Below are 56,995 nucleotides of genomic sequence, written 5' to 3'. Positions count from 1 at the left end.
GGCGAACGGGATCCCCCGGAACACCGCCACACCGTCCTCGACCAGGCCGCGAACCGCCCCGGCCGCCGTGCGGACCTCAGACATCGTCATGGTCGCTCAGCTTTCCCGCTGAGCGGCGACCAAGCACGCCATTTTCCGGAACAGCCAGTCATTGACTGGCCTCTATCGAGACGCAAAGATTTCCCGACAGTTACTTCAAGTCCTGAAAATACGTCGAGGGGCCCACCGCCGATGTCCTCCCGTACTCGAACCGCGGCCGCGCTGGCCGCCGTCCTCACCACCGCCGGCCTGAGCATCCCCGCCGGCCCGGCCCACGCGGCCGCCGCCACCACCGTTCAGGTCTACCTCAGCTCCGAGTCGCGCACCGCCGGCTACGAACCCAAGAACGGCAACTGGTACACCACCCCGGCCACCGGGCTGGCCGGCACGCCCTACCAGCTCAGCAGGCAGGCCGACCTGGCCACCGCGGCCGCGGCCGGCCCGCCGGCGATCACCGTCGACACGTCCACGCAGTACCAGACGGTGCTCGGCGTCGGCTCCTCGCTCGAGGAGTCCACCATCTACAACCTGTCCCGGATGAGCGCGGCCGGGCGCGACGCCGCACTGCGGGCGCTGGTCGACCCGGTCAACGGCGCCGGCTTCAACGTCGCCCGGATCACCCTGGGCACCAGCGACTTCACATCGCACGACTTCTACACCTACGACGACGGGGCGGCCGATCCGACGCTGTCGCGGTTCAGCATCCAGCGGGACATCGACTATCACATCATCTCGACGTTGCAGCAGGCCCTGGCGATCAACCCGGACCTGAAGATCTTCGCGAGCGCGTGGAGTGCACCGCCGTGGATGAAGAGCAGCAACACCATCATCGGCGGGAGCCTGCTCAGCCAGTACATCCCCACGCTGGCCTCGTATTACGGCAAGGCGGTCCGGGCGTACGCGGCGCAGGGAATTCCGATTTTTGCTCTTACCCTGCAGAACGAGCCGCTGTTCTCGCCGGCCGACTACCCGGGCATGCTGGTCACCGCCGACCAGGAACGTCAGCTGGCCAAGGCGGTGCGAACCGAACTGCCGACCACCAAGATCTGGGCGTACGACCACAACTTCTCCGAAGGCGCGACGTACGCGGCGGGCGTGCTCACCGCCGATGCACGCGCGTCGGTCGACGGCATCGCGTTCCACGATTACGCCGGAGAGCCGTCGGCGATGGCGACGGTGAAGGCGGCGTACCCGGAGAAGGATGTTCTGATGACCGAGCGCTCGGTGTGGGGAACCGCGGGCGCCGACCGGATCGTGCAGTATTTCCGCAACCAGGCCACGCTTTACGAGGGCTGGGTGTCGATGCTGGACCAGAACCGCTCGCCGGAGCGCTGGTCCGGTTCGCCCGACCCGACCATGCTGGTGCAGAGCGCGTCGACCCCCGACACGTTCTGGAAGACGCCCGACTTCAACATGGTGGCCCAGTTCTCGAAGTTCGTGAAGGCCGGCGCCAAGCGGGTGAGCAGCGGTTACGGCACGACCGGCACGGTAACGAACGTGGCCTTCGTCAACCCCGACAACTCGCTGGTCACGATCGCGGTCAACCAGACGTCGGCGAGCCAGACCTTCACCCTGCGCGCCGGCACCCGCCAGTTCACCGCGACCTTGCCGGCGAAAACCACCGGGACCTACGTCTGGGCGGGGGCGGGCGACGCCGGTTCCGGGCCGTCTCGCACCGGCCAGATTCTTGGGTACGGCGGTAAATGCGTCGACGTGGCCGGGGCAAGTTCGGCGAACGGTACGGCCGTCCAGCTCTACACCTGCAACGGCACGGCGGCCCAGTCGTGGACGGTCGGCACCGACGGCACGGTCCGCTCGCTGGGCAAGTGCCTGGACGTGACGTCGGCGAGCTCGGCCAACGGCACGAAGATCCAGCTGTACGACTGCAACGGCACCACCGCCCAGCAGTGGACCGCCAACTCCGACGGCACCCTGCGCTCGCTGGGCAAATGCCTGGACGCCACCGGCCCGAGCTCGGCCGACGGCACCCGCCTACAGATCTGGGACTGCACCGCCGCCGCCAACCAGAAGTGGACCCTGCCCTGACGTCGCGTCGGTCCGGTCGTACGGGTCGGCTCCCGTCTCGGCCTCGATCCAGTCGTAGGTGAGCGTCTCGGCTGCACAACGCCACACCGCCGGGGTGGCGTTGTGCAGCCAGTCGATCGGTTCGACGCCGCCCGGGCGGCCGCCGTCCAGCGCGAGGCGCAGGGCGGCGGACAGGTCGGCGTCGACCGCGTCGGTGCGGGTCGCCGGGTCGACCGATACGAACAGGGCGGTGCCGGAGCGGGCCACCAGGTCGAGGAACTGGCGGTTCCTGGCCCATGCGGTCGCCGGGGTGCTCGCCACGCAGTCGGCGTCCACGGTGAAGAAACGACGGTGCTGGGCGAGGCGGAAGGCGAGCGTGTTCACGCCCATCCGCCTCGTGCGCTCCCAGACCCGGCCCGAGGTGTCGTCGCCGGTTCGCTGGGCCTGGACCAGGCCGGCGGCCAGGTGCCCGACCACGTTGCAGCCGAGCACGATGCCGTCGCCGGCCGCCTCGTGGATCGCCCGGTAGAAGCCGACGAGCACCTCCGCGGTGGTGCGGGCCCGGTCGAAGAACCGGATGTCGCCGGGCACCGGCCGTGGTCCCATCTGGAATCCCCAGCGGCCCATCGCCTCGAAGGTCGAGAAGTCGTGCTTGATGAGGTCGAAACCCCAGGCCCGGATCCGGCGGACGTCGGCGGTGACGGTTTCCAGGGTGGCCGGATGGCTCGGGTCCAGGGCCCAGCCGCCCTCCCACGGCCGCAGCGCACCGGCGGGCGGTTCGCGCCGGGACTGCAACGGCCGGAACCAGAGGCCGGGACGCACGCCCTCGCCGGCGATCCGGGCGGCCACCTCCGCCATGTCGGCGAAGCTGCCCGCGCCCCGGTCCCACGGGCCGCCCGAAGATTGGCGACCGTCGGCGGTGCCGTCGATGCTCCATCCGTCGTCCACCACCTCGAACGGCCGGACCGGGTGGTCACCGACCAGGTCGGCGATCATGCGGGCGTCCCGGACGACCGCGTCGGCGTCGAAGTCCCGCCCGTAGGCGTAGTACCAGTTGTTGGCGCCCACCAGCGGGCCGGTCGGCAGCGGATCGGTGCACAGCGCGCCGGCCAGCGCGCACTGCGCGGCGAACGGGCCGTCGTTCCCGGCGATCCAGCGGACGGTGGCCGCTTCCAGTTCCCGCCCGCCGAGAACCACCGGGTCGGCGCCGGCCCGGACGTCCAGCCAGAGCGAGACCCCCTCGGCGTCGACCGTCCAACCGGCGAACGCGCCCGCCCGGACGTCCACGCCGGCGCCCCAGCTCCCGGCCGGCCCGTGGACGAGGACCATCCACGGGTGCATCTGCTCGGCCCTCGGACTCGACTGCCAGGCCAGCTCGCCGTAGCTGCGCTCCCAGGCGTCCCCGAGCACCAGCGAGCCCGCGGCCAGGGGCCGCCGCCAGCGCAGGTGCGCCCGGGACACCCCGCCGGTGGCGGCGACGCCGACCCGCAGGCCGCTGCCCTCCGGCCGGCAGGTCACCTCGGCGCCGCCGGCGGCCGGGCGCTGCCACGATCCGGTGGGTTCGAGCTGGACGCGGACGAGGTCGGGCTGGGCAAAAGTCGTCATCGACTAGTTTTACGGCATGAGTCTTCTGGATGACGTGGCCGAACGTGATGGCTGGCGATGCTGGGTCTGTGACGAGAAGGTCGACGCCGACATGTCGGTCAACGATCCTCGGGGGCCCAGCGTCGACAGCCGCACCGCGGACAAGAAGGCCAAGGTCGCCGAGCGGCTCGCGCATCGCGCCTGCAACACCCGCAAGGGTGCGGTCAAGGTGGTCATCGCCTGGCCGGACCGCCTGCACGTGATCGAGCCGGCCCCGCTGATCACGGTGGCCGAGCGGCTCGAACGCAAGGGTGGGCGGGAGCTGGTGGGCCGCTGCCCCAACAAGAAGGACGCCCAGGAAGCGGCCGACTGGCTGGTCGACCGGTTCTCCCGGCTGGCGCCCGGGCTGCCGGTCACCGCGACCGTCGAACCCGGCGGTGGGCAGTTCCTCGTCGCACTGGCCACCGGGCGACGCTAAGCGCGGGCCCGGACCAGGGTCAGTTTCATCGTCTGGGTGACGTCGTCCTTCAGGTTGCCCTCGAAGCCCAGGACGATCGAGCCCTCGGCGGTCACCCCGAACGTCATGGTGATCGTGCTGTCGCGCAGCACGAACGGGTCGTCGCCCAGGCCGGCCCGGGCGATCGTGGTGCGGACCTGCTCGACCGCGGCCACCAGGGCCTCGTCGACGTCGCGGTCGCGGATCTCGCCGGGGTCGGTGATCGGCGCGGCCTCCAGCGAGATGACCAGGGTGTGCAGGTCGACCTTGGTCAGTTTGGTGCCGGCCTTGAGCTTCAGGCCGATCACCGGGACCCGCAGCTCCAGGCCACCGCCGGCGGTGCTGGTGGCGACCGTGTCGAGGGTCAGCTCCAGCAGCGCGACGCGCAGGTCGCGGTCGGGGTTGGTGGCCGAGATGTTGGCGGCCACGATCGAGCGCTTCACCGCGTCGATCAGCTCGTCCACGCGTACCGAATCGTCGGTGACCTTCATGTTTTTTCCTCTTCGCTCAGGCCGCGGTCGCGGCGGGATCACCGTAGGCCGAGTAGGCGAGCCAGGTCGGGTCGCCGCCGCGCTCGGTCGCGGCCCGGGCCACCATCGTCGCCGGACCCAGCTGGGCGCCGCCCGCCATCTCCGCGTAGAAAGCCTCGGCGAACTCGGCCGCCCGGTCGCTGTTGACCGGCCACAACGTGCCGATGAAGGCGCCCGCGCCGGCCCGCATGAACTGGTCGGCCCAGCTCATCATCCTCGTGTACTCGGGGGCGGCGCCCGCGCTGCGGCACGCGTTGATGAACACCAACGGGTGATGGTCGTACAACGATCGCCGGGTCACCGCCCGGTTGAGCATCTGCGGGAGGAACGGGCCGCCGTCCATGGTGATCGACGAGCCGCCCTCCGACGAGAACGTGTTGTGGCAGGCGAAGTGCAGCATGCCGGCGTCCGGGCCGCGGTCGAGGACGTCGAGGAGCTCATCGAGGTGGCTGATCACCTCGCCGGGCGGGCCGCCCAGGATCTGCCGCAGCCGGGTTATCTCGGCGTCGGCGTTGGCCGGGGCCCGCGGCGGCACCACGAACCGGGGGGCGCCGAGCGAGATCTTCGGGGCGGAGAGCTGGCCGATCACCCGGCGTACGACCGGGAACTGCTGGGCGAGGAAGCCGTGGTCCTCGGTGCGGGACAGCGGGTAGAGCAGTTCCCACGGGACCCGGTCGTCGGCGCAGGCGATCGTGAACGTGCCGATCTCGTCGCGCAGCTCCCAGAACGCCTCCTTGATCGGGTCCGGCACCAGGTCCTGCCAAAGCCCGACGCCGGTCTCCTCCACCCAGCGGCGGGCGGTCGCCGGACTGTACGGATGGGCCGATCCGTAGCCGCCGCCCGAGGAGGTGGCGAAGCGGCGCAGCATCTCGACGGTGCGGTCGACGGCGGTGCCGGGGGCCTCGGTCAGCGAGCGGGCCACCACCGGTTCGGAGACGAAACGGTGCGAGATGATCTGGAACGAGTAGCGGGCGCCGTCGAAGCCGACCTGCATGGTCAGCTCACCGGCCCGGCCCTTCAGGTCCGCGATCGGTGAGGTGCGGCGCTGGTTGCTCTCGGCGACCGGCCGGTCCTCGGCGGACACTTCGAGCTCGACCTCGGCCAGCGCGGTGCCGCCGTTCCAGGCGGACAGCCGGACCCGCCGCAGCCCTTCCCGGACGGCCCGCAGCGAGAACCGCACGGGCGCGGAGCCACGCTGGTATGGGACGCGAACGGTGGCCTGCAATGTCTCCGTGCCGGCCAGACCCGAGTCGACCTGCACCAGAATGACCACGTCGACGCCGGCCGGTCCGACCGCGAGGGCCGGCATGGCCGCGGACGGCGCGTCCTGGTCGGGGCGGTCCACGACGATCCGCGCGACCAGGCTGAAGTCCTCACCGACGCGGACCCGGGTGGGCATCTCCCCGACCAGGAAGCGACGCAGTTGATCATGGCCGGCGGGATCCGTGGGCACCGCCGGGCCGGCACCCTCCGGAAGTCGACCGATGTCGAGGCCCAACAGGCCGTCCTGGCTGTTCTTCGGCGGCGACTTGACGTCGCCCTGCATGTCCTGCTGGACCCGCTGCAGCACCGCCATGATGTTGATCATCTTGCCGAGATCGAAGTGGGCCGGGTCTCCGTCCCCCAACGGCTGCAACGCCTCTGCCATCGCCAGCAGGTTCTGCGCCATCTTGGTGACTTCGGCACTGATCGTCGGGCCGTCGATCACCTCACGGAATCGCTGGGCCGCCACCCCAGCGGCCTGGCCGGCAGCCCGTAGCGTCTGGCCGGACAATCCTCGCTCCGGCCCGAGCGCTCGGAGGGCCTCGGTGGCCCTGCTCATATGCAGCTGCCCGGCCGAAAGCCGCACCGTTGCCGCCTGTATCGGCGAAACACTCTTCTGGGTGGCAGCCTCGTCGAGCAGGGCGAGACCTGTCTCCCGATCGGCGGGATCGCCGTTGTGCACCAGATATCGGGCCGCAAGGAGCCAGCCGAGCAGGCCGGCCACCTGCCCGCGGATCGAGTCGTCGTGGTCGATCAGCGGGAGTGCCTCGGAGAGAGCGTCGATCGCGGCGGACAGGTCACTCAGCGCTGCGAGCGTGCCCGGGCCGGCACGGAAATACTCATTGCCGTACTCCTGGCCAAGTCGCACGAGCACCGGCGCCCACACCGACTCGTACTCCCGGCGGAAGTCTTCCCACGACTGCGCGGTGATCATCGACACGAGCGGCGTCCTTCTCGGAGGAGAAAGCAACCGTAGCCGGTCAGCTCAGCGTGAACGTCACGTCGTCCACATCGAACGCTGTCGTGCCGTTGCCGGCCTGTTCGCTCGCGTAGAAGCTGACCGTCGCGGTCCGCTCGGTGGTGGCCGTGCCGGCCGCGCTGGTGTGCTGCTGCCACTCCGTCGCGTGGTCGAAGGCCAGCGAGAACAGGGTCTTCGGGGGTGTGCCGGTGATGGACAGTCCGGCGTTGAGGTAGTCGCCGCGGGTGGTCTCGGTGGTGGTCACCCGCGCCCAGAACCCGACCGTCAGGTTGCAGCCGGCCGGCACCGTCACGCTGCCGCGCAGCAGGTCGGTGCGGGTGACGTCGAGGCCGGCGAAGGTCGCGTAGGCAAGGCCGGTGTGCGCGGGCCGCGCCGGGTCGGCGAGGACGACGATGCGCGGGCCGGCGGTCCAGCCGGTGGTACCGCGTTCGAAGCTCGCGTTCGGGTGGAGCTGCCCGGTGCAGGCCGCGGCGGCCTGGTGGGCGTAGGAGGCGCTCCCGGTGGTGAGGAGCAGGACGGCGGCGGCGATGACGGCGGTTTTCATGCCTCGGTGGCCTTTCTGCGGGGCTTACGTTTGGGGGCGGCGGCCTCGACCGGCTGGGGAGCCAGCGGGTCGAAGATCAGCCGCAGGTCGGTGGCCTCGCCGGGCCCGGTGACCCAGGCGAGCGGGGCGTAGGAGACGGCGGGCCCGGCCGGTTCGATCAGCATTGGGCGCTGCTCGGCGTCGCGCGGCCACTCGACGTCGCCGGTCACCGTGCGGGCCGGGATCAGCCAGTAGTCGCCGGTGGCGTAGGTGAAGTCACCGGCCCGGAAGTAGACCTCGACGCCGTCCTCGAGCGGCAGCCACCGGCCCGCCTTGAGGGTGACCGCGCCGCTCTCCCAGCGCCGCAGGTAGGAGTGCGGCCCCGGCTCGGCGGAGAGACGCACTCGGCTCGCATAGAGGTCGACCTCCTCGACCTGGAGCAGGGGCGAGGGCCCGGCGGACGCGGTGTCCACCGCCTCCACCCAGTCCCCCACGCCGAGCTGGAGTTTCTCGTCGGCGCCGAGGGTCGCCAGGTCGACCCAGGTGCCGTCGATCGCGTCCACGCCGAACACCACCGAGCCGTTCTCCCGCGACCACTTCAGCGTCGCCCGGGCGGCCGTGCCGCCGTCGTGGATCTCCACCCGGTAGAGCTGGTTCTCCGGGCCGCGGTAGCGGGCGCCCGGCTCGATCAGGCCGGGCTCGTCGTCGGCACGGTCGGGGCGGCGGGCCCGGGCCGCCATCGACGGCTCGTCGTCGCGGCCGGCCCAGTCGGCGAGGGCGGCCCGGATCGCGGCCGGCTCGCCGGTGCCGGCGAGGCCGAGCTCGGCCTCGGTCAGCGCCCGGACCTGCCAGACCACCCGGACCCGGGCGGCGGTGTCCGGCATCGCCGGGCCGAGCGCCACCTCGCGCAGCGCCGGGTCCTCGGCGGCGGTGACCGAGCGTTCCCACACCTGGAGATACGCGAGGTACGGGAAGGCGCCCGGCAACTCGTCGCGGAACCCGTCGGGCTGGGTGCGGTAGCTCCACGGCTCCGGGTCCTCCGGTTCGGCCGGGTCGCCCTCGTCGGGGACGGCCACGCCGGGAACCGCCCGGGTCGCGTCGATCGGGAAGCCGTCGACGTAGTAGCGGCCCTCCCCGATGGTCAGGTCGGCCGGCGGTCCGGGGACGGGCGTGATCGCGAAGCCGGCGTCGTGGCGCGGGCCGCCGTCCGGTCCGATCAGGTCGCTCACGAGCGTACGCAAACGGTGGTCTTGAATTTGGTTCTGTTCGTTGAGGTCGGCGTCCAGCTGAACCCGGCCCTGCTGGGCGAGGACCCGCGAATAGTGCCGGTCGGGCCGGAAGGTGACGCGGGACAGATCTGCGTGCATGACGGTCCTCAGGAGACGAAGGTGAGTCCGGCGTGGGTGCCGGCGGGCGTGTACTCGGCGAGGCGCGCGCGCAGGCTGTCCTCGCGTTGCGGCTGGTAGAGGTCGTGGAAGACGCCCATCTCGGCGCCGTCCTCGGCACCGCGGACGATCTCGGCGGGGCAGTTCGCGGCGAGCCGGGCGTAGTCGGCGGTGCCGTAGCGGACGCTCGCGAGCGGGGCCGGCGCCTCGGTGCAGCGATAGCGGCGCGGCGTCCGCGAGCCGGCCGGCACCCGGCTGAACCGCACCCCGCCGGCCTGGCGCCGGGCGACCTGGAGGATCCCGCCGAGGATGCTGCCGGAGATGATGCGGACGGCGTGGACGTGCACCTCGCCGAGGACGGTGACCCGGCGGCAGTGCAGCTCGGCGTGGGCGTGGCCGCCGCCGGGCGCGGACAGTGCGGCGAGGTCGTGGCCGGTGGCGTCGAGGATGCTGTCGTGCAGGTGCAGCGGCAGCGGGTCGGTGCCGACCTCGTCGCCGAGCACCTGGATCGAGCCGAGCACGCACCGGTCGATGTGCACCGAGCCGGTGGCGCGCTCCAGCACGAGGCTCGGTTCGGCCGGTGCGGACGGCGCGCACGAAGATGAGAGGGACCAGCCGGGCACCAGGGTGCAGTGCCGCAGGGTGAGCGCGCCGAGCGACGCGCGCGCGTGGATGCCGCGCCCGGTGATCAGCAGCCCGTCGAGGGTCATCGCCGTGCCCTCGCCGGTGGCCCCGATCTCCAGCGCGTCCGGTTGGTTGCTCGACCAGTCGAGCAGCCGCAGCACCGGCCGGACCCCGTCGGCGGCGCGCAGCGTGAGCCGCTGCCCCTCGGCCAGCTCGAAGCCGAGCTCTTCCTGGTAGGCACCGTTGTCGGTGATCTCGATGACGGCCTCGGCGGGCCGCTCGTCGCGCCACCTGCGATAGGCGTCGGTGATCCGCCGGTACTCCTGACCGTCCCCGACCCGGTAGACGACGGTCCGGTCCGGGGTGGGCAGGTCGCGCGGATACTCGCCGCCGCCGAGCTCGTCGCCGAACGCGTGGTGGTAGCTGACCCACACTCCCTCGCCCGGCCCGGACCGCGGGCTGAACGCGATCCGGCCCAGCTCCGGGTCGACGACCACCTGGTCGCGGCGGGGCTGACAGCGCCAGCCGGTGAGGTCGGCGACCACGATCGCGGACATCGGCACGAGCCGGTCCGCCCGCCAGATCGCCACCGACTTGCCCGGCCCGTAGTAGTCGGCGAGCCGGTCGGCGAACAACCGCCGCCGCAGGTAGGCGGGCACGTTGTCGACGGTGGCGAGGTGCGTGGTGGACGGTTCCGGTTCGGGCTTGGTGACCAGGCGGGTGTCGTTGCCGAGCACCGAGAAGGTGAACAGGTTGCGGGCACTGTCCACGCAGTTGGCCGGCGCCCGGGTGACCGGGTGGGCGGCGAGCCGCCAGACGAACAGTTCGACCCCGCCGCTGCGCAGGTCAACGGTCCGGGCGACCGCCGCGAACGGGGTGCCGATCAGGTCCAGGGCCGCGCCGTCGCGCAGGTCGGCGAGCGATCCCCGCGGGACGCGCCCCGGCTGAAACAGCCGGACGGGCTGCGTATGCGCCAGCAGCCGGGAGTTCTCCACCGCGCGAGCCGGCCACGGCGACAGCTCTTCGAGCAGCGACAGCGTGCCCTTGCGGCGCCGATAGCCGGCGGTGGCGGCCACGTCGCGACGCGGGGCGAGTGCCTCGGCCAGCCGGCGCGCCGACTCCGCGGCCGGTCCGCCGTCCCGGAGCCCGGCGCTGAGGACGCGCTGGTAGCCGGCGAGCGGCCGGTAGCCGACCAGCTCGCCGATCAGCGGCAGCGCCCACTCGTCGGCGGTCTCCACGAACCAGTTCGCATAGGTCTGGCCGACCTCGCCGCGGACCCGCTCGATCTGCTCGGCGATCACCGAGAGCAGGGCGCGCAGCGGTTCGCCGCCCGGTTCGTCGGCGATCCGGTGCCACCTCGGCAGCAGGTCGGCGAGTTCGTCGCTGGTCATGCGATCTCCGTGAGGGTCAGGTCGTCGGACGCGAGGACGGCGAACTGGTCCGGCCTCGCGTTGATCACCGGGAGCGGCTCGTCGGGGCCGGTGGCGGTGGCGAAGACGGCCACGTCGGCGTAGTCGGCGCCGGGCGTCCGGTCGGCCACCGCGAGGACGTCGCTGAGGTAGGCGGCCTGCCCCAGCTCCCGGCCGACATAGCCGAGCCGCTGCAGCAGCGCCGCCCGCAGGCGTGGTTCGACCAGCTCCCAGCTGTGCCCGGGCGCCACCTTCACCGCGGCCACCAGGCGCAACGGCACAAGATCGCGGACGGCCACCCGGACCGGCAGGTGGGGGTCCCCGTGCGCGGCGAGTGCCGCGCGGAGCGCGGGCAGAAGATCAGAATCCGGAGCTATCGGTACGTCGTCGACGCCGGCCACGGTGACCTCGACGACCCGGCGGCGGCCGTCGAACACCTCGCGGGCCGCGGCCCGGCCGATGCCGACCCGGGAGCGGGCGAACTCGGCGTAGTCCTGGACCGAGACGAGCCGGTCCAGGGTGGACACGGTCAGCGGGATGCGCCGCCGGGCCAGCCCCGGGCCGTCCGGGTCGGCGCCGCCGGTCGCCGGGATCGGGTTGGTGACCCCGATGACGCCGATCGGCCGGGTGACCGGCTGGGTGATCCGGCCGGCGGGCAGGTTGCCGGCCGCGCCGCCGCCGAAGCGGTAGCGGGCCCGCACGTTCTCCTGCCCGGTCGGCAGCCGGGCACCGTTGCGGCCGTCGCCGAAGGTGACCGTGGTCCGGCCGGCCGGGGTGGCGCCGAGCGCGTAGACCCGCTCGGCCGGGCCGCGCCCGGCCAGGCTGTCGGCCTCCTGCCAGAGCAGCCCGTCGACCCGGATCTCCAGGGCCGGCCGGGCGCCGAGCGGGTTGCCGGCCGGCAGCCAGGTCAGCGGTTCCTGCCAGAGGGTGAAGGTCTGGTTGGCCGCGGTGGCGTCGCCGCTGCCGATCGGCTCGTCGCGGCTCTCGCCGTTGCCGGCCGGCACCACGTTGCCGAGGATCCGGACCGCGTCGCGCGGGTATCGGCCGGTCAGGGCCTCGGTGAGGGTGATGGTGGCGTCCTCGACCGCGGCGATAACCACGATCTCCACCCCGGGCGGGCCGGTGACCGCGAGGAGGCGGCCGGGGCGCAGGCCGCCGTGGCGTCCGGCGAGCTCGATCCGGTTGCCGTGCACGGGCTCGGTGACCGGCTCGCCGGCCGGCACCAGGGCGTCGCCCGCGGCGTACACCGTGGTGTCCCGGATCTGGGCGAGCAGCACGTCGTGCTCGTCCAGCCACGGGTCGGCCAGCACCAGCCGGGTGCCGCGGCCGGTGATGCCGAACGCCGCGTAGGTGGCCGTGCGCGCCTCGACGACCTCGGTGATGATCACCGGGCGGCCCGCGCGCTCGATGACGACCGGGCTGCCGGGGGTGATCGTGGTGTGCACGGCATCCAGGGACAGGACCCTCCGGGTGCTCTCCTCGGGGACGGTGGCGACCGCGATCTCCACCGAGGCGGGCTGGGTGGCGGCGGCGTACCGGACGCTGATCTCTTGATTGCCGGTGGTGAATTTCTCCTCGTCGCCGGGGGCGAGCTCGAACTCGCGGTCGTCGACGGTGACTCGCAGGCGGCGGTCCGCGGCAGGGGTGGCGACGGCCAGCCGGTGGGTCGCCCAGTCGACGTCGACCGCCGCCTCGGTGCCGGTCACCCTGACCTGACCGTCGCCGAGGTTGATCGTCTTCGTCTCGGTCGGCAGGTCCTCGGCGTGCTGCACGGTGCCTTCCGGCCTCGCGAAGATCAGCTCGGCCCGCTGCGCGGTGCGGCCGGCCGTGTCGAAGACGATCCGGGTGGTGGTGAGGGTCGCGCCGGCCAGCGGCCAGTCGGTCAGGTTGATGACCCTTCCTTGATCATCACGGACTGGTTGGAGACGGGCGGTGGCCCCGAATGGCGCGTCGGTCACGCGGAGCGCGAACAGGCTGGTCAAGGCGTCGTCTGCACCGTTGTCATCGGACAAAACCGACAAGCCGACCATCGTCACGTCCCGCTCGCGGTCCACCTGGACACTGGTCACCGTGACCAGGCGCAGGATCTCGGTGCCGAAGACGAACAGCAACCGGTCACCGACGACCAGCAGCGTATTCGTGCCCGCCAGCAGGATCTCGGTGAGCCGGCCCAGGTCGCCGGGGGTCAGGACGCCCGGCCGGTGCAGCAGGACCGGCAGCTCGTTGAAGTCGGCGCGGGCGGTCAGGTCGGCGTCGGTCTCGAAGGCCTGCGGCTGCTCGCCGGACACCGCCGGCACGCTGCGGCTCAGCGAACCGCGCGGGATCAGCACCTCGCCCGGCTGCGACCGCTCGTCCAGCCGGTAGGCCAGATGGGTGTCGGCGGCGAGGCCGGGCCGCGGGCGGTAGTCGACAAGCCTGCCGAGCAGGCCCAGCGATCGCCGGTCGCGGGCCGTGCGCAGGTAGCCCTCGGCGGCGATCCGTCTCGTGTGGAACGCCAGCAGGTCGTCGACCACGGCGGCCGCGTCGAGCAGGGCGATCGACGGGTCGTCGGTGGTGCGTACGGTCAGGCCGCGCAGCGCCGGATCGGCGAGCATGGCTTCCAGGAAGTCGCCGTGGTGCACGTCATTCGCCCCCGTCGGTCAGGTCGATGACCAGGCGGCCGTTCTCCGGCCGGTCCGGGTCGTTGTCGCACCGCGCGACCTCCAGCGGGCCCAGGCGCAGCAGGCCGGCCGCCAGTTCGCCCGCGTCCGGGGCGAACAGCCGGCGCAGCCGGGTCACCCGGGCGCTGCGCACGCCGGGCACCGATGCGGCCAGCGCGGTCAGCCGGCTCACCCGGACCGGATCGCCGAAGGTCAGCGCGTCCGGCCGGAACGCGGCGATCAGCCGGTGGTGCAGCTGCGCGGCGATCCGGCCCTGCTGGTGGCCGGGGGCCGCGTGCACGTCGAGCACGATGTCCAGCGGGATCGGCCGGGCGGGTTCGACGATCAGGTCGTGGCCGATCCGGCGGTACGCCTCAAGGCGGTGCGCCACCTCGGCCAGCAGCTGCGGCGACGGGATGCCGGTGCCGCGGGCGTCGACCGCTACGTGCGCCTCGGCGCCGCTGCCGGTCCAGCGGATCTCGGCGGCCGCGCGCTGCACACCCGGCAGGGCGGACGCCAGCTCGGCGTAGTCGGCGGCGGTTATGGCCCGCGCCTTGCGGCGCTTCAGATCAAGCGGAGCGAGCCGGCGCGCTTGGTCGATCGGCTCCGGGTCGGTGCCACCAACAGCCGGAAGAGGATTGCGTACGCGTACGAGCGTTTGATCTTCGTCGTTCCGCAGCAGGACGCAGATCGCTTCGGCGCCCACGTTGCCGGCCGTGCCACCGCCGGTCCGGTAGCGGATGGCTTTTCGGCCGGGGATCTCCTTGGTGAAACGCAGCGTCAGGCGGCCGTCGTTCGTGAGCTCGCCGACGAAATGGCGGTCGCGGGGGCCGCTGCTGAGCAGGTCACGGTGGGGGACCCAGGTCTGGCCGGCGTGCCGCACCTCCACCGCGGGCAGGGCCTGACGGGGGTCGCCGGCCAGCTTCGCGATCGGGCCGGCCAGGGCCGGGTCGGTGGGGTGCAGGCCGATCGCGTACTCCCGGCCCCAGGTCTGCGCGATCTCCTCGGCGATGTGGTCGCCGAGGACGGTGCCGGCCTGGGCGCGGGCGATCAGCACGTCCAGGCGCCTGGTCAGGTCTTCCCGGTGCGGGAGGGCCGCGAGGTGTGCGGCCTGCGCGGCACAGATCTGCTCCGGCGACGGGTAGGGCGCGGCCTGGGTGACGTCGTGGAGCGGCTCGTCACCGGTCTCCTCCGTCCTGCCATGGTCGACGACGATCGCGTTGCCGCGGGCCACGCCGTTCGCCAGGTCGAGCCGGAAGGTGAGCGCGTCCTCCGCCGCCCAGGTCACCTCCAGCACCGGCTGGTCGGTGAGCCGGTCGACGTCGGGGGTGACCGTGGTCAGGCGCACGGCCTGGCGGTGTTTCGGGTCGTTCTCCTCGAGAACCAGCACGTCGCCGGGGTGCAGGCGCAGGCAGCGGTCGTCGTCGCGGAGGGTCACGCCGGTGGCGCCGGGCGGGCGGGTGCGCTCGTCGCCGGCCCAGGTCCAGAAGCGGATGGCGTTGTGCTCCGGGCGCAGCTTCACCGGGCGCCGGTCGAGCGGCTCGAAGATCTCGTCCTGCGCCGCGAACCGGTACGAGCCCGGCTCCAGGGTGACCGGCTCGGCGACCTCGGCGACCACGATCGCGCGGGCGTTGCCGCCGTCGTGCATCGGGTAGTCGATCAGCTTGACGTGCCGCCGCACCGACACCCGGTGCCGCGCGGTGTCCAGGTAGGCCTCGGTGGCCACCGCGTCCTGCTGGTAGGAGATCTGGTCGGCGGTGTAGGCGAGCAGCTCGACCAGGGTGACGCCGAGGTCGGCCGGGTTGCGTTCGATCCAGCCCGGCACGGTCAGCGCCAGCCGGTCCAGGATGAGCCGCCGGACGGTGTCGTAGTCGCGGGCGGTGTAGTCGATGACCGGCGCGGGTTCCCCGGGCTTTTCCGGCGCGGCCCGGTCGGGGTCGAACGCCGCCGGCCGGTCCGGCCAGAAGCGGAACCCGGTGCGGTAATAACGCTGGTCGAAGCCGTGGTACGGCTCGTGCCCGCCGGATTCCACGATCGACAGGCGGTAGCGGGAGGTGTCGCCGGGCCGGTCGACGGTGACGAGCAGCCGGTCGTCCAGCTCCGGGTCGTCGGCGTGCTCCACCGACACCTCGACGGCGACGATCCCGGTGACTCGGCGGCCTCCGTCGATGCGGACGTTGCCCGGCGTCAGCCCGTCCGGCGCCCGCCCGAGGAACGTGACGGTGAGTTGCCGCCCGTCGTCGCTGACCTCGACCTCGTCGACCCCGTTGTGGCCCGCTTCCCGGATCGCGGCGCGCCTGCTCATGGCCGCCCCTCGAACATGTCGTCGCGCTCGGCGCCGGTGCGCCGGACGGTGTAGCGCAGGCTGACCCGGACCGCCCCGCCGGCCACCGACATGTCCAGCGCGCGCACGTCGATCAGCTCGCCGAGCCAGCGCTGGATGCTCGCCCGCACCGACAACTCCAGCGCGGTGCGAAGCTCCGGCCCGGTCGGCGCGAACACCAGGTCGAGCAGGCCGCAGCCGAAGTCGGGCCGCATCACCCGCTCCCCCGGGCCGGTGAACAGCAGCTGCTCGACGAGGTCACGCACGTGCTCGTCGTAGGTGGCGCCCGCGGTCCGGCCCTGCCTGATGCGATAGGGGAACGCGATATCGGTTCTCATCGGTCAGTTGCTCCTGGGAAAGATCTGGGTGTTGACGGTGACCGCGCCGTTGACGATCGACACCGTCCCGCCGTTGCCGTCGGCGAGATGAACCTCGCCACCACCGATCCGCACGGACGCACCGCCGGCCCGCAGCAGGATCCCGCCGCCGGCGGTGTCGGAAATGACCAGCTTGTTGCCCGCGCGGGTCTGGATGACCACCGGCTCGCCCGCATCCCGGGCGTCCGGTGGCAGCTCCTCCGGGGCGCCGTACCAGGTGCCGGACCAGATCGGGTGGCTCGGATCCCCTTGCTCGAACTCGATCCACACGCCCGCCCCGACGGCCGGCAGGTTGAAGTGCCCGAACCCTTCGCCGGTGAACGGCAGGCACGGCAGCGCCCAGGTCGACCACTCCCGCCCGAGTACATCGGGCACCTCGGCCCGCACTCGCGCGATCCGCCGGGGATCATCGTTGTCGACGACGCGGCCCCGATATTTACCGAGAAAGCGATTGTTGTCGGGCATCAGGGCCGCACCGTCCCGCTGCGAGCGACCATTCCCTCGCGGGAGATGGTGAAGTTCTGCAGGTAGGCCCCCGGCCGCAGCGTGTGCGTGACCGAGGCGACGAAGTAGTCCCCGTCGTACGCGACCCCCGCGCCGCGCACGCCGACCAGCTCCCGGGGCCGCAGCACGTAGCCGTAGCGGGTGACGTCGAGCGAGCCGGACCCGGCGATGGCGTCGGCCGAGGTGGCCGCCCGGGCCAGCAGCTCGGCCTGGGCTTGAGCGGTGGTCAGCTTGGCGGTGTCCCGCAGGCTGGGCCGCTTGAGCGCCTCGGTGGGGTCACGCCCGAGCGGCGGCCGCAGCGGATCGATCGAGGGTTGAGCGAGCTGGCTGACCCCACGGGTGGCCGGATCCTGCACGAGCGCCGTCGGCTCTTCCCTCGCCAACCCGTCATACGCAAAGGTCAGCTGATCCACCGTGGAGTTGGCGTCCATGTTGACGGAGAGCGCATGCTGCCGAACCCCGGTCCGGATCTGCGGCCCCCAGTAGGCGATGGACCGCCCGGCGTCCGGCCCCGGATCCAGATAGAACGTGTACCCGTTGGCCCGCGCCAGCTGATGCAGATATTGCAGATCGGTCCCGGTCTGAAAGTCGATCCGCTCCACGGCATCGGGAGGTTGCGGCACCTGCTCGGTGATGACCCGCGGCGTGATCCCGTAGTTGGCATACCGCCGCAGAATCATCTCGGCCCGCTGCGCCGGCGTCAGGTTGGGGAAGCCCTCCGCGCGCTCCTCCAGATCCATGACAAGCGTGAGGTCCTCGCCCGTGATGGTGAGCGTGGACTGCCCAGGCCGATTGCTGGACCCCACTTCCTGCCGAGTGATCAGCCCGTCGAAGAGCACCGTGGTGGCCCCCCGCAGGGTCGTGCTCATCACCACGCGGGTCTTGGGGTGGAAGAACCGCTCCGGCAGGTAGCGACGAGCGATGGGCCCGTTCTTGGTGAGATCGAACGCGAGCTGAAACCCACTGCGCTCCCCCGCGGTCGAGGTGATCTGCGCGGAGAGAAGCGCGTCCCCCACCTCGGCCGGCACCGGCCGGGTGAGATCCCGCCCCATGCTGAGATTGAGGTGCAGAGGCCCACGCCCGAACGCGTCATCAGACAAGACCGAACCCCCCTCGCGGAATGTCGATCCGCCGCCCCGGCTCGCCGGTCAGCTCCCGCGGATCAAGCACGGCGTTGGCGTCGGCAATGCGCCACCACTGGTCGGCAGCCCCGAAATACCGCTGCCCAAGATGGTCGGGCCGCTCCCCCACGGTGACGACGTGCGGCACGGTGTCGTCCTCCCCGGGCAGCGCCGGAAGCAGCCGATGCTTGGCATACCGAACCTCGGTGCCGTCCGGCATGGTGTGCACCGCGATCTCGGCACCCGCGTAGCGGCTGGTGCTCGGATAGGTCCCGGCGCCCGGGATGTCGTCGAAGACCGATCGATAGGGCTCAGGCACGGCCGGCCAACTCCTCTTTCATAGCCAGGTGCGCGAGGTAGAGGTCAGCCCCGCGATGCCCGACGGGAAGGTCACTGACGGTCAGGATCTTCATCCCGATGCTGAGCGACGCCCGAATCGGATTGAGGTTGACGTCAAAGGCCTGCTCGTTGACGGAGAACTCGGTGAGCCGAACCGGCATGATCCGCTTGCTCCCCCAGGTGAAGAGCGTCAGCGGCATCTCAATCGGAGCAACTTCGATGGTCCCCCGCTTGGAAAGCTCAATCGACTCCCGAAGCTGAGCGCTGGTCGGCTGCACAAGCATCTCCAGCGCCGCCAACTGTGGGTGGATCCCGTCCGGCGCCGCGACATCCAGCTGATCGGTGGAGTCGATCTCAGCGGTGAATTTCCACTGCTCTTCAGCGGGCCCCTTAAGCCGCAACGCCTCGTTCCGGTCCCCGTCGGTCCCGCTGCCGCCGGCATCGGCGGTCCCGCCGGCGGCTTGCGGCTGAATGGACCGCTCCAGCGAGTCGGGATTGAACTGCATGACGATGACCCGCTGCGGCGCTCCGCTGCCGGGATCCACCACCACGATCCCGGCCCGGATGGCCCGGGGTATGTCGGCAAACGTGCTCACCGGCGAGCCTCCAGCCGTTCCCGCAGATCCGAGTAGTCGTGCTGCGGGAAAATGGTGGGGAAAAGCTGCAGCATGCCGTCGAGGAATTCCACGGTCGCCACGAAATCCCCGCGGTCGAGCGAGATATCGGTGTACAGGTACTGCCAGCCATAGGTGCCCTTGGTCAGGAGCAGGGCGTCGAGGTATTCGCAGTAGGTGATGTCCATCTTGATGAAGCCGTCCGGGTACGGATCGTCGGCGATGTCGGCGATGTCGCTGTACCAGATCTCCAGCGGCCCCGGGCCGGGCTGCAACCGCAGATAGGTCAGTTTTCCCGCGCCCGATCGAGGCGTCTGGTCGAAGACCCGCAACTGCGACATGAAGTCGGTCTGGAAATCGGTCGCCTCGGGCCACGGCTCCGCCCCGCCGGCGTCCGTCACCAGGTCGCTGAACGGCCGGAAGTAGAACTCGCCGAGAATGCCCTCGCTCGTCTGCCACCGCGCACCGAGCTCGGTGAACCGCAGCGCACAGCCGGACATCTGCTCCGGGAGACGAACACCGGCCCAGGCCTCCCCGTAGTCGGCGAACGGCCGAAGATCCGCCAGGTCCGGCCCGAGATCGTCGGCATTCCCGAACTCACCCTCGAGCGCCGAACTCCGCTGCAGCTCGTGCAGCGAATCCGCATGACGACGCTCGTACGGGCTGAGCAGGTCAGAACTCGAAGTAGCCATATGTTTTCCTCTGCCGCAGTCGGATCAAAATGCTGTCGAGGTCCGCTATCGACTTACCCCTCGGGTTTCGATAGGCCTTGAGCTGGGCCCGCATGTCCGGATATCCGGTGAAGGCCTTTCCGGGCACCGCGGCCTTCGATCTGATGTCGATGAAGGCCGTCATGAATTCCGCTCCGGGCTGCCCGAAAGCGTCGTTCACCTGATTGTCCGGCGCGGTATTGACGTTGATCGGCGGCGGAGCGGCGGCGGTCGGCACCGGCGGCGGGTCGAACAGTTGGGTAGCCGTCGGCATGGACTGCGGGAGTTGCGTCCAGTCGCTGTGCTTCTCGCCGGTACCGCCGCCGCGCCGTCCGTAGAGTCCCCATTCGACGTCGATCCGCTTCGGGAAACCTTCGGGGTAGGTGTTGCCGTGCGGATAGGTGATCGGGCTGCGCCCCGCGAAACGATCGAGCCGGACGGTGTACCAGCCGGGAACCGGTGGAGTGCCCTTCGAGGTCTGCCCGAAGGCATCGGAGGCCTGCTTCTCGATGCGGCGGTAGAAGGGCCGGTTCACCGCGTTCAGCGCGGGGATGAAGTTGGAGGTCGTCGCGGATCCACCCACCTGGCGCGGGATCAGGTGCATCCGGTCCCATTGACTCGGCGTCCTGGTCAGCCGGTGCAGCTCCAGGTAGTCCCAGCCCTCGGTGTACTGCCCACTCGGATACTGGCCGAACTCGATGGCGAACTGCTTGTTCATGTACAGCACCCGGGTGGTCACGGCCGGCCGCACCCCGTTCAGCGGGACCGGAAGGCGGACGGGCGGCGGCAACCCTTGCCGCTTCGCGTAGTCGATCGCCCGTTTCTGCCGGTCCGCGAAGCCCGGGATCACCGGACGGTTGGGGTTGAGCGCCGCGCGAATCAGGAAGTACTGGCCGCCCGCCTTGTACAGGCTGGTCAGCCGGTACCACGCCCGCAGCTCCTGGAGCAGGCCCAGGAGCGTGCTGTCGTAGATTCCGGGTTCCAGCCGATCCTTCAGGATCGGATGGAGCCGGGCGATGATCCGCCGCAGCCGCTGGTCCTTGGACTCGTGGTCGTTCTCCTCGTCCTTCTTGTCCGGATGGTCGCGGTCGTGATCGTCCGGGCGCTCCTTGCGTGGCGCATGCGGGTCCTTGTCCCGGTCGGGGCCGCCGGGCTTTTTGGCGCTGTCCTCGTCGCGCGGCCGCCGCGGCGGCGGCTCGGCCTTGGGCGGGGCCTTCGCGGAGGGCGTCGGGCGGGTGTCCGGAATCCCGTCCGCGGGCGTCTTCGGGCTGCCGTCCTTGTTCTTGGCGGTGTCGGGCGGACGCTTACTCGGTGTCGTGGCCGGCGTCGGCCGTGCCGCCGACGGACCATCGGGGTGCCCGGCGTCCGACCGACCCGGCGGGCGGTCTGCGGCACCGGCCGGCTTCCGGCCGGGCGCGGCGGGTTTGCGTCCGGGCCCAGCCGGAGTTCGCCCAGGCCCGGCCGGCGAGCGCGGTGCGGGCCGCGGACCGGCGGCGGCGGGCTGGGAGCGCGGTGTCGTCCCGGGCCGGCCCACGTCCGACCGCGGCGCTGCCGGCGGAGTTGCCTGGCCCGGTCTTCCGCTGCCGTCTCCGGGGTGACCGCCGTCGCGCGGCGGCGCTCCCGGCGTGCCCCGCTTCTCGCCTTTCACCAGCCGTGCGGCGACCCCCTTGAGCCGCTTGCCCACCTTGGACACGTACTTGCCGATGCCGTCCAGCAGGTATTGATAGGCCAGCTCCAGCAGGGCGACGATGCCGGCCGCCACCGCCTTGGCGAAGAGGATGCCGGCGGTGCCCTTCCGGACCGAGATCAGCCACGCCAGGACCGCGCCGATCGCGCGCAGGATCGCACCCAGCGCGCCGATCGCCACCTGGACGGCGTCGATCACCGCCATCACCCAGCCCGCGCCCGGGATCAGCTTGGCCACCACCTTGGTGATGACGATCTCGCCGATGATGAACGGGAGCATCGGGACGATCGCGTCCCACGTCTCCTTGACGATCTTCTCCAGGGTGAAGCCGCCCTTGATCAGGACGTTGATGACCGCCTTGCCGACGCCGATGATCTCTTCGATCTTCTGCTGGAACCACTGCTTCACCGCGTTCTTGACCTCGCGGAACAGGTGGTTCTTGGCGCCGTCCACGGCCGAGTTCTTGGCGCCGCCCAGCCAGCCGCCGGGGTCGTCGAGGAAGTCGATGGCGACGAACAGGAACGTGCCCAGCATGCCCAGCAGCTGCGACGCCAGCGCCAGGAACTGCTTGATCTGGTTGATCGTCTCCCGGATCACGTCCATCAGCGCCTGGAACAGGATCCGCAGCACGTCGGCCAGCAGCTTCGCCAGCGCGTCCAGGAGCGTCTTGATGATCTGCTTCAGCTGCGCGGCCAGCCGGTTGACGAGGTCGATCGCGGCCCGGATCAGGTCGGTGATGAGCTTCCGGATGCGGTTGGCCAGGTCGATGATCGCCTGCACGAGCGCCTTCGCGTACGCGATCAGGTCCTCGATCAGCTTCTTGATCGTGTCGAGGATGAACGTGCGGGCCTCGTTGATCCAGCGCTCGACCGTCTCCTTGAAGTTCTTGATGAAGCGGACCACCGCTTCCCGGGCCGTACGGATCACCCGGACGATCGCGTCCTTGATCTCCAGGACTTTCCGCTTGATCCAGTCGAACCCCTGGGTGATCCAGTTCCCGGACTCCTGCGTGGCGTCGTCGCGCTTCGTGCCCGCGTCGGTCTCGGCTTTCGTCGCCGTCTCCCGGATCGACTTCGTGCTGTTCGTCTTCTCGGTGGTGACGTCGGTGTCGGTCTTCTTCTCCCGCTCGTCGACGTCGCGGCGAAGCTTGGTCTGCCGCTCGGTCTTCTTGGTGCCGAGCTTGGCCAGCTCGGTGTCCTGATCCTGGCGCCACAGCGTGCGCTGACCGTCGACGTCACCGAGCGCGTCGTCGCGTACGCCGGCCTGGCTCTTGGTGTTGATCTTGATTTCGGTCGTGACCGTCGCCCGGTGCGCCGCCTGCGCGTCGCGGAAGCCCTGGTCCTTGGTCTGCCGCGACGTCGACATGCCCTGCTGGCCCTGCTGGAAGGTGGCCTGGATCTGCGGCCCGTTGTCGTGTTCGGCCACCTTGGAGGCCGCCTCGGCGGGCACCGCACCGGTCGGCGCACCCGTCGCCGCCATCGGGGCACCGGCGGTCCGGCCGGGCACGTCCGCGTCCATCCGCTCCGGCGGAACGTCCGGATAGACCTGGTCCTCACCCATCCCCCGGCCGGCGTCGTCACGGCCCGCGACGACGGTTTGCTCACCCTTGGTGTCGACGGCCTCGCCCTGCTCACCCGACGTCTGCTCGGCGGCCGCGCCCATCTCGACACCGGGCGCGTTGCCGGCCATCGCCTGCTGCAGCGCCTCGTCCTTGGTCGGCAGCCCGGCGAACTTGGCCGCCAGCTCGGTGGCATCAACCTCGAACCCGAAGAAGCCGGCCACCTTGCCGAGCCCGAAACCGAGCGCCATCTTGAACGTGTCCCAGCCGCCCGGCTCCTCGGCCTTCTCCGCCTCGATCTGCCCCTCGGGCTCCTTGGCCCCGGTGACCTCGGCATTCTGCTTCGCCGGCGCCCCCGACCGGGCGGCCGGATCGGACGAATACCGCACCCCCGCATCGGTTTTCGGATTCCCGGCGAGGGTCTGCGGCGCACCGGCCGGCCGCTGCATCGTCGGCGGCGCGGCCGCCAGATTCTTGTGCTCATCCCCGACCGACCGGTCGGCCGCACTCCCCACGCTGCCCATCGATTGCAGCGCGAGATGCGGCTTGAGCTGCGCCGCCGACGCCAGCCCGGCCTCCGGCGACACGGTCGACAGGGTAGGCGCGGCGCCTGCCGCCGCCGCTTTCTTGGGCGGCGCCGCCGCCGACCCTCCGGTCCGGCTGGGCTCCGACGCTTTCCCCGAGTCCGAAGGCGACATTTCCGGTACGGGCGTAGCCCCACCCCCAACCGCACCAGGGCCGTTCCCGGCGCTGGAAACCCCACCAGCACCCGCCACCGGACCAGCATTCGACCCCGAACCCGCCGCCGCCCCCGACCCGGCATCCACCCCCGGGCCCGCGCTGGACGCCGACCCGCTCGAAGCCGGCGACGCAGGACTGCCGCTACCACCCGAGACCGTGTCCGGGCTCCCAGCCGTGGCCGAACTCCCAGCCGTGGCCGAACTCCCAGCCGTGGCCGGGCTCCCATTCGTGGCCGGGCTCCCATTCGTGGCCGGGCTCCCATTCGTGGCCGGGCTCGCACCCGCATCCGAACTCGGGCTCGGCTGCGCGCCCGGCCCCGCCGATTCCTGCCCCGCCTTCTCCGGTGCGGCCGCGACGTTGTCGCCCGCCGCGGGTGTGCCCCGCTCCTCCTTGGCCGACTGCTCGGCAACCCCGCCTCCGCCGGGTGCCAGCTGCGCCGTGATCTGCGCATCCACCGGCCCAAGCTTCGGGTCGGCCCCACCCGCCGGATCGCGCAGCACCGTCCCCGGCCCCGCCGGAGTCTCGATGGCGGGCTCCGGTTCAGCCGCCGATTCCACGCCGGGCTCGTCGGCGATCTCCACCACCGATGCAGGCTCGGCCGCTTGCCGATCGGCCTCGGCCGCCGCAGCCGCGTCCTCGGCATCCTCCGCATCGCGTTCCGCCTGCACCTGGTCGGCCCGGGTGACCGGCGGCGCCGGCAACGAGAGCATCAGCGGCGCGGAGCCCGACTGCGGATCGATCGTGTCCGCGGTCGGCACTCCGGACACGTCGGGGTCCTGCGCCGGCAGGAAGTCCTCGGGCTGCAGGGTGACGTCCCAGGCGCTCTTCTCCCCACCACCGACCTCCACCTCGGACTGGTGGCTCGGCGGCATCGGCGCATCGGCCGGCGCCGGCAGCAGGTCCTGGTTGCGCACCTGATCGAGAGTGCTGACCGCCCCGGCGAGCTGGGTATCCGTCCCGGAGAAGACCGGCGACCCGCCGCCCCCACCGGGTTCGAGCTTCTGCTCCGGCTTGACCTGCCGCCCGGCGATCGCAGCCTGCGCCGCCCCCGGCCGGTTCGCCGCCGCCGATTCCGCCGGCCCGGCCACCGGCACGTCCCGCTGAGCACCGGCCTGAGACGCAGCGGTCTTCTCCGCCCCGCTCTCCCGCTCACTCGCGGTCGCCCCGGTCGCGGACCCGCCCGATTCCCCCACCGCCGACCCAGCCGTGGGCGATCCCGCCGCAGCCGACCCGGTCGTGGCCGGTCCAGACGTGGCCGGTCCAGACGTGGCCGGTCCAGACGTGGCCGGTCCAGACGTGGCCGGTCCAGACGTGGCCGGCTGAGGCTGGCCCGCTACGGGCGGGGCCTGGTCCCGCCGCTCGCGTTCCTCCTGGGCTCTCCGGTTCGCCGCGTCGACCTGCAACCGCAACTGCTCGGCCGCGTCCGGCTCGGGCAGCGGCGTCCCATACGCGTCCTCCGCGAACCCGGCGCCCTCAACCTCGTCCAGGAAGTCGAGGACCCGCTCGTACTCCGGGCTGAGCAGCCGAGTCTCCAGCCGATCGAGGACCGGTTCGACCAGATCCTCGGGCAGTCGGCCCAACTGCATCCGGGTCCGCCGCGACCAGTCCGCCGGATCTCCGCGCAGCGACCGCACGATGCTCGCGGTAAGCCGATCCGGCAGGGTGGCCGGGTCGAGGCGTTCCACCCGGAGCCGATCCGCGGTAACGGTGGCATACCGCATCCAGCCAGGCAGCGGTGCCTCCGCCTCGACGCCGACCGGGCCCGGACCCACTGCTGAAGCCGATACCACGGCTGAGTCCGACGCCGCCTCGGAAGCCGCAAGCTCGGCGGGCTCCGACGGCAGACTCACCGCCCCGTCCGCGCGGCCGGCCTTGAGCGCGCCCACCCCGTGCGGATCCTGCACGGTGTGCAGCAGCTCGTGGGCCAGCAGCCGCATCCCGTCGGTGGTGCCGGGCCGGTAGGTCCCGGCCCGGAAGAAGATGTCCCGCCCGACCGCAACCGCGTCCGCCCCGAGCAGCGAGGTGAGGGCGTCGGCGTCCCGGTCGTTGTGCAGCCGCACCTGCCCGAAGTCATACCCGAGTCGTTCCTCCGCCTCGCGGCGAACGCTCAGGTCGAGCGGCTGCCCGGCACCGCTGACGATGTTCTTCGGCACGGGCCGGTTGCGGGTGCGGCTCGGCCGACGCTTGCTGTCCCGGCTCGACTGCTGGTCCTGGGTGGCCTTCATCGCAGCCGCCCGGGAGCGGAATCGGAGAGGCCGGCGTGGACCGATCGTGCCAGGGCGACCCCGAGCCCCTCCGGTGAGGTGCTGGGCTCCAGCGCGGGCAGCCCGGTCGAAGCCGAGACGTCGGCGGCAACGGGCAGGCCCCGCGCGCGGACCAGGCGGGTCAGCTCGGCGGTGAACGCGGCCGACACCACCTCGGCGTCGATCGACCGGTCGAAGCCGTCCAGGATCAGCGCGCCGATCTCCACGTGGACGTCGCGGTTCAGACCCATCCGCGCACCTCCCCGGGGGTGAGCGAGCGGTCGAGCTTGAGGTATTCGGTGCGGGCGGCCGCCAGCAGATGGCGCATCTGGAGCTTGTCGCCCTCCTCGGCGGCCAGGAACGCGCCGGACAGCGCCACGTTGCGGATCGAGCCGCCGGCCACCGTGAGCTGGGCCAGGAGCTGCGGGTCGAGGCCCTTCGCCGGGGTCTGGGCGGGCAGGACCCGCCGCCAGATCTCGGCCCGCTCCTGCTCACCGGGGAACGGGAAGTCGACGACGAAGCGGATCCGGCGCATGAAGGCCGGGTCGAGGGCCTGCTTCATGTTGGTGGTGAGCACGGCCAGGCCCCGGTACGCCTCCATTCGCATGAGGAGATAGCTGACCTCCAGGTTCGCGTACCGGTCGTGGCTGTCCTTGACCTCGCTGCGCTTGCCGAACAGCGCGTCGGCCTCGTCGAACAGCAGCACCGCGCCGCCGTGCTCGGCCGCGTCGAAGACCACCCGCAGGTTCTTCTCGGTCTCGCCGATGTATTTGCTGACCACCTGGGACAGGTCGATGACGAACAGGTCGAGGCCCAGCTCGCCGGCGATCACCTCGGCGGCCAGGGTCTTGCCGGTGCCGGAGCCGCCGGCGAACAGGACGGTGACGCCGAGCCCGCGCCGCAGGGTCCGGGCGAAACCCCACTGGTGGTGGACGGTGGCGCGCTGCCGTACGTGCGCGGTGATCTCCTTGAGGATGACCAGCTGCCGGTCGGGCAGGACCAGGTCGGGCCAGCCCGCGCCCGGTTCGATCCGCCGGCCGAGTCCGTCGAGGCCGATTCGGGCCTCCGCCAGTCCGGCCCGCCAGGCGGCCTCGACGGTCGGTGTCTCCTCGCGGCGGACCGCGGCGGCGACCGCGCGGACCGTGTGCGGTGCCAGCTGGAACTGCGCGACCAGCCCCCGCAGCTGGTCGTCGGCGAGTTCCGGGATCTCGGCGAAGGCGTCGCGCCAGACCGTGAGCTGTTCGTCGTCGGAGAGGGGCGGCACGGTGACCCGTTCGCCCGCGGCCCGGTCGGTGGTGCGCGGGTCGTCGCCGGCCGCCACCAGCGGGACCGCCGCGGTGGCGAGAAACGCGTCGGTGGCCGCGGTCTGCTCCCGGTCCATCGAGCCGATCTCGACCAGCAGCGCGGCCGGCAGCAGGATCGCCTCGCGCTGCCACAGCCGGGCCAGCCGGTCGCGCTCGACCGGGTCGGTGGGGATGTCGTCGGCGGCCAGCACGTACAGCACCAGGCCGAGCTCGGTGGCCGCGGCGGCGGCGATGTCGGCGCGGATCCGGCGCTCGCCGCCGACCAGGTCCACCCGCAGGGTGCCGGACAGCCCGGCGGCGACCTGGTGGGCGGTCCGCTGGTAGCCGGCCGGCAGGGTGTCCGGTGGTGGGACCGGGCGCAGCATGCCGTGCAGCCGTGCGTCCAGATAGGGCGAGCCGGCCAGGAAGTGCAGCACCCGCTCGTCGATGCGCAGCGCCGAGCCGGTCAGCCGGGTCTCGTCGGCCGGTTCGACCAGCCGCCACCGGCGCAGCGGCGCGACCGGGGTCAGCGCGCTCCAGTGCGGTTCGGGCAGCGCGGCCAGCGCCAGGCCGAAGCTCGGGTACGCGTCACCGCCGGCCTTGGCGCACCGGCCGGCGGTGCTGGGGTCGAGCTCGACGGCGGCGGCCAGCAGCAGCACGCTGCGCTCGAACCGGCTGAGTCCGAAGCACTCCACGAGGGCCTGCAGGGTCGACGGCTCGGGCTCGGCCGACCACGAGGCCGGCGGATCCGGCGCGGCCTCGCCCGCGTGGGTGTCGAGGCAGGCCAGGACCGAGCGGACGGCCGCGGCCAGCGCCGCCTGCTCACCCACCGGCGGTCACCGTGACCGTCTGCTCCCGGACCGGCGGCCGCTCCGGCGGCACCTCGCGCCCGTCCAGCAGGACGAGGGCGGCCTGGTAGACCGCCGAGAGGACGTACGGGGTCTGGTGGAACATCCCCCACAGTTTCGAGGTCTCGTCCACGTCCATCGAGGTCGGCGACATCCGCACCCGCTGCACCGAGTCGGCCAGGTCGCTGCCGTTCAGGTAGGGCAGGAGAGCCGCCTCGGCGATGACGTCGGCCGGCAGGATCGGGACCTCGTGCAGCCCGCGCACCACGCTGCCGATCAGGCGCTGCCCGACCAGCTCGTTCTCCTCGCCGTACGCGCTGATCAGGTAGTGCAGGTCGACCGCGGCGGCGGCCCGGTTGAGCAGGGTGCCGTCCGAGGCGCGGATCGGCGAATCCGCGTTGCGCCGGGCCACGTCCGGGGTGACCTGGTAGCAGAAGACGGTGATGGTCGGGTCGGGCGGCGGCTCGGTGTGCGGCCGGCGGGTCTGCACCGAGACCGCGAAGTTGATCTCCGGGCGCAGCTGCCGTTCGATCTGCAACGCCAGGGCCTGGGTGACCGTCGCGATGGCGAGGGCGTTACTCACGGGCACCCCTCAGGTAGTCGGTCAGGCTCACGGCCGGGGCCGCTCGCCCCGGGCGCGGGGTGCGGGCGGCGGCCGGGGCGGGCCGGTCGGCGCGCACCTCGAGGCGGCCGATCCGCACGTGCACGGCCGGCTCGGCCGGTTTGGCCCGCCGCCGCGACGCCGGCTGCGGCGCGGTCTCCCGCCGGGCGGCCGTGCTCCGCGCATGGCGAAGCGTGGGCGTCGGCGCGGACGCGGGTCCGGGTACGGGCATCGGGACCGCCTCCGGCCGGGCCGCAACGGGCGGCGGGCCGGCCGGACCGGGACCGCCCGCACGCGCCGCAGCCGGGCCCGGCGCCGCCGGTCGAAGGTCCGGGGGCGCGGTTTCCCGGCCGGATGACGGGCGCGTGCCGGGACCGGGGCTCTCCGGCTGGGCCGGGTAGGTGATCCACTGGTTCACCGGGCCGGCCGGCTCGGTGCGGGTCTCGGTGTGCCGCTCCGTCCGGATCGGCGAAGCCGCCGGCGCCGGGACGCGGCTCAGCGGGGACACCGGCTCCAGCTCCGGTTCGATCCACCGTGCCTCGGCCCGCTCGAACGGCCCGGGCAGCCGCGGCCGCACCCGCGCCACACCGGCCGCCGGCCCGACCCGTTGCCGGGCGAGCAGGCGGTCGAAGTAGTCCGGCTCAGGCATCGGCGCACAACTCCAGGTAGTAGCGGCGCCGGACCGGGCTCAGCGCCAGGATCTCCGGCTCGGTCCAGCCGTACGCGCCGGCCAGCACGTGCACGTCGAGAAGCAGGTCGCGGGCCCAGAAGTCGAGCTCGGCCCAGAGGTATCCGGCGATGTCCAGCTGCAGCGGAGTGGCCGCGCCGCAGCCCGGACAGGACACCCGCAGGGTGAGGTCACCGGCCGGATCGGCCCGCTCGGCCGCCACGGCGAGCAGCCGCTGGATCGCCTCGGGCAGTTCCACCGCCGGCACCGGCCGCCCGTCGTGCCGGGCGGCGATCGTGCAGCGGGCGATCAGCTCCCCGCGGTCGGCGACGGCGAGCAGGTCACCGGCGGTGGGCAGCCGGAACTCGACCTCCCAGCCGCCCTCGACCACCCGCAGCGGCTCACCGCCACGATCGGGGCGGCTCGCCAGGGTCGCCGCGTCCAGGTCGAACTCCAGCGCCTCGCCGCAGCCGGAGCACTCGGCCCGCACCTCCATCCGGTCACCGAACAGGCTGCGGCGCAGCGCGCACAGATCCGCCTCCCGCGCACCGACCGGCAACCCGAGCAACTCGTCCGGCGCGGCACCGGGCCGGGCGACCTGGTGCAGCACGAGAGCGCGGGCCGGCCCAGGACAGACCAGCCCACGCTCCCAGGTCTCCAGCAGGTCAGCGCTCATGCCGGATTCGTGAACGACGGCTCCACCGGCTCGGGCACCTCGTAGTCGCGTTCCCAGCCCTCGCACTCCAGCTTGAGGCTCTGGATGGCGACCGCGTTGGCGTTGGCGTCCAGCTCGCCCATCACCTGGTACTCACTGACCCAGGCCCGGTAGAGCTTGTGCGAGACGGCGACCTGCCCGGCCTCGTTCAGGACGTCGATGATGATGTTCTTCCGGAAGTCGGCCAGCGACACCTCGGCGCCCAGCCCTGCACCGACCTGCCAGACCTTGTTGGCCCAGCGGTCGAACTCCGGGTCGTGGGTCACGCCGCGTTCCAGCGTGACGCCCTCGAACTCGGAGCGGCCCGGCGACTTCGACGGCGTACTCGGTGAGCCGCCGTCGCGATGCTTGACCACCTCGGTCGTACGCTTCAATGGGCTGATCTTGCTGATCCCGGCGACCGTGCGCCCGTCCCACCGAACCAAGAACTTGAAGTTCTTGTACGGGTCGAAGCGATGCGCGTTGACTTGGAACTCGGCCATCGATTCTCGTCGCTCCTCGGCGTCAGTACTGCTCGGGCTGTCCGGCCAGCTGCTGGATCTCGACGATCACGAACTCGGCCGGATCGACCGGCGCGAACCCGGCGACCACGTTGACGACGCCGTTCGCGATGTCGGCGGCCGTGGTGGTGGAGGCGTCGCACTTCACGAAGTACGCGTCCCGCGGCGTACGCCCGGCAAATGCTCCTCGCCGGAAGAGGGTGTCCAGGTAGGCGCCGACGTTCAGCCGGATCGCCTGCCAGAGCTGCTCGGTGTTGGGTTCGAAGACGACCCAGCGCAGCGAGCGGTAAAGGCTTTCCTCGATGTGCAGGGCCAGCCGCCGCACCGGGAGGTATTGCCACTGGCCCTCGCCGAGGGTGCGGGCACCCCAGACCACCGGGCCGGCCCCGGGGAAGGCCCGCAGGCAGTTGACGGCGAGCGGATTGAGCACGCCGTTCTCCCGATCGGTGAGCGGCACCGCGAGGGCACGCACCCCGATCAGCCGGGCGTCGATCCCGGCCGGCGCCCGCCACACCCCGCGCCCGAGGTCGGTGCGGGCGATCACCCCGGCCACCGCGCCACCGGGCGGCACCGCGCACGGCCGTCCGGCCGGGTCGGCCAGGATCAGATGCGGGAAGTACAGGGCGGCGTGGTCGCTGCGGACCGCGTCCAGGTGCTCGACGCCGAGCCGGGCCAGCTCCACGCTGGTCCAGGCGGCGGGCGCGTCGATCAGCACGAAGATCCGCTGCTCGCGGGCGATCCGGTCGGCCACCGACAGCACCGTCGAGGTGTCCTCCAGGGACTCCCAGCCGGCCAGGTCGGGCAGGTTGAGCAGGTTGACGTCGAGGTCGCGCAGCGCGTGCAGGCCGGTCTTGGCCGGCTCGGCGCCGATCAGGTCGCCCGGCTCGGGCGGATCGCCGTCGTCGCCGCCGCACAGTGACCAGGCCGGCGGGTTGGCGACGGCTTCGAGGCCGACGCGGTCGCCGCACTCGCCCTCGAAGTGGACGATGTCCTCCTCGTCGAGGGATCCGGCGACGGTCTGCAGCCGGCGGCCGATGACCCGCACCCGGGCGTCGCCGAACGCGGTGCTGCCCGGCCGGTCCGGCAGGGCGCGCAGCCGGCGTTCGAGCAGGGCGGCCAGCTCCGGCAGGTGCCGCGGCGGCGGGCCGTCGTGCGGGTGGTGCAGCCGGAACTCGCGCTCCTCGTCGCCGATCCGGACGGTGATGTCGCCGTCCAGGTCGGGCAGTTCCCGCTCGAACTCCCGGGAGATGGTGCCGGACTGCTCGGGCCGGTCCCGGCCGACCGCCTCGGCCCGGATCAGCTTCGACTCGGCGTCGATCACCGTGGGGGCGAACCGGTCGTCGTCCGGATCCATCGACAGGCCGTGGAACGACTCCCGGCCGTGGCCGGTCGCGTTCACCACGTACAGGTTGAAGGTCTCGTCCCGGTGGTCCCGGGTCGACGCGTGGTCGACCAGGACCCGGAGGCCGTTGCCCCAGCCGCCCGGCTCCTTCGCGTGGATCTCCAGCACCGGGCTCTCCCGGCCGCGATCGGTGGCTGGCTCCTCGTCCGGCTCCTCCCGCGGCGCCCGATCCCGAGGGCCATGGGGCCCGTGATCACGGTCATGGCCGTGGAGGGTCACCGACGCCTCGTCGGCGCTCCCCTCCTTGATCACGCGCACGATCACCGCGGTGGAACCACCGTTGGCGAAGAACTGCCGCGCCGCGTCCCCGACCGCGCCGTGCCGGCCCAGCCCGCCGAAGTACCGCTCGTACTCGGCGAAGCTGGTGATCCGGACCGGCTGGTTCAGCGGTCCGCGCCGGGTGTACCCGACGAACGCGGCCGTCGCGGTGGAAACGGGTGTGACGGTACCTACGCTGGTGGAGTTCTCCCCGACATAAACCCCTGGATAGGTCGTGTCCGCCGGCATCCCGCCCCCAATCTGTCCAGTTTGTCAGCAAAGCGACATAACATTGACCTCGATCAGTGTCCGCAGGATCCTGAGGCTCGCACCTTTATGGATTGCAACTGAAGAGCTAACGGGCAGGTCGCCCGACCGCGGGTCACCGCGGGACGACAAAGTCTTCGGGGTACGGGGGATGGAAATTCGGCTGCTTGGGCCGATCGAAATCATCATCGAAGGGCGCGCGCTGGATGTCGGCGCGCCGCAGCAGCGGCTTGTCCTGACCGCGCTGGCGGCCGATGCGGGCCGGCTCATCGGCACCGAAAGCCTGATCGATCGCGTGTGGGAGACGGCACCGGACGGTGCCCGCCGCACACTTCAGGTGCATCTCAGCCGCCTGCGGCGGTTCCTGGACGACGCCCAGACCGATGATCGGGCTCCGGTTCAGGTCCTGCGCCGCTCGGGCGGATACCTTCTGGACATCGACCCCGACCGGGTCGACGCCCACCGGTTCCGGCGCCTGGTCGAGCAGGCCCACGAGCGACATCGCAGCGACCTGGAGCGGGTGAAGCTGCTGGCCGAGGCGATGGACCTGTGGCGCGGCCCGGCCCTGGCCGACCTGCCCGGCCAGTGGGCGGGCACCGTCCGGCAGGCCTGGCAGCAGCAGTACCTGGACGCCGTGCAGGAATGGACGAGCGCCTCGATCCGGGTCGGCGACGTCTCCGCACCGCTCGCGCGGCTGGCCGCGATGACCGGCGAATACCCGCTGATCGAGTCGCTGGCGGCGGCCTACCTGCGCGCCCTGTACGCATCCGGCCGGGCCTCCGACGCGCTCGACCACTACGCGGTGATCCGGCAGCACCTGGCCGAGAAGCTCGGCACCGACCCGGGCCCGCAACTGCAGCACCTCTACCGGCAGATCCTCGCCGCCGACCCGGCCCTCACCGCGGATCCCGCTCCCCCGGCCGCCGAGGCCCACCCACGCTGGACGCCGCACCAGCTGCCCGCGACGACACCGGCGTTCACCGGCCGGACCACCGAGTTGGCCCACCTCGACCGGGCCCAGGACGACGCGCACGCGGTGGTCACCGTCATCGACGGGATGGCCGGGGTCGGCAAGACCGCCCTGGCCGTCGAGGCGGCGCACCGGATCGCCGGCCGCTACCCCGACGGGCAGCTCTACCTGGACCTGCGCGGCTACACCGAGGGCGCCGAGCCGATCGAACCGGCCGGGGCGCTCGACCACCTGCTGCGCGCGATGGGCGTGCCGGAGCAGGAGATCCCGGCCGGCACCGACGGCCGGGCCGGCCTCTACCGCACCCTGCTCGCCGGCCGGCAGATGCTGATCCTGCTCGACAACGCCGCCGGCGAGAGCCAGGTGGCGCCGCTGCTGCCCGGCGCGCCCGGCTGCCTGGTGCTGGCGACCAGCCGCCGGCAGCTGGCCGGGCTGGACCACGCCCGCCGGTTCTTCCTGGACACGATGGCCCTGCCGGACGCGGTCACGCTGCTGATCCGCGGCGCCGGAATAGACGAACCGCTCCGCGAACGCTGCCCCGACCAGCTGATCGAGCTGGCCGAGCTGTGCGGCCGGTTACCCCTCGCCATCCGGATCGCGGCCGCCCGCCTGCGGTCCCATCCGACGTGGACGCCGGGCCACCTGGTCGAACGGCTGCGCGACCGCCGGCACCGGCTGGCCGAGCTGGAGGCCGGTCAGCGCAGCGTCGCCGCCGCGCTCGACCTGTCCTACCGGCGGCTCAGCCCCCGGCAGCAGCACGCCTACCAGCGGCTGGGCCTGCATTCGGGCCCGGACATCGACGAGCGCTCCACCGCGGCCCTGCTCGACTCGTCGCCGATCGCCGCGACCCAGATCCTCGACCAGCTGCTCGACGCCAACCTGCTGCTGGAACCGGCCGCCGGGCGCTACCGGTTCCACGACCTGACCCGGGCGCACGCCGCGCACACCGCGGCCCGCGACCGGACCGGAGACGATCGTCTGCGATCCTGAGACGGTGATTCCGGCGACCACGCAGATCCGGGCGCTGCACCGGGAGGTCGCGCCGGACGACGCCGCGTTCGAGCTCGTCTGGACCCACGGCGAGATCGTCTGGGCGATCGCCGAACAGCTGATCCACGCCCGCCGCCTGCCCGTCGACGCCGATCTGGTGCGGGCCGGCTGCCTGCTGCACGACGTCGGGGTGCACCTGCTCGGCGGGGCGGCCTACATCCGGCACGGCGTACTCGGCGAGGCCCTGCTGCTCGATCGCGGCTTCGCCGCTCCGCTCGCCCGCTTCTGCGCCCACCACACCGGCGTCGGCCTCACCCGCGACGACGTCGAACGGCAGCACCTGCCACTCCCGCTCGGCGACTATCTCGCGGAAACCCCCGAAGAGCGATTGGTGATGTACGCCGACAAGTTCCACAGCAAGACGACGCCCCCGGTGTTCCTGACCTCCGTTGCGTACGCGGCCCGGGCGGCCCGGTTCGGCCCCGGCCACGCGGCCCGGTTCGCCGAGATGGTGACCGAGTACGGCGAGCCCGACCTCACCGACCTCACCGACCGTTACCGGCACGCACTGGTTGCCCGCTGACGATCGCGTCGAGCAACCGGCGGGACCGTTCCAGCTCCTCGATGGCGGCGGCGATCCGGCCGCTCTCGGCGGCCAGGTCGGCGCGGGTCTCCGCACAGGTCGGGGCCAGGAAGCCGCCGTCCTCGGTGACGCACGGCAGCACCTTCGCGATGACGGTCGTGGACAGCCCGGCGGTCAGCAGCGACCGGATGCGCCGCACCGTCTCGACGTCCGGCTCCGCGTAGACCCGATAGCCGCTGGGCAGCCGGCCCGGCCGCAGCAGGCGGTCCCCGCCGCGGGCGAGGTCCTGGTCCGCACGATCGCCAGCAGCCTCAACCCGGTGGACTGGAAGACCCGCGCCTGGGACCGCGGGCCGGCGTTCCCGATGACCCTCGGCTGGGATCTGGCCGGTGTGGTCGTGCGCAGCACCGTGCCGGCGTTCGCGGCCGGCGACCGGGTGATCGCGATGTCCGGGCAGATCTCCACCGGCTTGGGCACCTGGGCCGATCTGGTCGCGGTGCCGGCCGGGCTGCTGACCGCGGCGCCGGCCCGGCTTCCCCTGGTGCAGGCGGCGGCGCTCCCCCTCGCCGGGCTCACCGCTCGGCAGGCGCTCGACCGGGTCACGCCGGCGCCGGGTGAGCGGCTCCTGGTGACCGGTGCGGCCGGCGGCGTCGGATCGCTCGCCGTGCAGCTCGCCCGCCGGTCGGGTGCCCGGGTGGACGCGCTGGTCTCCCGGATCGCGCAGGTGGCGGTGGCGCGCGAGCTCGGCGCTTCGCTGGTCACCGACCGGGTGGCGGACCTGCCGGTGGGCGCCTACGACGCCGTCTTCGACACGGCGAGCGTGCATCCGGGGGCGGCCCTGGCGCCGGGCGGCCGGTACGTCTCGATCACCGACGACCCGCTGCCGGCGGACATCCCGGGCGCGGCCAAGAACCAGGTGCGCGAGGACGCCGCCGGGCTCGCCGACCTGGTCGCCCTGGTGGATGCGGGCGAGCTGCGGGTGCGGGTCGGCGCCTGGCACGCCGTCGAGGACGTGCACCGCGCGCACGAATTGTTCGAGGCGGGCGGCGTACCCGGAAAAGTTGTTTTGATCTTCTGATCTCGCCTGTTGGAGGCAACGTGGATGACGTGCAGGAACTGCTGGCGGGGGCGCATCACGCCGTGGTCGGGGTCAACCGTGCCGAGGGGCCGCCGCAGCTGACCGTCGTGTGGTTCGTGTGGGACGGGGAGAGTTTCCGGTTCAGCACCACGCGGTCGCGGGCCAAATATCTGAACCTCAAGCGGGATCCGTCGATCTCGCTGCTCGTCGACGACTTCGCGAAGAAGTTCTATGTCGTCGCCTATGGGCGGGCCCGGCTCCGCGAAGAGGATCATGACGCACTGGCCCGGCCGATCCTGGCGAAGTACCTGCCCTCGCGGGCCGCCGACCCGCAGTGGACGGCCGATCGGGTGATCGTCGAGCTGAAACCCGATCGCCTGCTCACCGGGCGGTGACGTACGGTCCGCCGATGGCGTCCAGTTATCCCCCGCTGAACCTGGCCGTGCGCACGCCGCGGCTGACCCTCGCCGCCGCCACCGACGAACTGCTCGAACGGCTCGTGCCCGTCGTCCGGGCCGGGGTGGTGGTCGACGGTGAGCCGGCGCCGTTCGACGATCCGATGTCGCTCTACGCCGACAGTCCGGAGCGGGAGTGGCGCTGGCTGCGGCGGATCTGGGCCGGCCGGGCAAAGGTCGACGCGTCGTTCTGGCGGCTGTATTTCGTGGTCTGCGACGACGGCGAACCGGTCGGCATGCAGGACCTGATCGCGCGGGACTTCGCGGCGGTCGGCACCGTCACGTCGTTCTCCTGGCTGGCGCCCGGGGTCCGCGGGCGCGGGCTCGGCCGGGAGGCGCGGGCGGCGATCCTGCACCTCGCGTTCGCGGGCTTCGGCGCTCGCGAGGCCGGCACCGACGCGTTCGCCGACAACCGGGCGTCGAACCGGGTGTCCGAGGTCCTCGGCTACACCCGCAACGGCAACGACTGGGCGACCCGCCAGGGCGAGGCCGCCGAGCTGCTGCGCTGGCGGATGACCCGTGAGCAGTGGGCGACGCGGCGACGCTCCGACATCGAGCTGTCCGGCGTCGAGGAGTGCAAACCGGTCCTCGGCGTACCTCGGTGAAATGGGTTTTGTCGCGGCAGGAAGTCAGCGGGGGCCGGGGCCGGGCCGGCTGTGGTATTCACAGGCGCCGCTGAATTGCCCGGGAGGACATCATGGCCGGTTGGGTCCGACGTGCGCTGGTCGTGCTGGGCACCTTCGCCGCGTTCGCCATGGTGAACCCGGTGGCCGCGCAGGCTGCGCCCGATCCGCGGCCCGGGCTGATCGCCGGGTGCGGGTTCCTCGAGATCAACATGCTCACCTACTCGCCGGACGACCACCTGTTCGAGTTCTCCGACAACGGCAAGGTGGTGTGGAGCCGGCGGCTCATGGGTGACAACCGGACCCACGAGCCGGCCGACGAGGGGCACACCTATCGGCTGGTCGGGGACAGCAACTACCTGTACGGCGAGCTCGTCTACCACCGGCCACCGGTGTGCGACTCGGCGAAGCTGTCGGTCAAGGTGTCGTCGGAACCGTCCTGCGAGCCGCGGGCACAGCGGGTGAGCGTGCACAACGACGGGACCTCCACGGTGCGGGCCACCACCACCGGGTGGTACGGGGTCTACACCGACTTCGTGGACATTCCCGCCGGGGAGGGGCACGACTTCGTCGGTGGCTGGCCGCCGTATGTCGCCGTGGAGACGCCGGGTGGGGCGGTGCCCTATTACGCCGTGCCCGCACTCCCCGACGACGGATGCGGGAAGTTCACCTCGACGCTGACCGCGATCTGCGGCAGCCAGGTGCGGTGGGACGTCAGCTCGGACGCGATCGGCAGCCAGAGCCTGGCGATCTTCCGGGAGTTCGGGCCGACCCCGACCACCCCGGCGCCGGTCTGGCTCGGGAAGCTGCCGGCGCACGGCAAGCTCACCGTCTACGCCACGGTGCAGAAGGACGACGTCATCAAGGCCGCGCTCGGCGGGTTGCGGCCGGGCACCCAGGACGCCTACTTCGAACAGGTGCTCAGCGAGATCGACGGGTACGCCGAGCCGGCGGCGTGCGCAAAGCCCGAGCAGGCAGCGGTCACCTTCAAGGCCGGCTGCGACGGCCCCACCGCGACGATCACGAACTACGGCGCCGAGCGCGAGTTCACCGTGACGGCCGGGACGGTCAGGACCGTGAAGCTCGCCCCGGGCGAGGTCGCCACGATCAAGATCCCGCTGGCGACCGGTGCGACGGCCGCGGTGGCGGTGTCCGGCCAGGACGCTTTCGCCGAGTACGAGCAACGCACCTGCCCGACGTCCCCGACACCGTCACCGTCACCGTCGAGCAGCTCGGACGGCAGCGGTGGTGGCGGTGGCCTCCCGATCACCGGAAGTCCGATCGCATGGGTCGCCCTCGGCGGCGCGGCCCTGCTGCTGGCCGGCATCGCGCTGACGCTGGCAACCCGCCGGCGCCGCACGTTCACGTCAGCCGACGAGTAGAACAAGCTCAGGCCCTCCGAAACGGCTGAGGCGGGCTGCTCTCATCCGCACATCATCGCCTTCCCGGCCCCCTCCTACCTCGGGATGTAGGAACGCCCCGGCCCGGCCATCGCGTAGGCGATCAACCCGGCAAACGCCAGCAGCCCGGCGGTGACGGCCGCGGCGGTGCTTGCCGGGGGCTGGGCCGGCCAGGTCAGGACCTGGGCGATGGCCGGCTCGTCGCGGGGGAACAGGACCGCGGCCAGTGTCCAGCCCAGCGGCAGGAACCAGGACCGGGCGGTGCCGAACGCCGCCGCGCCCAGCGCAGTGAGCCCGAGCAGGCCGGCTGCGTCCCGCGCCACCAGCCAGCCGGGGCCGAAGCGGGCCCCGGTGGCCAGGGTGAGCGCCAGCGGCGCGACCACGACCGCGAACCCGGCCAGCAGGTGCGCGGCCCGGCGCGGCGGCCACGGCAGCGCGGCGGTCCGTTCGAGGTCGTCGTCGGGGCCGCTGAGGGTGGCGGTCTGGGCCGCGACCAGCAGCAGGACCGTCAGGACGACCATCTGCATGCCGACGGCGTGGGTGTTGGAGAACGCCGACCACAGGCTCCACATCAGCGCGGCGCCGACCACCGACGCGGCCACCGCGGCCGGGGCACGCCGGGAGCGCAGGTAGAGCGTCAGCCACCTCATTTGATGTCCCGGCTGAGGATGTCGCTCTCGATCGTGCAGGTCAGGGCGGCCTTGCGCAGGGCCAGCAGGTGGGCCTGGGCCTCGGCGGCGGGCTCGGTGTGCAGGGCCTGCCACCGCGCTGCGACCTCGCCCGCGAGGGCCGGATCGTCCGGGTCGCTCACCGCCGGCTCCTGGCCGAGCAGCCAGTAGGCGGCGGCCAGCCCGTCCGCCCGCGGGGTGGGCCGGTCGCACTGCGGCGGGGTGTCGAACGCCGCGGCCACCACCTGCGAAGCGGTCAGCTTCTCGCCGGTCTCGACCCGGAGCAGGACGACGTCGTCGTGCCAGACCGGGTAGAAGTCGGGGTAGCTGGTGGTGTCCTCGTGCATCGCGGTCGGCGCGCCCGGCAGCTTCGCCAGGACCGTCAGCGCCTCCCGGGCCGGGCCGGTCACGTCGGCGAGCATTCCGGAGTGGACCCGGCTGACACACACCCGCGGCGCGCCGCCGGCGCACACCTGCTCCTGCGCCACCGGGTCGATCGCGTCGGTGACATAACGGTTGTCGCGCGGCATGACCGCGATCGCCAGGGTGACGCCGAGGGCCACCGGCAGCAGGGCCGCGACGCGCGGGCGCCAGCCGTCGGACGCCAGCAGCAGCACCGCGGTGGCGGCAAGTGCGAGCATCCAGATGGCCTGGGACAGGCTGGCCCGGCCGGGGACGGTCGCGTAGGCACCGGGCATGTTCATCTCGTAGATCGGCGAGAACACCAGGGCCAGCCAGCCGTGCGGGCGGGTCGCCCCCGGGATGAGCAACAGCAGCGCCAGGCCGGCGACGCCGAGCGCCGGCGCGACCACCAGCCAGGGCAGCAGCCGGCCGATCGCCTGGCCGAGCCAGACCGCCGCGATCAGCGACAGCGCGCCGACGGCGGTGACGACCAGGACGGTCAACGGGAAATAGCGGGCGGTCGCGATGATCCACAGGCCGCCGGCGATGCCCATCGCCAGGTAGCCGCCGACCACCGCGACGGCCATCGCGCCGAGCGTCGGGAGGGTCCGGTGCGCCCGCGGGCGTGGGGTGCTGGCGAACAGCTCGGTGACCTTCGACCGGTGCTCCCGGCTCGACTGCCAGGCGCCGGCCGCGAGGGCGATCGGCCACAGCAGCGCCAGGTAGAGCCGCTGGGACATGGCCAGCTGCATCCAGCCGGTGGCGAAGCCGATCCCCTCGGCGAAGTAGAGCGCCAGGGTGCCGATCACCAGCAGGATCAGGGCGGTGCCGAGCGCCGCCGAGCGGCGCAGCTCGACGCCGAGAACGCGGCTCATCGGGCCACCGCCGACCGGTGCCGGCGCAGCAGCGCCGAGTAGCCCCGCTCGGCCGGGCTGTCGCCGGCGTCGCCCTCGCCGCCCTGGGCGATCAGGGTGTCGACCGCGCCCTGGTGCACCAGCCCGCCCTCGTTCATCACGATGACGTCGGAGCAGGCGGCCACCACGTCCTCGACCAGGTGGGTGGAGACCAGCACGCAGCTGTCGACGCCGATGTCGCGCAGCAGCTCGCGGAAGTCGAGGCGCTGCTCGGGGTCGAGGCCGACGGTGGGCTCGTCGAGCAGCAGCACGGCCGGGTCGTTGACGATCGCCTGCGCGATGCCGGCCCGGCGCAGCATGCCGCCGGACAGCGTCTTCATCCGCGCTCCGGCCTTGGCCGCCAGCCCGACCCGGTCGATCGACCGCTGCACCGCGCCCGGGATCTCGGCCTTCGGCATCTCCTTGAGCCACGCCATGTATTCCACGAACTCGCGCACCGTGAACCGCGGGTAGAAGCCGAACTGCTGCGGCAGGTAGCCCAGCCCGCGCCGCAGACGACGCAGGTCGGCGCGGCCGTCGACCGTCTCACCCAGCATGGTCAGCCGCCCGCCGGCCGGCCGGATGACGGTGGCGAGCGCCCGCATCAGGGTCGTCTTGCCGGCTCCGTTCGGGCCGAGCAGGCCGTGCACCCCGGTGTCGAGGGCCAGGTCGAGGCCGTCGACGGCCAGGTGCCGGCCGGCTTTGACCCGGAGCTCCTGGGCGTGCACCGCCCACGGATAGGTGGTGGGGGCCGATTCGGCCGCGCTCACCGTACGCATGGTGAATCCCCTCAGTTGTGGCTGGAGAGCCGGCGGAAGTTGGTGGCCCGCGTCGCCGCGAGGCCGGCCAGGATCAGGGTGAGCAGCGCCCAGAAGCCGGACGTGCCGGATTGCAGGACGGCCGGTGGGTGCGCGGTGGCGATCGACGGCACCACCACGGCCAGGGTCCAGAGCGAGCCGAGCCAGACGGCGGCGCGGTGCACGCCGATGAACCCGCCGAGCCCGATGGTGGCGGCCGAGAAGGCCAGGCACGGCAGCAGCGCCAGGGCCAGCGAGACCCCGGTGCGGTTGCTGGCCAGGGCGAGTGCCGGGACGACCACGGCCAGCACCCCGGCCGTGCGCCGGAGCAGCAGCGTCAGCCCCGCCTTCGGGGTGCCGGCGATCAGCTCCCAGGCCGGATCGTGGCGCCGGCTCCAGGCGATCGCCACCCCCGGCAGCGGGGCGATCGGCGCCAGCAGCAGGACCAGCGGCACCCGCGGGTCGAGGGCCTGGAGCAGAACCGCGCAGCCGAGCACCGCCACCGTCATGGTCAGCCAGGGCACCAGGTGCCAGACCAGCCAGCGGTTGCGCACCGCCTGCGAGCGCCGCCGGCGGGCCGGGGCCGGGCCGGCCGCGATGCCCTGGTCGAGCCCGGCGGCGATCCGGTCGAGCAGGGCCTGGTTGTCGCCGGCCGGGACGTGCGACCGGCAGTCGGCGCAGCCCTCCAGGTGGGTCTCGACCGACCACATCGTGACCTCGTCGAGGACCGCTTCCCGGTCGGCGTAGCGGGCGAGCATCGCCCGGCTCGGATGAGTGCTCATGACAGCGCCTCCCGCAGCGCGATCCGAGCCCTGCGGGCCCGGGATTTCACCGTGTTTTCCGGGACGCCCAGCAGCAGCGACGTCTCCCGCACCGACAGGCCGTCGAGCACCATCGCCCGCAGCACCTGCCGGGCCTCCGGCGGCAGCTCGGTCAGGGCCTGCTCGAGCTCGTGCCCGACCTGCCCGGCGAGAACCTCGTCCTCGGCGGCGGGGGCGACCGTCTCGGCCAGCTGCACCACCGGCATGTCGTCGACCCGGGCGCGCCGGCGGAACGCGTCGACCAGGCGGTGCGCGGCGATGGTCCACAACCAGCCGACCGCGCTGCCCGACACCGCCGCCCCGGAGAAGCTGCCGGCCGCCCGCCAGACGGCCAGGTAGGTCTCCTGCATGACGTCGGCGACGAGGTCGTCGTCGGCGCAGCGCCGGCGCAGCCGGGCGAGCAGCCACGGCGACGTGCGCCGATAGAGCTCGTCGAAGGCACGCCGATCACCGGCAGCGGTGCGGCGCACCAGCTCGGCTTCGTCCAGGCTTCGTCTCACGTCCAGCAAGACGAGAGCATCATCGACGGCGGGTGCGACACCTGGAGTGACATGGGTCACATATCGATCGGAGCCGGCCGTCGGGTGCGGTCGAGGTGGGCTGCCGGTACACCCTTCAGCAGTGCCTCCTCCCCGCCCGTGAACGGCGGTTAGCTGTAGCTCCTACCGCATTGGCGTCGCGTTCAGGTGGTTCATCCGCGCCGTCCGCCGATCGCCAAGCGGTCGGCGATGCCACCAGTCCTACCTGACCAAGCAGGAGTCACACCGTGAAGAACGCACATCTCGGCAGCCTCGACGTGTCCCGTATCGGCCTGGGCGCGATGACCATGGCCGGCGTCTACACCAGCGAGGGCAAGCTCGACAACGCCGAGTCGATCCGCACGATCCACCGCGCGCTGGAGCTGGGCGTGACCCACATCGACACCGCGGAGATCTACGGCCCGTTCCTGAGCGAGGAGATCGTCGGCGAGGCAGTCAAGGGCCGCCGCGACCAGGTGCGGATCGCCACCAAGTTCGGTCTCGTCGCGCACGCCGGAGGCGGCCCCGGGGTGCCGGACAGCAGCGCGGCGAACGTGAAGGCTGCTGTCGAAGGCTCGCTCAGGCGGCTCGGCACCGACCGCATCGACCTGTACTACCAGCACCGCGTCGACCGGAGCACCCCGATCGAGGAGACCGCCGGTGCGGTCGCCGAGCTGATCAAGCAGGGCAAGGTGCTGCACTTCGGCCTGTCCGAGGCGTCGCCGGACACGATTCGCCGCGCCCACGCCGTACAGCCGGTGTCGGCCCTGCAAACCGAGTACTCGCTGTGGACCCGGGACGTGGAGGCGGAGATCTTGCCGCTGCTGCGCGAGCTCGGGATCGGCTTCGTGCCGTATTCGCCGCTCGGGCACGGCCTGCTGACCGGTCAGATCCGTAGCGTGGACGACTTCGCCGACGATGACTGGCGCACGACCAACCCGCGCTTCACCGGCGAGAACTTCCAGCGCAACCTGGCCATCGTCGACGAGGTCAAGGCCATCGGCGCAGAGATCGGTGCCACTCCCGCGCAGACCGCCCTGGCCTGGCTGCTGACCCGCGGCGACGACATCGCCCCGATCCCGGGCACCCGGCGGGTCGCCCGCGTCGAGGAGAACACCGCTGCCGACGCCGTCGAGCTCACCGACGATCAGCTCAAGCGCCTCGATGCGCTCGAGCCGGCCGCCGGCGACCGCCACGACGAGGCCAACATGGCCGCGATCGACCGCTGACCTTGAGGGTCTTATTGATCATCCAGCACTGAGCGGACCGAAGTCAGGGCGGCGGCCAGCCGGTCGTCCGGGGCGGTCAGGGCGAGCCGGACGAAGCCGTCGGTGGCGGTGTAGACCAGCCCGCTCGACACGACCACGCCGCGGTCGCGCAGCGCCGCGCACAGCTCGGCGCTGGTGCGCCCGGTCGGCCGGGCGTCCAGCCACACGTAGAAGCCGCCGGCCGAGTCGGCCGGCGCCCAGGGCCCGAGGATCGACCGGGCCATCTCGAAGCGGGCCCGGTAGATCGCCGACAGCGTGGCGCCGCGGTCCGGCAGCGAGCGCAGCGCCTCGGCCGCGACCAGCTGGGCGGTGATCGGCGCGCAGCCCGCGGTGGTGCCGTGGATCGCGGCGACCGCGGCCCGGAACGACGGCGGGGAGATCAGCGCACCGGCCCGCAGACCGGTCATCGAGTACGTCTTGGAGAAGGTCCGGGCGGCGAACGTGACGTCCGCGCCACCGACCGCGAACGGGGTGGGGGCGCGGCCGCCGGCGAAGACCACCGACTCGTACGCCTCGTCCGAGAGCACGTCGGCGCCGTGCGCCCGGACCAGGGCGAGCAGGGCGCGCAGCGCCGCCGCCGAGGCGACCGCCCCGGTCGGGTTGGACGGCGAGTTCACCACCACGAGCCGGGCGCCCGCGCGCAGGCCGGCCGCGATCGCGTCCAGGTCGAAGAAGTCGTCGCCGGACGCCCCCTGCCGGTAGGTGCGCACCTCGATGCCGAGCTGCCCGGCCAGGACCCGGTAGTTGGGCCAGGCCGGGTCGGGGATGACGATGGGGCCACCGGCCGCGGTCAGCGCGACCGCGACCGCCCCGGTGCCGCCGATCGTGATGATCACGTCGTCGGCGGGTGGCCGGTGGCCGTCGAGGTCGGCGGCGACGAGGGTGCGCAGCGCGGGCAGCCCCAGTTTCGGGGTGTAGCCGGTCTGCCCGGCCCGGAGGCTGCGGACCGCGGTCTCGACGAGGACGCCGGGCAGCGGCTGGTCCGGTTCGCCGATGCTCAGATCGACCTCGCCGGCCCGCACCGGGCCCGACATCATCCGAGCGACCGCGGCCGCCTCCGTTCCGCTCTGCACTGTCGGAATCCTTTCGTCAACATGTCGGCACGGCATTACCACCGCGCTCACGAAGCAACTCTAGGACCGGAAACCTGTCGTCAACATGTCGATTCACAGCGAGGGAAACGCCCGGCCCACGACCCCGTAATAAGACCGCAAAGAAACCCCCGTTCTCTGTTCGCCGGACGCCCTCCTGGCTTCGAGATGGAGTTCCTATGCGTGTACGTCTATTTATCGCCGCGGCCCTCGCGGTGGCCGCCACGGCTTCCTGCTCGTCCGGTGACGCCGCCGACGCGGACACCGCACTGACGCCGAAGGCGCTGGTCGCGGCGGCCGACCCGTCGCTGCTGCCGTACAACTTCCTGGACGCCGACGGCAAGACGTGGAAGGGCATCAACGTCGATCTGGCCGCCGCCCTCTCCGCGAAACTGGGCCGGCCGGTGACTTTCACGAGTGCCGGATTCGACACGATCATCCCCGGCCTCACCTCCGGGCGATTTGATATCGCGATGACCGGAATGTTCGACACCAAGGAACGGCAGAAGAGCGTCGATTTCGTCGACTACCTGGCCGCGAAGAACAATTTCCTGACCCGCACCGGATACGCCGACATCGCGACGATGGACGACCTGTGCGGGATCGCGGTCGGCATTCCGAGCGGCGCCCTGGAGGCCGATCTGCTCGCCGACGCGTCGAAGAAGTGCACGACGGCCGGCAAGAAGGCGATCGACGTCAAGGAGTTCGCCGACCTGGACGCGACCGTGCTCGCGCTGCTGTCCAGCCGGATCGACGTGACCCCGAACGACTCGGCCGCCAACGCCTACATCCTCAGCAAGAACGAGGGCAAGGTGAAGACGTCCGGCGGCTACCAGAACGAGGGCTACTTCGCCGCCGCGTTCCCGAAGAACAGCGAGCTCACCAAGCAGTTCGAGACCGCGTTCCAGGAGATCATCGCGGACGGCACCTACAAGAAGGCCCTGGAGACCTGGGGCATCACCGACCGCGGCCTGGACGCGCCGATCGTCAACGGCTCGCCCTTCTGATGGCTGTCGACATACAGGCTGTGCGGGAGGCCGACCACGCGATCGTGGTCGTCCCCCGCCGGCGCCCCTGGCGGTGGATCGGCTGGGCGATCACCGCGGTCGTGGTGGTGTCGATCGCGGTCTCGTTCCTCACCAACCCGAACTACCGGTGGGACGTGGTCGGCGGTTACCTGTTCGACCAGCGGATCCTGGACGGCCTGGTCACCACGCTGAAGCTGACCGTGGTGAGCATGGCGATCGCGGCCGCGCTCGGCCTGCTGCTGGCGACCATGCGGTTGTCGCGGAGCACGCTGCTGCGGGGCGTGGCCGGCGCGTACGTCTGGCTGTTCCGCGGCACGCCGATCCTGGTGCAGCTGATCCTCTGGTACAACCTGGCGATCCTGGTCCCGTCGATCAGCATCGGCATCCCGTTCGGGCCGACGCTGTGGTCGGCCGCGACGAACGACCTGATCACGCCGTGGACCGCGGCGATCCTCGGGCTGGCTCTCAACGAGGCCGCCTACCTCGGCGAGATCATCCGCTCCGGCATCATCGCGGTCGACAAGGGGCAGACCGAGGCGGCGAACGCGCTCGGCCTGAGCCGGTTCGACGCGTTCCGCCGGATCGTGCTCCCCCAGGCGCTGCGGGTGATCGTGCCGCCCGCGTCGAACGAGGCGATCGGCCTGCTCAAGTACTCGTCGGTGGTGTCCGTCATCGCGCTGCCCGAGCTGCTCTATTCCGGCCAGCTCATCTACGGCCGCACCTACGAGACCATCCCGGTCCTGCTCGTGGTCTGCATCTGGTATCTCGTCGTGGTCACCGTGCTGACCGTGCTGGAGTCGCGCCTGGAGCGCCGGCTCGGCGTCGGCTTCCGGGCGACCACCGATGGCGGAAAGAGGTGGTCACGGTGGCTGACGGGAAACCGCTAGTGCATCTGCGCGGCATCCGGAAGCGGTTCGGCTCCAACGAGGTACTCAAGGGCGTCGACCTCGACGTACACGCCGGAGAGGTTTTGTGTTTGATCGGTGCTTCCGGCAGTGGGAAGTCGACGCTGCTGCGCTGCATCAACCACCTGGAAACGCCGGACGCCGGGCGGGTCGTGGTGGACGGTGACCTCGTCGGCTACGCCGAGCGGGACGGCAAGCTGCACGAGCTGCCGGAGCGGCAGATCCGCGCGCAGCGGGCCCGGATCGGCATGGTGTTCCAGCATTTCCACCTGTTCCCGCACCTCACCGCGCTGGAGAACGTCCGCGAGGCGCCGATGCGGGTGCACAAGCACTCGAAGCAGACCGCCACCGCGACCGCGCGGGATCTGCTCGACCGGGTGGGCCTGGCCGAGAAGGCGGGCGCGTACCCGAAGCATCTCTCCGGCGGGCAGCAGCAGCGCGTCGCGATCGCCCGGGGCCTGGCCATGCGGCCGCAGCTGATGCTCTTCGACGAGCCCACCTCGGCGCTCGACCCGGAGCTGGTCGGCGAGGTCCTCGACGTGATGCGGGACCTGGCCGTGCAGGGCATGACGATGATCGTGGTGACGCACGAGATGGGCTTCGCCCGCGAGGTCGCGTCGCAGGTCGCCTTCATGGCCGACGGCCAGATCGTCGAACGCGGCGCCCCGGCCGACGTGCTCGCCAACCCGGCGCACGAACGCACCCGGTCGTTCCTGTCGAAGGTGCTCTGAATGCCCGACACCGTCCTCAAGCCGCGCGACCTGGCGGTGCTCAACCCGTCGGTGCTCTGCGCCGAGGCGGGCTCGGCGGCCGCCACCATCACCTGGCCGACCGTCGTCTGTCACCAGGTCACCAGCGCGGTGCATGCCGCCTCGGTCCGGGACACCCGGCTCGTGCTGGTCGGCGGCAACTCGTTCACCTGGGTGCACCAGGCGGTCCGCGAACTGCGGCTGTCCGGCTCGTTCCCGATCGCGCTGGTCGCCACCGACCTGACCACCGACGAGGGCCTCACCCTGCTCGATCGAGGTGCCAGCCTGGTGATCGAGCGGCAGGCCCCGGCGCGGGAGATGGCGTCCCGGCTGACCGCGCTGTGCCGCAGCGCGGGCGGCGACGACGCCGGCGGGGTGCGCTGGCTGCACAGCGGCCGGATGCGGGTCGATCTTCGCGCCCGGCGCTGCCTGCTCGACGACCAGCCGGTGGCGCTGAGCCAGAACGAGTTCGACCTGCTCGCGTACCTGATGAGCCACGCCCAGCAGGTGGTGCCGCTGCAGGACATCGTGCAGCGGGTCTGGGGCTGGCGGCACGGCGACGGCGCCAACACGCTGCGCATCCACATCGGCCGGCTGCGCCGCAAGCTCGGCGACACCCCGGCCGACGCGACCTGGATCGGTTCGGTGCGCGGCGCGGGCTACCAGTTCGTCCCGCCGGTCGCCGAGCTCGGCGACGACCGCAGTGACGACCGGCTGCGCGCCTCGGTGAGCCTGCTCAACGCGCACGCCGACGCGCTCGGCGCGCTGGTCGACACGCTGCAGGCGGCGCCGGACATGACCACCGCGGCGGAAACCGTCGTGCAGTGGGCGGTGGCCCGCGGTTTCAGCGACGCCGCCACCGTCTTCCGGCTCGACGCGGGCGCGGGCCTGTCCCGGCTGGTCGCGTCGGCCGGAATGTCGGTTCGCTGGAAGCAGTCGGTCGCGGCCGGCCACCCGGTGAGCGCCGACTTCATGGGCTCCCAGGTCTACCGCAGCGGCGAGCCCGTCCAGCTGCACGACATGAGCCGGCTCGCCCGCCGCTTCCCGGTCACCGCGAAGATGTCGTCGGCCGAGGACCTGCACGCCTGCCTGCTCTTCCCGATCACCGTCGGCGGCCGGGTCTGGGGCGACCTGGCCTTCGTGAGCCGCACCGCCCGGGCGTTCAACCCGGCCCGCTCCGCCTACCTGCGCACGGTCGCCGGCGTCGTCTCGCTCGCCCTGGCCGGACGGGTGGACGGCGATGCGTGAGCTGACCGATCACGACGTCGCCGCGCTGACCAGCGGCGATCTCGATCCCGATCTCGCTCTCCTCGACGAGGTCGCTCGCTGCCTGGCCGATCTCGGTCGCGGCGAGGCGACCCAGACCGCGAAACAGAAGCTTTCCTTGAACGGCGACGGCTTCCTGCTGTCGCTGTCCGCGATCGTGCCCCGGCTGGGACTGGCCGCCACCAAATGGGCGTCCTATGTTCCCGGCGGCCCGGCCCGGCCGGGGCGCTCCACCGCGACGGTGATCGCCAGCGACGCCACCTCCGGCGAGCCGTTGGCGCTGCTCACCGGCATGCTGGCGACCCAGCTGCGCACCGCGGCGGCGGCGGTCGCGGTGGCTCGCGCGGCGCGTCCGGGGCACGCCGAGCGGCGGGTCACCCTCGTCGGCTTCGGGCCGACCAACCAGGCGGTGCTCACGGTGGCGCGGTCCGCTTTCGCGCTTTCCCGGGTACGCGTACTGGTGCGTTCCGCCGCCTCGGCTCAGGCCCTGCGCGCCGCCGGCATCGACGCCACGACCGACCCCGCTCTCGCGCTCGCCGATGCGGACCTTGCGTTCTCGGCCACCGGCGCCCGCGAACCCGTCGCGTCGCTAGGTGCCCTGGCCGCCGGCGGCATCGCGGTGAGCCTCGACGGCGACGCGACCTGGCATCGCGCCCCGGGCACGCCCGTGCTGCGCGACCACGGCGCCCAGCCCGCGGTGCCGCGCCTGATGGCCGGCCTCACGCCGGTGCCGCAGTCGCGCGCCCTGTTCGACGTCAACGGCTGCGCGGTGACCGACGTGGCCCTGCTCGCCCTCCTGCTCCGGGAGCGGTCATGAGACACGGCAACGCCGTCGCGCTGACCGCCGCCTCGGCCTTCTCCAGCTTCCCGAGCCCCTTCTACCACCAGGTCAGCTCGTCGCCGTGGACCACGGCCGGCCTGTTCGTGGCGCACTCGGCCGCGTCGGTCGCCGCAATCGGCACGCTGACCCGGCCCCGGATCGCCGCGCTGGCCCAGGGCCGCTGGGCGCTGCCCGCCCTGCTGATCGCCGACGCCGCCGGTGGACTGCTGCTGGTCGCGGCGCCCGCCCCCGGCGGTTTCGGGCTGTTGCTGGCGGGCCGGATCGTCACCGGCGCCGCGCTCGGTTTCCTGACCGCTGTCGTCACGAGCCGGCTCGCCCCGGCCCACGCCACGGCGGCCATCTTCGGCGGCGTCGGCTGCGGTGCCGTCCTCGCCGGAACCCTGGCCGCGACCGGCCTGCCCCGCGCCCTCGTGTTCGGCCTCGGGGTCGTCGCCCTGGCCGTCGCCGCCGCCGCGGCCGCTTCTGCCGCGCGTCGCGAGCGGGTAAACGGCATTCGCGTGCCGACACCACCGCAGGGCTTCGCATCCGCACAGGTGAACGGCCGTTTCATGCCGGCACAAGTGAACGAGCCTCTCGCCCCCGCACCTCTCGCCCCCGCACAAGCGACCGCACCTCTCGCCCCTGCACAAGCGAGTTTGCCTCTCGCCCCTGCACAAGCGACCGTACCTCTCGCCCCCGCACCTCTCGCCCCCGCACAAGCGACCGCACCTCTCGCCCCTGCACAAGCGAGTTTGCCTCTCGCTCCTGCACACGCGACCGCGCGTCTCGCGCCGGCTCCGGCAAACGCCGGCGCCGCGGGCCCGGCGGCAAAGATCCGGGTCGCGACCGTTCCGGCGCTGCTCGCCTTCGGCGCCAACGGCGTCCTCGGCCTCTTCACCTCAACCCTGCCCGGCCTGGTCGCCGACCGGGCCGAGGGCTGGGCCGCCGACTGGGCCGGTGGCGCCGTGCTGCTGGCCGGCCTCACCGCCGGACTCGTCATGCTAGCCGCCGGCGCCGCCCGCCTGCTCCGGATCCGGCTGCCCATCGCCGTCCCGGCCGCCGCCGGGCTCGCGCTCTTCACCGCCGGCCTGTACCTCGGTTCGGCCACCGCCCTGCTCGGCGGGGGCGTGCTGCTCGGGACCGCGGCCGGCCTCGCCTACGACACCGCCCTGCGGCTCGTGCGCGACGCGGGCGGCGGCCTGACCGCGGTCGCCCGCGCCCAGTGGTGGGGCCAGGTCGGCCTGATCCTGCCGGTCGTCGCCTACGCCCTGCTGGTCCCGCCGTGACCCGCCGCCCCGCCCCCAACGCCGTACTCCACCGAGCACAGAGGAAATCCACGCAATGCGAGTGAGCTTCGACATCGGCGGCACCTTCACCGACCTGGTGCTGCTCGACGAGCGGACCGGCCGGGCCTGGCTGGGCAAGTGCCTGACCACCTACGACGACTTCAGCCGGGCCGTCGAGCAGGGCATCCGCGACGTGCTCGACCGGGCCGGCGCGACGCCCGCCGACATCGACCGCGCCGTCGCCGGCGCCACCACCCTGGTCACCAACGCGCTGATCGAGCGCCGCGGCGCGAAGACCGCGCTGATCACCACGCGCGGGTTCGGCGACACCGTCGACATCGGCCGGGAGTGGCGCTACGACCTGTACGACCAGCAGCTGCGCATGCCCGACCCGCTGGTCGGCGCGGACAGCCGTTTCGAGGTCACCGAGCGGCTCCTCGCCGACGGCACGGTGCTGACGCCGCTGGACACCGACGAGGTGGTGGCGATCGCCGAGCAGCTGCGGGCCCAGGACGTCGAATCGGTCGCGGTCTGCCTGCTGCACTCCTACGCCGACCCGATGCACGAGGAGATGGTCGCCAAGGTGCTCGCCGAGCACCTGCCCGGCGTCCCGGTCACCCTCTCCGGCCACCTGGTCCCGGTGATCCGCGAATACGAGCGGACCGTCACCACCCTCGCGAACGCCTACGTCCGGCCGGTCGCCGGTGAGCACTTCGCCCAGATCGAGCAGGCCATCGGCCGGGTCGGCATCGACCAGACGCTGATGCTGATGCAGTCCAACGGCGGCGTCATCAACACTCCGGGCGCCCGCGAATACCCGCTGCGCCTCCTCGAATCCGGCCCGGCCGCGGGTGCGATCGGCGCCGCCCACCTCGGCCGGCGGCTCGGCCTGGACCGGCTCATCGCGTTCGACATGGGCGGCACCACCGCCAAGATCTGCGTGATCGAGGGCGGCGAACCGGCCATCCACAACGGTTTCGAGGTCGGCCGGGTGCACCGGCTCAAGGCCGGCAGCGGCCTGCCGGTCATCATGCCGGTCGTCGACATGCTGGAGATCGGGGCGGGCGGCGGCTCGATCGCCGAGCTGGACGCGCTCGGCCTGCTCAAGGTCGGCCCGCACAGCGCCGGCTCGCGGCCCGGACCGGCCGGTTACGGCCTCGGCGGCGACCGGCCCACGGTGACCGACGCCGACATCGTGCTCGGCTACCTCGACCCCGACTACTTCCTCGGCGGCCAGATGGCCCTCGATGTGGGCGCTTCGCGAAAAGCGATGGAGGAGCACCTGGGGGCCGCGTTCGGCGACCCCCTCGAGGCCGCGGCCGGGATCGCCCGGGTCGTCGACGAGCACATGGCCCTGGCCATGCGGGTGCACGCCACCGAGCGGGGTCACGACCCGCGGACGTTCACGATGCTCGCCTTCGGGGGCGCCGCACCGGTGCACGCCGCCCGGGTCGCCCGGATCCTCGGCCTGAGCCGGGTGGTCGTGCCGAGCGCGGCCGGCGTGCTGTCGGCGACCGGCCTGCTGGTGGCGCCGCCGATGGTGGAGACGTCCCGCACGATGCTCGCCCGGCTCGCGCACTGGTCGTCGCCGGCCGCCACCTTCGACGCGCTGGTCGCGCAGGCCGCCGGCGAGCTGGCCGAGCCGATCGAGCGGGTGGAACGCTTCGTCGACATGCGCTTCGTGGGCCAGGGCTTCGAGATCGAGGTCCCGGTGGGTGCGGACGACGGGCCCGCCGAGTACTGGGACCGGTTCGCCGCCGAGTACGAGCGCATCTACGCCGTCCGCGCACAGCCGGACACCCCGGCCGAGGTGGTCACCTGGCGGGTCCGGGTCTACGGCCGGTTCACCCGGCCGGAGCTGATCCGGGCCGCCGCCGAGCCGGCCGCCGAGACCGGCCAGGCGCGCATCCGGCCGGTGTGGTTCCCGGAGACCGGCCTGACCGACGCGCCGGTGCTGCGGATGCGGTCGATGCGGCCGGGCGAGGCGGTCACCGGTCCGGCGATCCTTCAGCTTCCGGAGAGTACGGCGGTGGTCGGCCCCGGCGACCGTGCCGAACTCGACGAGGACGGCAACCTGCACATCCTGATCAACCTGGCCGGTGCGTAGTGACGCTCTCTCGCGCTCGCGACCTGTTGACAAAGGCCGGACTGCCTGGCCAGGACCCGGCCGAGCCGGCCACAAGTGAAGGCCGATTCGCCGACGGTGGCATGTACAAGTGGGAGGTCGCCGGCGCCCTCGACGGCCCCGCGGTGGCGGCCCTCGCCGGTAGGCTACGCCGCGACGGTGTGCGCCTGCACCAGGCCACCAACACCGTCGGCACCATGCGCTACCTGGACGGTCAGCTTACCGACCTGGTGCAGACCTGCCGCGAACTCGGCGTGCAGCTGCGGATGGCGGTCGGCCCGCGCGGGCTGTTCGACATCGGCGGGCAGAAGCTGGCGAGCGGCGTGGTCGCGGCGGCCAGCGCCTACCGGCTGCGCGGCACCGACCAGCTCGCGCAGGCCGTCGACGACGTGGCGCACGCGGTCGACCTGGGTGTTCGCGGGTTCCTGGTGTTCGACGAGGGCCTGTTGACGGTCCTGGCGGCGGTGTTCCCGGAGTTGCGGCTCAAGGCGTCGTCCAACATGGGCGCCGCGAACCCGGCGCACGTCCGGCTGCTGGCGCAGGCCGGCGCCGACTCGGTCAACGTGCAGCGCGACCTGGACGTACGGATGCTCGCCGCGATCCGGTCCGCCACCACCGTCGCGCTCGACGTGCACACCGACAACCCGCGCGGGACCGGTGGATTCGTGCGCGGCTACGACGTACCGGAGATTGTTCGGGTTGCTTCTCCGGTTTATCTGAAGTCGGGCAACGCCGCCCAGGACTTCTCCGACGAGGCGCCCACGCCCCGCCAGATCGAGGCGATCGCCCACCAGATCCTGCTGGACGACCAGTTGCTGCGCCGGCTCAACCCGGCCGCCGTCCCGTCCGACACCGCCGAGTTCTAGGAGCCTTTCGATGACCACATGGGATGCCGCCACGCTGCAGATCGCGTGGCAGCGGCTGATCTCGGTCGCCGACGAGATGGCCGCGGTGTTGCTGCGCACCGCGTTCAGCTCGGTCGTGCGCGAATCCAACGACCTGGCCTGCGCGGTGCTCACCGCCGACGGGAAGCTGCTGGTCGAGTACGGCCGGTCGGTGCCGGTCTTCACCGGGACCGTCGCCGACACCGCGACCGCCATGGTCGCCCAGATCGGGGTCGAGAACCTGCGGCCCGGCGACGTGCTCGCCACCAACGACCCGTGGTTCGGCAACACCCACCTGCCCGACCTCACCGCGGTCACGCCGGTCTTCCGCAACGGCGAGATCATCGCGTACGTCGCGAGCATCTGCCACCTCAGCGATATCGGCGGCGCCAGCGAGGGGGCGTTCGCCCAGGACCTGTACGAGGAGGGCTTCTGCCTCCCGCCGGTCAAGCTGGTCGAGCAGGGGGTGCCCAACGAACTGGTCCGGCGGATCCTGGCCCGCAACGTGCGGGTGCCGGTGCAGGTGCTCGGCGACGTGGACGCCCTGATCGCGGCGAACGCCCTCGGCGTACGGCGGATCGTCCAGATGCTCGACGACGACCCGGGACTCGACCTGGCCGAGGCGGCCGAGCACATCTGCGGCGCCACCGAACGGGCCGTGCGCACGTCGATCCGGGCCATCCCGGACGGCCGCTACTGCGCCGACATCGACCTGGACGGCTTCGAGGAACCCAAGACGATCATGGTGACGGTCGAGGTGACCGGCGACGAGATCGTGGTCGACTACACCGGCACCTCCCCGCAGAGCCGCTTCGGCATCAACTCGGCCTCGCCCACCCTCGGCTACACCCGGTACGGCCTGGCCTGCCTGCTCGCCCCGGACGTGCCGAACAACGAGGGCGCCCGCCGGGCGATCACCATCCGGGTGCCGGCCGGTTCGCTGCTCAACCCGACCAAGGGCGCGGCGGTCAGCGCGAACTTCCCGGCGCACGCGATCCCCGCCGTACTCTCCAGGGCTCTGCTCGGACCGCTCCCCGACCGGGTGGCCGCCGCGGCCGGAACCCCGTTCTGGGTCATCGGCCTTCGGGGCGAAGCCGCGAACGGGCCGTTCGCGTCACTGCTGTGCTTCAACGGCGGGCAGGGCGCCTCCCGCGGCCAGGGCGGACACCCCACGCTCAGCACCCCCAGCAACGTCTCCAACACTCCGGTCGAGGTGATCGAGAGCTCGGCCCCGGTGCTGGTGGAGAGCAAACGTATCGTCCGCGGCTCCGGTGGAAAGGGGCGCTGGGCAGGCGGGGAAGGCCAGGAAGTGATTCTGCGTTCGCTGCACGCCGACCCGCTCGACGTCATTTTCCTGACCGAACGCATCGACCACCCCGCGCCCGGCCTGGCCGGCGGCGGCGACGGCGCTCCCGGCCGTCTGCAGATCGACGAGGCCGACGTGGCCGAGCCGAAGGGCCGGACCGCGCTGCAGCCCGGCTCCCGCATCCTGCTCCGCACCCCCGGTGGCGGCGGTTATGGCTTTTCAGAGAAGGAGAACGCACGATGACCGACTGGTCTCTTCCCGGCACCACCGTCCTCGACCCGAAGGGCCGGCTGGCGCTCAAGCTGCGGGCCGGCCAGCGGCTCACCATCGTGGACATCAAGGGCCAGCAGGTCATGGACTTCATCGCGTCGATGACCGAGAACCCCGACGAGCGGCTCTCGGCGATGTTCACCCGGGTCAGCTCGGGCATGTGGAATCTGCAGCAGGGCTACACGATCTACAGCGACAGGTGTACGCCGATGATGAAGGTCGTCCACGACGACAACGGCATCCACAACATGACCGGCGGTTACTGCTCGAAATACTCCAATGCCATCCGTTACGGCGTCGAGGAAACGTGGGGTTGCCTCGACAACCTCGAGGGTGACTGGCAGGAGCTGGGCCTCGACCCGACGAAGATCAACCCCGACCAGTGCATCTCGCTGTTCATGAACATCCGCCACCACCCCGACGGCCGGATGGAGATCGTCGAGCCGACCACGAAACCGGGTGACCGGATCACCCTGGAGATGCTGGCGGATGTGTATGTCGGTTTGTCCAACTGCCCCGAGGAACACAACCCGTGCAACGCCTTCAACGTCACCGAGATGGCCGTGACCGTGGAGTGAGCTTCAGCCACGTGCGCACGGCTTCGGCGGTGGTCCGGGCGTGCACGTTGAGCATGCTGAAGTGGTCACCCGGCACCTCGACCCGGGTGTGCGGCACCGACCGGGTCGCCCGCCAGCTGCCCGGAAGGCCCGGCAGCGGGTCGGCCGCCGCGACCAGCAGGCTGGGCGTGGTGAGCGGCCCCGGATGCCAGTGGTGCAGCAGCCGCACGTAGGTCCCGGCCGCGAGCATCAGGGTCCGCTCGGCGTCCGGGTCGAGCCGCGCGCGCATCCGGGTCAGGCCGGTCGCCACCAGGTTCGCCCGCAGTTCGTCGTGGTTGTGGTCGTTCTCGTAGGTGTCGAGCAGCACGAGCCCGGCGGCCGGGTTGCCGTCCCGCTCCAGCCGCTCGGCGATCAGGTGCGCGAGGTGGCCACCGCTGGACCGGCCGACCAGCACGAACGGCCGTTCCCCGGCGGCCTCGGTGGCCCGGCCGGCAAGGACGGCGGTGACCTCCTCCAGCGAATCCGGCCGAGCTCCCAGAGAGGCAAATCCCGGCAGGGGTACGACGGTGACAGCCGTCCCCGCGGCCCGCGCAAACGCAAGAAACTCAAGATCCGGAAACGGCCCGTACGACGGAAGGCAGACAAGAACCGGCCCGTCGTCACCCTCGCCGCCCCCGCCGCCGGCCAGCGGGATCGGGTCGGGCGCCCGGACGGCCCGCTCGGCCAGGGGCGCGGCGGACGCGCTGATCAGCAGATTCATGGCCAGCTCGGGACGCCCGGCATCGAGGATGGCGTGGAACAGCGCCGGCACGCCCGCAGTGGCATCGACCGGCGGCGCGGCGGGTCCCTCCGCAGCCAACTGGGTCCGTGAACCCAGCATCGGCGCGGCCCGAGACCCTGCCGGCGACTCGGGCCGCAGACCGGACCCCGGCTGGGACCGCGGGTCGATCCCCAGATCGGACCGCGGGTCGATCCCCACGTTGGACCG

Annotated in this window: 50 protein-coding genes (1 of these 50 cut by a window edge); 19 read left to right on the top strand and 31 right to left on the bottom strand. The window is 72.1% G+C overall.

Annotation, left to right across the window (positions count from 1 at the left end):
* A protein-coding gene (locus tag Adu01nite_RS13905) for a carboxylesterase/lipase family protein (RefSeq protein ID WP_203727134.1) crosses the window boundary here: on the bottom strand, positions 1–90 show its start. The gene continues 1,335 nt to the left of window position 1, outside the view; the window shows 90 of its 1,425 coding nt (coding positions 1–90); its start codon is at positions 88–90; its stop codon lies off the left edge, out of view.
* A gap of 141 nt (positions 91–231) precedes the next feature.
* On the opposite strand from Adu01nite_RS13905, the gene Adu01nite_RS13900 reads away from it, so the two are divergent.
* Positions 232–2,085 carry a ricin-type beta-trefoil lectin domain protein gene (locus tag Adu01nite_RS13900; RefSeq protein ID WP_203727132.1) on the top strand — a complete coding sequence of 618 codons (1,854 nt, stop codon included), beginning with the start codon at positions 232–234 and terminating at the stop codon, positions 2,083–2,085.
* On the opposite strand, the gene Adu01nite_RS13895 is transcribed toward Adu01nite_RS13900, so the two are convergent.
* Positions 2,032–3,669: an alpha-amylase family protein gene (locus tag Adu01nite_RS13895; protein WP_203727130.1), complete on the bottom strand. Its 1,638-nt coding sequence runs from the start codon at positions 3,667–3,669 to the stop codon at positions 2,032–2,034. The genes Adu01nite_RS13900 and Adu01nite_RS13895 overlap by 54 nt on opposite strands.
* Before the next feature lie 16 nt (positions 3,670–3,685).
* On the opposite strand from Adu01nite_RS13895, the gene Adu01nite_RS13890 reads away from it, so the two are divergent.
* Positions 3,686–4,126, top strand: a complete 441-nt coding sequence (locus Adu01nite_RS13890; protein ID WP_203727128.1) for a hypothetical protein — start codon at positions 3,686–3,688, stop codon at positions 4,124–4,126.
* Here Adu01nite_RS13890 and Adu01nite_RS13885 read toward each other — a convergent pair.
* From Adu01nite_RS13885 to Adu01nite_RS13785, 21 genes are read right to left on the bottom strand one after another with little or no spacing between them, the layout of a single operon-like run.
* Complete coding sequence (locus tag Adu01nite_RS13885) at positions 4,123–4,635, bottom strand: trypco2 family protein (RefSeq protein ID WP_203727126.1); 513 nt, start codon at positions 4,633–4,635, stop codon at positions 4,123–4,125. The two genes, Adu01nite_RS13890 and Adu01nite_RS13885, sit on opposite strands and share 4 nt — an antisense overlap.
* 16 nt (positions 4,636–4,651) lie before the next feature.
* Positions 4,652–6,871, bottom strand: a complete 2,220-nt coding sequence (locus Adu01nite_RS13880) for a CHAT domain-containing protein (RefSeq protein WP_239132397.1) — start codon at positions 6,869–6,871, stop codon at positions 4,652–4,654.
* 46 nt (positions 6,872–6,917) lie between these two features.
* Positions 6,918–7,460 (bottom strand): hypothetical protein, encoded by a 543-nt coding sequence (locus Adu01nite_RS13875; protein WP_203727122.1) that lies wholly within the window; start codon positions 7,458–7,460, stop codon positions 6,918–6,920.
* Entirely contained in the window at positions 7,457–8,806 is a 1,350-nt protein-coding gene (locus tag Adu01nite_RS13870; protein ID WP_203727120.1) for a DUF6519 domain-containing protein, read from the bottom strand. Before Adu01nite_RS13870 ends, Adu01nite_RS13875 begins: the two co-directional genes overlap by 4 nt.
* Positions 8,807–8,814: 8 nt before the next feature.
* Positions 8,815–10,839, bottom strand: a complete 2,025-nt coding sequence (locus Adu01nite_RS13865; RefSeq protein WP_203727118.1) for a hypothetical protein — start codon at positions 10,837–10,839, stop codon at positions 8,815–8,817.
* Positions 10,836–13,478, bottom strand: a complete 2,643-nt coding sequence (locus Adu01nite_RS13860) for a putative baseplate assembly protein (protein WP_203727116.1) — start codon at positions 13,476–13,478, stop codon at positions 10,836–10,838. The genes Adu01nite_RS13865 and Adu01nite_RS13860 overlap by 4 nt, the downstream gene beginning before the upstream one ends.
* A 1-nt stretch (position 13,479) precedes the next feature.
* Positions 13,480–15,801, bottom strand: a complete 2,322-nt coding sequence (locus Adu01nite_RS13855; protein WP_203727114.1) for a putative baseplate assembly protein — start codon at positions 15,799–15,801, stop codon at positions 13,480–13,482.
* A complete protein-coding gene (locus Adu01nite_RS13850) occupies positions 15,798–16,157 on the bottom strand; it encodes a GPW/gp25 family protein (protein ID WP_203727112.1) in 360 nt (119 codons plus the stop codon). The genes Adu01nite_RS13855 and Adu01nite_RS13850 overlap by 4 nt, the downstream gene beginning before the upstream one ends.
* Positions 16,158–16,160: 3 nt before the next feature.
* A complete protein-coding gene (locus tag Adu01nite_RS13845; protein ID WP_203727110.1) occupies positions 16,161–16,661 on the bottom strand; it encodes a phage baseplate assembly protein V in 501 nt (166 codons plus the stop codon).
* On the bottom strand, positions 16,661–17,752 hold the full coding sequence (locus Adu01nite_RS13840) for a hypothetical protein (protein ID WP_203727109.1): 1,092 nt from the start codon (positions 17,750–17,752) through the stop codon (positions 16,661–16,663). Before Adu01nite_RS13840 ends, Adu01nite_RS13845 begins: the two co-directional genes overlap by 1 nt.
* Before the next feature lie 40 nt (positions 17,753–17,792).
* Positions 17,793–18,140 (bottom strand): LysM domain-containing protein, encoded by a 348-nt coding sequence (locus Adu01nite_RS13835; protein ID WP_203727108.1) that lies wholly within the window; start codon positions 18,138–18,140, stop codon positions 17,793–17,795.
* Positions 18,133–18,756, bottom strand: a complete 624-nt coding sequence (locus Adu01nite_RS13830; protein ID WP_203727107.1) for a hypothetical protein — start codon at positions 18,754–18,756, stop codon at positions 18,133–18,135. The genes Adu01nite_RS13835 and Adu01nite_RS13830 overlap by 8 nt, the downstream gene beginning before the upstream one ends.
* Complete coding sequence (locus tag Adu01nite_RS13825; protein ID WP_203727106.1) at positions 18,753–19,466, bottom strand: hypothetical protein; 714 nt, start codon at positions 19,464–19,466, stop codon at positions 18,753–18,755. Before Adu01nite_RS13825 ends, Adu01nite_RS13830 begins: the two co-directional genes overlap by 4 nt.
* Positions 19,447–25,695 (bottom strand): eCIS core domain-containing protein, encoded by a 6,249-nt coding sequence (locus tag Adu01nite_RS13820; protein ID WP_203727105.1) that lies wholly within the window; start codon positions 25,693–25,695, stop codon positions 19,447–19,449. Before Adu01nite_RS13820 ends, Adu01nite_RS13825 begins: the two co-directional genes overlap by 20 nt.
* The gene (locus Adu01nite_RS13815; RefSeq protein ID WP_203727104.1) at positions 25,692–25,964 is read right to left on the bottom strand and encodes a hypothetical protein; all 273 of its coding nucleotides are present in this window, start codon (positions 25,962–25,964) and stop codon (positions 25,692–25,694) included. The genes Adu01nite_RS13820 and Adu01nite_RS13815 overlap by 4 nt, the downstream gene beginning before the upstream one ends.
* Positions 25,955–27,826 carry an ATP-binding protein gene (locus Adu01nite_RS13810; protein ID WP_203727103.1) on the bottom strand — a complete coding sequence of 624 codons (1,872 nt, stop codon included), beginning with the start codon at positions 27,824–27,826 and terminating at the stop codon, positions 25,955–25,957. Before Adu01nite_RS13810 ends, Adu01nite_RS13815 begins: the two co-directional genes overlap by 10 nt.
* Positions 27,819–28,427, bottom strand: a complete 609-nt coding sequence (locus Adu01nite_RS13805; protein WP_203727102.1) for a Pvc16 family protein — start codon at positions 28,425–28,427, stop codon at positions 27,819–27,821. Before Adu01nite_RS13805 ends, Adu01nite_RS13810 begins: the two co-directional genes overlap by 8 nt.
* On the bottom strand, positions 28,420–29,094 hold the full coding sequence (locus tag Adu01nite_RS13800; protein ID WP_203727100.1) for a hypothetical protein: 675 nt from the start codon (positions 29,092–29,094) through the stop codon (positions 28,420–28,422). Before Adu01nite_RS13800 ends, Adu01nite_RS13805 begins: the two co-directional genes overlap by 8 nt.
* Positions 29,087–29,788 (bottom strand): T4 family baseplate hub assembly chaperone, encoded by a 702-nt coding sequence (locus Adu01nite_RS13795; RefSeq protein WP_203727098.1) that lies wholly within the window; start codon positions 29,786–29,788, stop codon positions 29,087–29,089. The genes Adu01nite_RS13800 and Adu01nite_RS13795 overlap by 8 nt, the downstream gene beginning before the upstream one ends.
* The gene (locus Adu01nite_RS13790; protein ID WP_203727096.1) at positions 29,785–30,309 is read right to left on the bottom strand and encodes a phage tail protein; all 525 of its coding nucleotides are present in this window, start codon (positions 30,307–30,309) and stop codon (positions 29,785–29,787) included. The genes Adu01nite_RS13795 and Adu01nite_RS13790 overlap by 4 nt, the downstream gene beginning before the upstream one ends.
* Before the next feature lie 22 nt (positions 30,310–30,331).
* Positions 30,332–32,236, bottom strand: coding sequence for a phage tail sheath family protein (locus Adu01nite_RS13785; RefSeq protein WP_203727095.1), 1,905 nt, complete (start codon positions 32,234–32,236; stop codon positions 30,332–30,334).
* Positions 32,237–32,405: 169 nt separating this feature from the next.
* On the opposite strand from Adu01nite_RS13785, the gene Adu01nite_RS13780 reads away from it, so the two are divergent.
* Together Adu01nite_RS13780 and Adu01nite_RS13775 are read left to right on the top strand one after the other, a co-directional pair.
* Positions 32,406–34,214, top strand: coding sequence for an AfsR/SARP family transcriptional regulator (locus Adu01nite_RS13780; RefSeq protein ID WP_203727093.1), 1,809 nt, complete (start codon positions 32,406–32,408; stop codon positions 34,212–34,214).
* A gap of 4 nt (positions 34,215–34,218) precedes the next feature.
* Positions 34,219–34,797, top strand: coding sequence for an HD domain-containing protein (locus Adu01nite_RS13775; protein ID WP_203727091.1), 579 nt, complete (start codon positions 34,219–34,221; stop codon positions 34,795–34,797).
* Here Adu01nite_RS13775 and Adu01nite_RS47765 read toward each other — a convergent pair.
* The gene (locus Adu01nite_RS47765) at positions 34,760–35,056 is read right to left on the bottom strand and encodes a MerR family transcriptional regulator (protein ID WP_275414651.1); all 297 of its coding nucleotides are present in this window, start codon (positions 35,054–35,056) and stop codon (positions 34,760–34,762) included. The genes Adu01nite_RS13775 and Adu01nite_RS47765 overlap by 38 nt on opposite strands.
* On the opposite strand from Adu01nite_RS47765, the gene Adu01nite_RS47760 reads away from it, so the two are divergent.
* From Adu01nite_RS47760 to Adu01nite_RS13750, 4 genes are all read left to right on the top strand, one after another.
* A complete protein-coding gene (locus Adu01nite_RS47760; protein ID WP_438871079.1) occupies positions 35,027–35,875 on the top strand; it encodes an NADP-dependent oxidoreductase in 849 nt (282 codons plus the stop codon). The genes Adu01nite_RS47765 and Adu01nite_RS47760 overlap by 30 nt on opposite strands.
* A 20-nt stretch (positions 35,876–35,895) precedes the next feature.
* The gene (locus tag Adu01nite_RS13760; RefSeq protein WP_203727086.1) at positions 35,896–36,270 is read left to right on the top strand and encodes a pyridoxamine 5'-phosphate oxidase family protein; all 375 of its coding nucleotides are present in this window, start codon (positions 35,896–35,898) and stop codon (positions 36,268–36,270) included.
* Between the two features lie 14 nt (positions 36,271–36,284).
* On the top strand, positions 36,285–36,935 hold the full coding sequence (locus tag Adu01nite_RS13755; protein ID WP_203727085.1) for a GNAT family N-acetyltransferase: 651 nt from the start codon (positions 36,285–36,287) through the stop codon (positions 36,933–36,935).
* A 92-nt stretch (positions 36,936–37,027) separates the two neighbouring features.
* Positions 37,028–38,335 carry a DUF7407 domain-containing protein gene (locus Adu01nite_RS13750; RefSeq protein ID WP_203727084.1) on the top strand — a complete coding sequence of 436 codons (1,308 nt, stop codon included), beginning with the start codon at positions 37,028–37,030 and terminating at the stop codon, positions 38,333–38,335.
* 74 nt (positions 38,336–38,409) lie between these two features.
* Here the strand turns inward: Adu01nite_RS13750 and Adu01nite_RS13745 are convergent, their stop codons facing one another.
* The 5 genes from Adu01nite_RS13745 to Adu01nite_RS13725 are packed head-to-tail and all read right to left on the bottom strand — an operon-like array spanning position 38,410 to position 42,434.
* Complete coding sequence (locus Adu01nite_RS13745; protein WP_203727083.1) at positions 38,410–39,003, bottom strand: hypothetical protein; 594 nt, start codon at positions 39,001–39,003, stop codon at positions 38,410–38,412.
* Positions 39,000–40,298: a hypothetical protein gene (locus Adu01nite_RS13740; protein ID WP_203727082.1), complete on the bottom strand. Its 1,299-nt coding sequence runs from the start codon at positions 40,296–40,298 to the stop codon at positions 39,000–39,002. The genes Adu01nite_RS13745 and Adu01nite_RS13740 overlap by 4 nt, the downstream gene beginning before the upstream one ends.
* The gene (locus tag Adu01nite_RS13735; protein ID WP_203727081.1) at positions 40,295–41,095 is read right to left on the bottom strand and encodes an ATP-binding cassette domain-containing protein; all 801 of its coding nucleotides are present in this window, start codon (positions 41,093–41,095) and stop codon (positions 40,295–40,297) included. The genes Adu01nite_RS13740 and Adu01nite_RS13735 overlap by 4 nt, the downstream gene beginning before the upstream one ends.
* Before the next feature lie 11 nt (positions 41,096–41,106).
* On the bottom strand, positions 41,107–41,895 hold the full coding sequence (locus Adu01nite_RS48465; protein ID WP_203727079.1) for a zf-HC2 domain-containing protein: 789 nt from the start codon (positions 41,893–41,895) through the stop codon (positions 41,107–41,109).
* A complete protein-coding gene (locus Adu01nite_RS13725; RefSeq protein WP_203727077.1) occupies positions 41,892–42,434 on the bottom strand; it encodes an RNA polymerase sigma factor in 543 nt (180 codons plus the stop codon). Before Adu01nite_RS13725 ends, Adu01nite_RS48465 begins: the two co-directional genes overlap by 4 nt.
* 266 nt (positions 42,435–42,700) lie before the next feature.
* Between Adu01nite_RS13725 and Adu01nite_RS13720 the strand changes: the two genes are divergently transcribed.
* Positions 42,701–43,681, top strand: a complete 981-nt coding sequence (locus tag Adu01nite_RS13720) for an aldo/keto reductase (RefSeq protein WP_203727075.1) — start codon at positions 42,701–42,703, stop codon at positions 43,679–43,681.
* 11 nt (positions 43,682–43,692) lie between these two features.
* Here the strand turns inward: Adu01nite_RS13720 and Adu01nite_RS13715 are convergent, their stop codons facing one another.
* Positions 43,693–44,793, bottom strand: a complete 1,101-nt coding sequence (locus Adu01nite_RS13715) for a pyridoxal phosphate-dependent aminotransferase (RefSeq protein WP_203727073.1) — start codon at positions 44,791–44,793, stop codon at positions 43,693–43,695.
* 197 nt (positions 44,794–44,990) lie between these two features.
* Between Adu01nite_RS13715 and Adu01nite_RS13710 the strand changes: the two genes are divergently transcribed.
* The 10 genes from Adu01nite_RS13710 to Adu01nite_RS13665 all read left to right on the top strand — a co-directional run bounded on the left by Adu01nite_RS13710 (position 44,991) and on the right by Adu01nite_RS13665 (position 56,028).
* Positions 44,991–45,818: an ABC transporter substrate-binding protein gene (locus tag Adu01nite_RS13710; RefSeq protein ID WP_203727071.1), complete on the top strand. Its 828-nt coding sequence runs from the start codon at positions 44,991–44,993 to the stop codon at positions 45,816–45,818.
* Positions 45,818–46,726, top strand: a complete 909-nt coding sequence (locus Adu01nite_RS13705) for an amino acid ABC transporter permease (protein ID WP_203727069.1) — start codon at positions 45,818–45,820, stop codon at positions 46,724–46,726. Before Adu01nite_RS13710 ends, Adu01nite_RS13705 begins: the two co-directional genes overlap by 1 nt.
* Positions 46,696–47,475 (top strand): amino acid ABC transporter ATP-binding protein, encoded by a 780-nt coding sequence (locus Adu01nite_RS13700; RefSeq protein WP_438871077.1) that lies wholly within the window; start codon positions 46,696–46,698, stop codon positions 47,473–47,475. The genes Adu01nite_RS13705 and Adu01nite_RS13700 overlap by 31 nt, the downstream gene beginning before the upstream one ends.
* Positions 47,476–48,741: a winged helix-turn-helix domain-containing protein gene (locus Adu01nite_RS13695; protein WP_203727066.1), complete on the top strand. Its 1,266-nt coding sequence runs from the start codon at positions 47,476–47,478 to the stop codon at positions 48,739–48,741.
* Positions 48,734–49,576, top strand: a complete 843-nt coding sequence (locus Adu01nite_RS13690) for a hypothetical protein (protein WP_203727064.1) — start codon at positions 48,734–48,736, stop codon at positions 49,574–49,576. The genes Adu01nite_RS13695 and Adu01nite_RS13690 overlap by 8 nt, the downstream gene beginning before the upstream one ends.
* The gene (locus Adu01nite_RS13685) at positions 49,573–50,865 is read left to right on the top strand and encodes a hypothetical protein (RefSeq protein ID WP_203727062.1); all 1,293 of its coding nucleotides are present in this window, start codon (positions 49,573–49,575) and stop codon (positions 50,863–50,865) included. Before Adu01nite_RS13690 ends, Adu01nite_RS13685 begins: the two co-directional genes overlap by 4 nt.
* Before the next feature lie 61 nt (positions 50,866–50,926).
* The gene (locus tag Adu01nite_RS13680; RefSeq protein WP_203727060.1) at positions 50,927–52,972 is read left to right on the top strand and encodes a hydantoinase/oxoprolinase family protein; all 2,046 of its coding nucleotides are present in this window, start codon (positions 50,927–50,929) and stop codon (positions 52,970–52,972) included.
* A gap of 101 nt (positions 52,973–53,073) precedes the next feature.
* Positions 53,074–53,856 (top strand): U32 family peptidase, encoded by a 783-nt coding sequence (locus tag Adu01nite_RS13675; protein WP_203727058.1) that lies wholly within the window; start codon positions 53,074–53,076, stop codon positions 53,854–53,856.
* 10 nt (positions 53,857–53,866) lie between these two features.
* Positions 53,867–55,423: a hydantoinase B/oxoprolinase family protein gene (locus Adu01nite_RS13670; protein ID WP_203727057.1), complete on the top strand. Its 1,557-nt coding sequence runs from the start codon at positions 53,867–53,869 to the stop codon at positions 55,421–55,423.
* On the top strand, positions 55,420–56,028 hold the full coding sequence (locus tag Adu01nite_RS13665; RefSeq protein ID WP_203727055.1) for a DUF1989 domain-containing protein: 609 nt from the start codon (positions 55,420–55,422) through the stop codon (positions 56,026–56,028). Before Adu01nite_RS13670 ends, Adu01nite_RS13665 begins: the two co-directional genes overlap by 4 nt.
* Here the strand turns inward: Adu01nite_RS13665 and Adu01nite_RS13660 are convergent.
* The coding region (locus tag Adu01nite_RS13660; protein ID WP_239132377.1) for a thioesterase domain-containing protein at positions 56,000–56,995 on the bottom strand (996 nt) is incomplete at its 5' end. The genes Adu01nite_RS13665 and Adu01nite_RS13660 overlap by 29 nt on opposite strands.

The sequence above is a fragment of the Paractinoplanes durhamensis genome (assembly GCF_016862175.1).
GTDB classification, from domain to species: domain Bacteria; phylum Actinomycetota; class Actinomycetes; order Mycobacteriales; family Micromonosporaceae; genus Actinoplanes; species Actinoplanes durhamensis.
Note: the sequence above shows the minus strand (reverse complement) of the source record. Positions and strands in the feature narration are given on the sequence as shown.

Excerpts from the sequence above, each read along its gene's own strand:
- Adu01nite_RS13900 (WP_203727132.1), top strand. The coding sequence starts at position 232 with ATGTCCTCCCGTACTCGAACCGCGGCCGCGCTGGCCGCCGTCCTCACC.
- Adu01nite_RS13895 (WP_203727130.1), bottom strand. The coding sequence starts at position 3,669 with ATGACGACTTTTGCCCAGCCCGACCTCGTCCGCGTCCAGCTCGAACCC.
- Adu01nite_RS13890 (WP_203727128.1), top strand. The coding sequence starts at position 3,686 with ATGAGTCTTCTGGATGACGTGGCCGAACGTGATGGCTGGCGATGCTGG.
- Adu01nite_RS13885 (WP_203727126.1), bottom strand. The coding sequence starts at position 4,635 with ATGAAGGTCACCGACGATTCGGTACGCGTGGACGAGCTGATCGACGCG.
- Adu01nite_RS13880 (WP_239132397.1), bottom strand. The coding sequence starts at position 6,871 with ATGATCACCGCGCAGTCGTGGGAAGACTTCCGCCGGGAGTACGAGTCG.
- Adu01nite_RS13875 (WP_203727122.1), bottom strand. The coding sequence starts at position 7,460 with ATGAAAACCGCCGTCATCGCCGCCGCCGTCCTGCTCCTCACCACCGGG.
- Adu01nite_RS13870 (WP_203727120.1), bottom strand. The coding sequence starts at position 8,806 with ATGCACGCAGATCTGTCCCGCGTCACCTTCCGGCCCGACCGGCACTAT.
- Adu01nite_RS13865 (WP_203727118.1), bottom strand. The coding sequence starts at position 10,839 with ATGACCAGCGACGAACTCGCCGACCTGCTGCCGAGGTGGCACCGGATC.
- Adu01nite_RS13855 (WP_203727114.1), bottom strand. The coding sequence starts at position 15,801 with ATGAGCAGGCGCGCCGCGATCCGGGAAGCGGGCCACAACGGGGTCGAC.
- Adu01nite_RS13850 (WP_203727112.1), bottom strand. The coding sequence starts at position 16,157 with ATGAGAACCGATATCGCGTTCCCCTATCGCATCAGGCAGGGCCGGACC.
- Adu01nite_RS13845 (WP_203727110.1), bottom strand. The coding sequence starts at position 16,661 with ATGCCCGACAACAATCGCTTTCTCGGTAAATATCGGGGCCGCGTCGTC.
- Adu01nite_RS13840 (WP_203727109.1), bottom strand. The coding sequence starts at position 17,752 with ATGGGGCGGGATCTCACCCGGCCGGTGCCGGCCGAGGTGGGGGACGCG.
- Adu01nite_RS13825 (WP_203727106.1), bottom strand. The coding sequence starts at position 19,466 with ATGGCTACTTCGAGTTCTGACCTGCTCAGCCCGTACGAGCGTCGTCAT.
- Adu01nite_RS13820 (WP_203727105.1), bottom strand. The coding sequence starts at position 25,695 with ATGAAGGCCACCCAGGACCAGCAGTCGAGCCGGGACAGCAAGCGTCGG.
- Adu01nite_RS13815 (WP_203727104.1), bottom strand. The coding sequence starts at position 25,964 with ATGGGTCTGAACCGCGACGTCCACGTGGAGATCGGCGCGCTGATCCTG.
- Adu01nite_RS13800 (WP_203727100.1), bottom strand. The coding sequence starts at position 29,094 with ATGCCTGAGCCGGACTACTTCGACCGCCTGCTCGCCCGGCAACGGGTC.
- Adu01nite_RS13795 (WP_203727098.1), bottom strand. The coding sequence starts at position 29,788 with ATGAGCGCTGACCTGCTGGAGACCTGGGAGCGTGGGCTGGTCTGTCCT.
- Adu01nite_RS13790 (WP_203727096.1), bottom strand. The coding sequence starts at position 30,309 with ATGGCCGAGTTCCAAGTCAACGCGCATCGCTTCGACCCGTACAAGAAC.
- Adu01nite_RS13785 (WP_203727095.1), bottom strand. The coding sequence starts at position 32,236 with ATGCCGGCGGACACGACCTATCCAGGGGTTTATGTCGGGGAGAACTCC.
- Adu01nite_RS13780 (WP_203727093.1), top strand. The coding sequence starts at position 32,406 with ATGGAAATTCGGCTGCTTGGGCCGATCGAAATCATCATCGAAGGGCGC.
- Adu01nite_RS13755 (WP_203727085.1), top strand. The coding sequence starts at position 36,285 with ATGGCGTCCAGTTATCCCCCGCTGAACCTGGCCGTGCGCACGCCGCGG.
- Adu01nite_RS13750 (WP_203727084.1), top strand. The coding sequence starts at position 37,028 with ATGGCCGGTTGGGTCCGACGTGCGCTGGTCGTGCTGGGCACCTTCGCC.
- Adu01nite_RS13745 (WP_203727083.1), bottom strand. The coding sequence starts at position 39,003 with ATGAGGTGGCTGACGCTCTACCTGCGCTCCCGGCGTGCCCCGGCCGCG.
- Adu01nite_RS13740 (WP_203727082.1), bottom strand. The coding sequence starts at position 40,298 with ATGAGCCGCGTTCTCGGCGTCGAGCTGCGCCGCTCGGCGGCGCTCGGC.
- Adu01nite_RS13735 (WP_203727081.1), bottom strand. The coding sequence starts at position 41,095 with ATGCGTACGGTGAGCGCGGCCGAATCGGCCCCCACCACCTATCCGTGG.
- Adu01nite_RS48465 (WP_203727079.1), bottom strand. The coding sequence starts at position 41,895 with ATGAGCACTCATCCGAGCCGGGCGATGCTCGCCCGCTACGCCGACCGG.
- Adu01nite_RS13710 (WP_203727071.1), top strand. The coding sequence starts at position 44,991 with ATGCGTGTACGTCTATTTATCGCCGCGGCCCTCGCGGTGGCCGCCACG.
- Adu01nite_RS13705 (WP_203727069.1), top strand. The coding sequence starts at position 45,818 with ATGGCTGTCGACATACAGGCTGTGCGGGAGGCCGACCACGCGATCGTG.
- Adu01nite_RS13695 (WP_203727066.1), top strand. The coding sequence starts at position 47,476 with ATGCCCGACACCGTCCTCAAGCCGCGCGACCTGGCGGTGCTCAACCCG.
- Adu01nite_RS13690 (WP_203727064.1), top strand. The coding sequence starts at position 48,734 with ATGCGTGAGCTGACCGATCACGACGTCGCCGCGCTGACCAGCGGCGAT.
- Adu01nite_RS13685 (WP_203727062.1), top strand. The coding sequence starts at position 49,573 with ATGAGACACGGCAACGCCGTCGCGCTGACCGCCGCCTCGGCCTTCTCC.
- Adu01nite_RS13675 (WP_203727058.1), top strand. The coding sequence starts at position 53,074 with ATGTACAAGTGGGAGGTCGCCGGCGCCCTCGACGGCCCCGCGGTGGCG.
- Adu01nite_RS13670 (WP_203727057.1), top strand. The coding sequence starts at position 53,867 with ATGACCACATGGGATGCCGCCACGCTGCAGATCGCGTGGCAGCGGCTG.
- Adu01nite_RS13665 (WP_203727055.1), top strand. The coding sequence starts at position 55,420 with ATGACCGACTGGTCTCTTCCCGGCACCACCGTCCTCGACCCGAAGGGC.